Origin of the sequence: Pseudomonas sp. B21-017, from assembly GCF_024749245.1 — a bacterium.
Lineage (GTDB): Bacteria > Pseudomonadota > Gammaproteobacteria > Pseudomonadales > Pseudomonadaceae > Aquipseudomonas.
On the sequence record NZ_CP087194.1, the window covers coordinates 6,501,887 to 6,550,594 of the forward strand.

The following is a 48,708-nucleotide window of genomic DNA, read 5'->3' on the forward strand; positions in this document are numbered from 1 at the left end:
CGATGCCAAGCCTTGCGCTGGGGCGCACCCGGTCAGCCGCTCACTCCAGCAGTTGATTTCGAACTGCCCAAGGGGAGTCTGACCGCCGTCATCGGCGCCAACGGGTCGGGCAAAAGCAGCCTGCTGAAAGTCATCGCCGGCCTGCAAAAGCCACTGGCCGGCAACGTCGTCATTGATGTTCCACGAAAGGGCGGCCTTTCGTTCCTGCCTCAGCAACAACACTTGGACCGGCAGTTCCCCATCAGCCTGCAAGAGTTGGTGGCCGCAGGTTTCTGGGGCAGCAAGCAAACTCCGGAAATTCGCAGCCAGCGACTCAAGGCTGCACTGGAAGACTGGTGCCTGAGCGGTCTGGAACATCGCCCGTTAATGGCCCTCTCCGGAGGCGAATTGCAACGTGCCCTACTCGCCCGACTGAGCCTCGCGGAAGCGCCCTTGCTGCTGCTCGACGAACCCCACGCCGCGCTCGACGAACTCGGCCAGGCGCTGCTCTGGAAACACCTCCACGCCTGGCATGCAGACGGTCGAACCCTGGTCGTGGTGTGTCATGACCTGGCCGCCGTGCGCCAACAGATTCCACAAGCGCTACTGATCAAAAGCAGCGGCTGCGTCCTCGGCCCCAGTACCGAGCTGATTCGCCAACAACCTCAGACGCAGGTGGCTTGATGATCGCCGCTGCTCACCTTTGGCAACCGTTTCACGAATTCGTGTTCATGCGTCGGGCACTGCTGGGTGGCCTTGTTCTAGCCTGCAGCACGGCGCCGCTTGGGGTGTTTCTGATTCTGCGGCGCATGAGTCTGATCGGCGACGCAGTGGCTCACGGCATCTTGCCCGGCGCCGCATTGGGCTTCTGGTACGCAGGCTTGAGCCTACCCGCGCTGACCATTGGCGGCCTCGGTGCCGGCCTGAGCATGGCCGGACTGGCCGCCTGGATTACCCGTCGCACCGGCTTGCGGGAGGACGCGAGCCTGGCCGCGATTTACCCGATATCGCTGGCCAGCGGCGTGCTGATCCTCGGTATCGCCGGCAAGCGGCTGGACCTGTTGCACCTGTTATTCGGTTCGGCGCTGGCGGTCGATGGCCCGACCTTGACCGGCATGCTCTGGGTCTCGGGCTTCAGCCTGCTCGCCATGGCCCTGATCTACAAACCACTGTTGCTGGACACCCTCGACCCGCTCTTTCTGCAAACCGTCAGCCGTCTCGGGCCGCTGGCTCACGGGGTATTTCTGACGTTGGTGGTGCTGAACCTGGTGATCGGTTTCCAGGCTATCGGCGCGCTGATGGTGGTCGGTTTGATGATGCTGCCGGCCGCCGCTTCTCGCTTCTGGAGTCGTCGTTTGCCGGTACTGATCATCATCGCCGCGTTGCTCGGCAGCTTCTCGGTCTGGCTCGGATTGTTGCTGTCGTTCTACTACTCGCTGCCCAGCGGCCCGGCAATCGTGCTGGTGGCTGGCGGTGTGTATCTGCTGTCCGTGGTGTTCGGTCCGGTACACGGTTTGCTGCGCCGCCCGCCTTTGCTCACATCCCAATGAGGTGTAACCCGATGCGCGCTTTACTCGTGCTGTTCAGTCTGATGCTGTCGATGTCGCTGTCTGCCGCGGAAAAACTCCAGGTGGTCACCAGCTTCAGCATCCTCGCCGACATGACCCATCAGGTTGGCGGCGACCATATTCAGATCACCAACATGGTCGGTCCGGACGCCGATGCCCACACCTACGAACCGACGCCGGATGATGCAAAGGCACTGCTCAACACCAAACTGATCATCAAGAACGGGCTGGGTTTCGAGCCATGGCTGGACCGCCTGGTGACCAGCACCGAAACCAAAGCCCCGGTCATCAACGCCAGCCACGGTGTCATTCCGCGCTCGCTGGATGAAGACGGCGAAACCATTCCCGACCCGCACGCCTGGCACAACCTGGCGAACACCGAGTTGTACATCAGCAACATCACCAAAGCGCTGATCGCCGCCGACCCTGCAAACAAAGCTGACTACGAACACAACAGCCAGGCCTATCTGAAAAAGATCTACGCCTTGCTCGCCGAGGCTAAAGCCAAGCTCGGTTCGCTGCCGCCGGGTAATCGCAAAATCGTCACCTCCCATGATGCCTTCGGCTATCTCGGTCAGGCTTACGGCATCAACTTCATGGCGCCGCAAGGCCTGTCCACAGAACGCGAACCTTCGGCCGCCGAAGTCGCTGCGCTGATCACACAGATCCGTCAGGCCAAGGTCAAAGCGGTGTTCATGGAAAACATCAAGGACACGCGCCTGCTCAAGCAAATCGCTGATGAAAGCGGCGCGCATATCGGTGGCACGTTGTACTCCGATGCCCTCGCTGCAACCGGCCCGGCCAGCACCTTCACCGGGCTGTTCGAATACAACCTCAACACTTTGTACGAGGCATTGAGCAAGCCATGATCCGCAAGAATCCTTCAGGTGATCTGCCATTGATTGCGGAGTCGGCGTACGTGGATAAAACCGCAATCATCTGCGGCAAAGTGGTGATCGGCGAGAACGTCTTCGTCGGCCCCTACGCGGTGATTCGCGCCGATGAAGTGGACGACTCGGGCGAGATGGAAGCAATCACCATCGGCGCCAATTCGAACATCCAGGATGGCGTGGTGATCCACTCCAAGTCCGGCGCGGCGGTGACCATCGGCGAGTTCAGCTCCATCGCCCACCGCTCCATCGTCCACGGACCCTGCAGGGTCGGTAATCGCGTGTTCATCGGTTTCAACAGCGTGCTGTTCAACTGCGCGGTGGGCGACGGTTGCGTGGTGCGGCACAACTCGGTAGTCGATGGTCGTGACTTGCCTGACGCCTTCTACGTGCCCTCCACCACACGCATCGGCCCCAACACCGACCTGTCGCAGTTCCCACCCGTCAGCGTCAGCGCCTCGGAGTTTTCCGAAGACGTAGCACGCACCAACGTCGATTTGGTGCGCGGCTACAAAGCCCTGCAGAACGAGTTCTGACCATGAGCAGCGTGCTGATTCGCAACGCCCGGCTGGTGAACGAAGGTCGGGAATTCGACGGTGATCTGCTGGTAAGCCACGGTCGCATCGTCAAGATCGCCAGCAGCATCGAAGGTGAAAAAGCCGCTGTGGAACTCGACGCAAACGGCCAACGGCTGCTGCCAGGCATGATCGATGACCAGGTGCATTTCCGTGACCCAGGAGCACCGGACAAGGGCAGCTTCCATACTGAATCTCGAGCTGCGGTGGCCGGCGGCATCACCAGCTTCATGGACATGCCCAACACCTCGCCGGCCACCCTGACCCTCGCCGCGCTGGCAGACAAGAAACGTCGAGCGGCAACTCACTCAGTGGCCAATTACGGTTTTCATTTCGGCGTGAGCAACGACAATCTCGATACCGTCGCCGCACTCAATCCTTGCGAAGTGGCCGGGGTCAAAGTGTTCATGGGCGCCTCCACGGGCAATATGCTGGTGGACGATCCGCGAATTCTTGAGCGGTTATTCGCCGAGGTGCCGACCCTTTTATTGGCCCACTGCGAACACACGCCCAGCATTGAAGCCAACGCGGCGAACCTGCGAGAGCTGTTCGACGAGCACCTTCCGCCCGCCGCTCACGCGCTTATCCGCAATGCCGAAGCGTGCTTTCGATCCTCCTCAATGGCCGTCGATCTAGCCAGACGTCACGGCACCCGGCTGCACGTTTTGCACCTGACCACCGCCCGTGAACTGGCACTGTTCGAAGACAAGCCGCTGGCACAGAAACGCATCACCGCCGAGGTTTGTCTGCACCACTTGTTGTTCGACGACCGCGACTACCCGAGCCTCGGCAACCTGATCAAATGCAACCCGGCAATCAAGACCCAGGCCGACCGCGACGCCTTGCGCAACGCACTGTCGGGTAATCGACTGGACGTGATCGGCAGCGATCACGCACCTCACACCTGGGCCGAAAAACAGCGCCCCTACAACCAGGCGCCGTCCGGTTTGCCGTTGGTGCAACACGCCCTGCCCGCGCTGCTGGAGCTGGTGGCTGATGGGATCGTGCCGATCACCACCCTTGTGGCCAAAACCAGTCACCGGGTCGCCGATCTGTTTGCCATCCCCGACCGCGGCTACCTGCGCGAAGGGTATTGGGCCGACCTGGTGTTGATCAAACCCGAGCCCGATGGCGTGGCCGTTTCCCGGCAACCCATCCTTTCGCAATGTGGCTGGACGCCCTTCGCCCGGCATCGCTTTCGCCACAGCGTCAGCACCACGGTCGTGTCGGGACAAATTGCGTGGCACGACAAACGTCTTAATGATAACTGTCAGGGCTTACCGCTACGGTTTATGCGCTGACGCAGGTTATCGAAAACATTCGAGAACACCGATCATGATCCACATCACCCTGCCTGATGGTTCATTGCGTGAGTACGACCAACCGCTGTCCGTGTTTGAGGTTGCAGCGAGTATCAGCCTCGGCCTGGCTAATGCAGCGCTCGCGGGTCGAGTGGACGGCGTGCTGGTGGACTGCGGATTTCTGATCGAGTGCGATGCGCGGGTCAGCATCGTCACGTCCCAGGAGCCCGACGGTCTGGAGATCCTCCGGCGTTCCTGTGCGCTGATGCTGGCCATGGCCGTAAAACAGCTGCATCCGAATACGCAGTTGCGGGCCGGATCGGCGCTGGGTGACGGCTTCTTTTATGAGTTTGCTTTCCAGCGATCCTTAACCCTGGCCGCTCTGCCAGTGATCGAAGCGCGTATGCGCGAATTGGCGGCGACCAACCATTCGATCCGCCGGCAGGAGCAAACGCCAACCGAAAGGCTATCGCTGTATCGTCTGGGGGACTTCGAGGGTTTCGCGGCAGGCCCGCATGTTCCCACCACCAAGGTATTGCAGGCCTTTGCACTGGACCACATCAGCGGCACGTTGCAGCAACGAATCTATGGCACGTGTTGGTCCAGCCAACAGGAACTGGACACCTGGCGAGCGCCACCCCAGGTCGTGGTTGTGAATATCGATGAGCGTCAGAGCGATTATGCGCACTCGGTGACCGAAGCGCTGCGCCGGCGCGGACTGCGCGCCAACTCGGATCTGCGTCACGAGAAAATCAGCCGCAAGATTCGCCAGCACAGCCAGAAGGTGCCATACCTGTTGGTGGTCGGAGAGAAGGAAAAGGACGGTGGGTTTGTCAGCATGCGCAGTGGCAGCGGGGAGGATTTCGGGGAGAAAGGGATTGAGGCGGTGTGTGATTTGTTGAACCCGCCCAAGACTGGTGCCTGAGCGGACACCTTCGCGGGCGAGCCCGCTCCCACAGGGATCACATATGACCTGGTGGGAACGAGCCTACCCGCAAAGCTTTTAGGCCCTTGGCTTCACTGTGCCGCAATCCTGACCCAACCACACAGCGCGAGTATCGAGGCTACCCTTCTGCTGAATGCCGGTGGCGTTGAAGGTGCCGTTGACCTTGGTGGTGAACTCACGGTCACTCATAAAAGTGGCCACTCCGCTGCCCTGCGCTTTCGGACAGCTGAAACGGAATTTCCACTGGTTACCGGTACGCTCGGTAATTTCCTGCTTGCAGCCCGATTGCGGGTCCGTCAGCGGAATGTTGTCGCTCTTCACCTGCTCAGGTGTCAGGCACGCCCGAATCCCTTTGCCGCCCATGGTGATACCTTGTTTCTCCAGCATCGCCCGCTGTTGGGGGGTCATCTGGTTTTGTAGCTGGCCGAGGATCAATTGCAGATCGGGCATGTTCTGGTCATCGACCTTCATGTTGCTTGAGGTCAACTCCCACAAGCCCGGTTGCAGCATCTGTGCCTGAGCGGCCACAGGAAGTGCCAAACCAAACGCTATGGCCAAACCCAGCAGACGAACGTTCATCGAGTAACTCCTGATCATTAGTGGCCGTTAGACGTCGGCCACGGGCTTCGGTTCATGGGCCAATTAAATAGCGACATTCTGCCCGGAACATGGTCTGTTAAGCATTGAATCTTCAAGGAGCAAGGCTGCCCCATGGATTATTTCGGACCGCATGTATTCGGTTATCTGATCGCACTGTTGCACACACTGGGCTCGATCGCCGCCATCCATGCCGTGTTGACCGTTCGGACCGCTCAGGGCTCGATCGCCTGGGCCCTGTCACTGCTGTTCATTCCCTACCTCACGCTGATCCCCTATCTGGTCTTCGGTCGCAGCACCTTCGATGGTTACATCAAGGCCCGACGGCAAGCCAACGAGGAAATGCGCAAGGCCATCTCCGAACTGAACTGGCGCCCCTGGGTAGAAGAGGCACTGGCTGCGCGTGCCTCCAGCGCTTACGCGTCTTTGCGGGCCATGCCGAAGCTGGGGCGCATGCCATGCCTGGCAAACAACGATGTGCACTTGCTGATCGACGGCCAAGCCACGTTCGATGCAATTTTCGACGCCATCAGCAACGCCCGTGAAGCGGTGCTGATCCAGTTTTTCATTATCCACGATGACCGCCTCGGCCAACGCCTGCACACCCTGCTGACGAAGAAAGCCGCCGAGGGCGTGGCGATTTACTTGCTCTACGACCGCATCGGCAGCCACTCCCTGCCCCACGAGTATGTGCAACCATTGCGAGATGCCGGTATCGAGGTCAAAGCCTTCGCCACCCGCAGCGGCTGGCTCAACCGCTTCCAGGTGAATTTCCGCAACCACCGCAAGATCGTAGTGGTCGACGGGCTTGTCGGCTTTGTCGGCGGGCTCAATGTCGGCGACGAGTACATGGGCGAGAAACCACCCCTGGCGCCCTGGCGCGATACCCACGTGCAAGTTCGCGGGCCGGTGGTGGCCTGCATGCAGGAGTCCTTCGCCGAAGACTGGTTCTGGGCAGCCCGCTCGCTGCCCCCGCTGATCCTGCCAGACGTTTATCCAGATGACGGCGTGCTCTGCCAATTACTGGCCAGCGGCCCGGCGGACTCCTACGAAACCTGTTCGCTATTCTTCGTCGAAGCCATCCATGCGGCGACGGAACGCGTGTGGATCACCAGCCCTTACTTCATCCCCGACGAAGCGGTGTTCGCCGCGTTGCGACTGGCGGTGCTGCGCGGTGTGGATGTACGGATCCTGTTGCCATCGCGGCCGGATCACCGGATCGTCTACGCCGCTTCCAGCCTTTATGCCTTCGAAGCTGTACGTGCCGGGGTGCGCGTGTTCCGTTATCAACCCGGCTTCCTGCATCAGAAAGTGGTGCTGATCGACGACGAAATCAGCGCCATCGGCAGCGCCAACATGGACAACCGTTCGTTCCGGCTGAATTTCGAAGTGATGCTGCTGACGGTCGACAGCGGGTTTGCCGCCGAAGTGGAGCAGATGCTCAACTACGATTTCGCCCAGGCTCACGAAATCGCCAAAGAAGAAAGCCGGGAAACCCACCGCCTGCAACAGGTCGGCATGCGGATCGCCCGGCTTATTTCGCCGATTCTCTAGTTGTAGATGTCGTCGCGGGTCCACGGCAGTTCATGGCTGCCATCGGGATGGGCTTTCACCGCGAGGATTTGATGCAGGTTGATCCAGCCTCTGGCGAAGGCATAGGCGCATCCCGCCAGATACAACCGCCAGATCCGTAGTGCCTGCTCCGGTACCAGTTTGGCGGCGGCTTCCAGATTGTCTTCCAGGCGTTCGCTCCAGTGGTCCAGGGTCCGCGCGTAATGCAGGCGCAGGCTCTCGACATCGACAATCTCCAGCCCCGCTTCGCTGATCTCGGCCGAGATCATCGCCAGGTGCGGCAGTTCGCCGTTGGGGAACACATACTTCTCGATGAACTCACCAGCACCGCGCCCGACCGGACGACCGTCGGTGTGTTTGGCGGTAATCCCGTGGTTCATCACCAGACCGCCCTCTTTCACCGCGCCGAACAAGGTCTTGCAGTATTCGGCCAGATTGGCGTGGCCGACGTGTTCGAACATGCCGACGCTGACCACCTTGTCGAAACGCCCGTCCTGAGGCAGATCGCGGTAGTCGAGCAGTTGCAGTTCGATCTGGTCTTCCAGGCCTTCGGCTTTCACCCGCTCACGAGCCAAATCCAACTGCGCTTGACTGAGCGTGATCCCGAACACCTTCGCGCCGAACTCCCGCGCGGCATACCGCGCCAACCCGCCCCAGCCGCAACCGACATCCAGCAGATACTCCCCTGGCTGCAAGCGCAACTTGCGGCACAGGTGGCGAAACTTGGCTTGTTGAGCCTGCTCAAGGGTTTCACTGCCGGTCTCGAAGTAGGCGCAGGAATACGCCATGTCGCTGTCGAGCCACAGCTGATAGAACTCGTTGGAAAGGTCGTAGTGGTAGGAGATGGCTTTGGCGTCGGTTTCCTTGTCGTGAACCAGGCGCACCGGTTGCGCATCGTCGTCTTCGCTGATCAGCGCCTGACTCCATTCATCGCAGACACGAATCACGTCGCTGATGGAGCCTTCGAGCTCCAGTTTGCCTTCGACGAACGCCGCCCCCAGCGCGTCCAGGCTCGGATGGGTGAACTGGGTAACCATGTGCGGGTCCTTGACCACAATGGTGACGCTGGGCGTCGGCCCCAGGTTGAACTCATGGCCATCCCAGAGTCGCAAGCGAAGCGGCAACTGCAGATTCTGTAAGGCCAGTGGAAGTTGCGCGAGCATGGATAATCCCCCTGATTTTCAGACGTCTGATTTGAGGGTAGTCCATCCTTGAAAAATAGCCGGCTATCGATTTAATAGCTGCTCTCTATGATTCGAGGCTGCAACCAACCGTCCTGAACCCACTGTTTCAGCCATGTAACAGCCTGAAGGGGTGCATCCTCACCATAGATGACTGCTAATTCGGAGCACAGTTCAGCGAAATCCCAGTCGCCCTGATACAAGCCGTCTAGAGCTGCCGCCTCCGCAGGTTCCAGGCTGCGGTAATGACAAACCAGCCCCGCTCTCCAGATCACCAATACTTGGGGCGCCCCTAACGCTGCACTACCGGGGAACCCGGTTTCATCCTTCACTGCCCGCCACAACGCAACACTGTTGAAAGCACACTCAAGCCATTGCACAGAGGGGCTGGGGCTGACCCGCAACGTCGGCCAGTCTTCAGGCTTCAGGGCGGCCATGTCCTGTATCGTCAGCGGCGCGCCTTCAGGCGCGTCGAACGCGAGCGTGAATGCCCACTCAAGTGCCGCCAACTCCCCCAGCGCTGCACTTTGCTCTGGCACTAAATGCTGTCGAATAAACGACTCGAACCCTTCACCCAGCCACCTCAGGCTGTAATGAACAGACGGACACTGGCGAATGTAAGCCGCCGCGAGCTGCTCGAATTCATCGTCACCCAGCCAATGCCAAATGACCGGATAGTCGCCGCGCAGAACTTCCTGAAGCCTTGCCTGATAGGCGTTGTGATAGATCGCCAGCCCGGTGCTCACATCCAGTGTCGGCCCCCCCATAAGACTCGCACCTAGCGCGGTATCGGCTGCTGTCTGCTCACCCAGCAGATACGTTTCAAAGGCCAGCTGCCAGTCGTTCAGGCGCATCTCAGTCTCCGGGTCAACACGCTATCACCCAATGCCCGGGCCTTTTGCAACTCGGTAAGTAGCTCTTCAAAAGGCGGGAAATGATCATCGCGTTCCAACAGTGTCGCGACTGGCCCGAGGTGTCCCAGGGTTTGTTGATAGAGCGCCCAGACCGGATCACTCACCGGCTGGTCATGGGTGTCGATCACGTAATCGCCGTGGTCGCTGTGGCCAGCCAGGTGCAACTGTCGAACCTTTTTGGCCGGCAGCCCTTGAATGAATGTCCACGGATCGAAGCCATGATTGCGGGAGCTGACATAGACGTTGTTGATGTCCAGCAACAGCTCGCAGTCGCTCAACCGGCTGAGCGCATCAAGAAACTCCCATTCGCTGAATTCGTCGCCAGCGCTGCGCACGTAACTGGAGACGTTTTCCAGCACCAGCGGACGCTGCAAGACGTCCTGAACCTGCCGCACTCGGCCGGCTACGTAATAAAGACTTTCTTCGGTGTAGGGCAGCGGCAACAAATCATGGAGTTGATGGGCGTTGCCACGGCTCCAGCACAAGTGATCGGAGATCCATGCCGGTTCAACTCGCTCCGCCAGAAGTTTCAGCTGTTGCAGATACTGCGGATCGAGGGCATGAGGACCGCCAATAGACAGCGATACGCCATGCATCACCACGGGATACCGTTCGGCAATGGCGTCCAGGTAGTACAGCGCCTTGCCGCCCTGGACCATGAAATTTTCCGAGACCACTTCAAACCAGTCCACGGCTGGCGACTGTTCAAGAATCTGTTGGTAGTAGGCACTGCGCAAACCCAGGCCGTAGCCCAGACAAGAAAGGGAAGCAGACATTTTGCGGACTCCTCGCAAAGTGCCGCAGTGGCAAGAGAGCCACCGCGACGGCATTCGGCAGTCAGTTATTCGCCGACTTTTCCATCGGCCTTCATGCATTCGGCCTGAGTCATTGCCTTGAAGCCATGCCCTTTGCAGACAGCCTGACCTTTGCAGGCGTTTTCGGCTGTCTTGCAGTCATTCATGCCTTTGCACGATGTCACGCCGTAGCAGTGAACCTGTGCAGCGTCGGCGGCCTGAGCCTGAGTGGCAACACCTGCGAACATTGTTGCAGCGGCAAAGGCGAGAGCGGCACCGGCGGTGGCGGTTTTGAAGTTCATTTGTATATCCTCAGTAATCGTCAGGGGTGTCGGCTGGAAGGTTGTTCAGTCCCGACACAGCACTAGAGAGCGCTGCCCTGACGGCGTTACAGAGGCGATGAAAAAACTTTTCGCCTCGCTCAAACCTCATCTTTGAGCTTGAGCAAAGGCTCCTGAAAACGCAGCAAACGCCCAGCATTACCGAGCACCAATAACGTACTCAAGTTGTGCAACAGCGCGGCAATCATCGCCCCGGCCGCGCCCAGCCAGCCGAATGCGGCAAAGGCGACAATCGCCAGGGTCCAGCCCAGACCGATGATTACGTTCACCTGTAAAGTCTGCCGGCATTGGCGACTCAGGCGCACACAGGTTCCGAGCCGGCGCAGGTCGCTGCCGATCAGTACGATATCGGCCGAGGCCAGCGCGATGTCCGCGCCGCCCGCGCCCATGGCCACGCCGACCACACCGGCCTTCAGCGCCAGGGAATCGTTGATGCCGTCTCCCACCACCATCGGCCGGAAACCGCTGTCGATTTCTTTCAACACGCGATTGAGTTTGTCCTCGGGCAAGGCCTGGGCTTCGACATCGCTGATGCCCACATCCCGGGCCAGCGTATGAGCCACGCTTTGTCGATCCCCGGTCAACAACAACTGACGACCCAGGCCCAGTTCACGCAACTCGCTCAGGGCAAACCGCGCCTCAGGTTTGACGCTGTCGGCGAGCAACAGCCAGGCGAGAAATTCACCGTCGAGGGCCAGCCCCGCAATCGGGCCATCGTGGCCGGGAACAGCTGAGGTGACGATGCCCAATTGCGCGAACAGCTCCGGACGACCGAGGGCCGCTTCGCCCTGCTCCGTCATCGCCACGACACCCAGCCCCTGACGCTCGCGGATGTCGGAGAGCAGCAGAAAATGTTCCTGAGTGACCAACCCGGCCAACGCGCGGCTGACCGGGTGGCTGCTGGCAGAGCCAAGGCTGGCGGCGAGTTTCAGTACGTGACTGCGATCTTTCAGCGGACTGTCGATCGATTGCAGGCGCAAGGTGCCGAACGTCAGGGTTCCGGTCTTGTCGACCACCAACGACGTCAGGTCAGCCAACTCTTCGAGGAACGCCGAGCTGCGAATCAGAATCCCGTGCCGAGCTGCGACCGCCACCCCGGCAATCGCCGTGGCCGGTGCCGACAACACCAGTGCGCAAGGACAGGCCGCCACCAACACCGCAAGCATCGCCTGGGCATCGTTGGTGACGAACCAGGTTACGGCCGCCAGCAGCAACACCAGCACCATGTAGCTACCGGCGTAGCGTTCGAGCAAACGGGTGATCGGCGGCTTGGAGCGTTCGGCGTTTTGCATCAACGCGATGACTTTACCCAGTGTTGACTCGTGACCGGTGCGGGTCACTTCAATGCGCAACAAGCCATCAAGGTTGATCGCTCCGCCGAACACCGGCATGCCCACAACGGCCTCTATGGGCACCGACTCACCGGTGATCGATGCAGTGTCGAGGCTCGCCTGACCGGACAACACCCGACCATCGGCCGGCACGCGATCACCCGCACGCACCTCCACCAGGTCGCCGGCCTTGAGTGTGCCGTTATCGACTTCAACGATAGCGCCGTCAGCCTGAATCTTGCGCGCATGGCTACGCGTCAGTTTGCCGAGGGCATGAATCGCTTCCTGTGAGCCGATCACGCTGCGCTCTTCCAGCACATGGCCGAAGATCATGATGATCGGCAGCAGTGCCGCAGTCAGCAGATCGCCAGTGGCCCAAGCGCCGAGCATGGCGAGGGCAATCAACTGATCGGTGATCCCGTGCAGGCTCGGATAACGCAGGCTGTACCACGCCGAACGCATGACCGGCACGGCCACCAGCAACGAAGCAAAACCCAACAGCAATTGGCTGACCCCGGTCTGCTCCGGCAACAACCAGCGCCAGATCAGGCCGAGCGCAAGCAAGCCCAGTGCAAGCATGGCCAGGGTCAACTGGCGCGCGGCGCTACGTTGTTCAGCCGAGGACAACATGCTCGGCGCGGCGGCGGTTTGGGCAGTCATTGCGCAGCTCCCTGAATGATCAGGCGGGAATCGTCTTTCGGATCGACCGTCGTCACCGAACCGGCCTGCCCGAGAATCTTCGGCATCCGCTCACGGTAAATACGCAGCAGCATTTGCGGATCGGTGCCCTGCTGTTGCGCCTTGGCCAGGCTTAATACTGTGGCGGTGTCGGTGGAGGCTTTGGCCAAGCGTTCGCTGGCCTGGGCGTGAGCCACTTGCAGCGTGCGGTCGGCTTGTTCATTGGCGGACTGAGTCAGCTTCTCGGCTTCCGTGCGCGCATTGGCCACGGCCTTGTCAGCTTGCTGGCTGGCAGTTAACACGGCGTTGAACGCGCTCACTGCCGGGCCGGGCAGACTCGATTGCACATCGACCCGCGCCACTTCGATACCCAAGCCCTGCCCGGTCGCCGTCAGTTCGGCCAAGCGTTGATTGATGCCTCGCACCAGATCGCCGCGCAGACGTTCGCGACGTTCGGCAGCCTGATTGTCGGCACCGATCAGTTCCGGTCGAGCCACCAGAATGGTGTCCAGGTCTCGCGCCGCGGTGAGTGCCACGGCACTGCGCGTCACCAGTCGATCCAGAGCCGGCAACACATGCTCACCCTGAAGAACGAAGGCATAGGGCTCAGTGACTTTGTAGAACACCCGCACATCCAGCTGCACCACGCCCGCGTCACCGGTCAGCAGATAACCGGAGCCGGCGAGCGCATCGCTGAGGGGTGTGGCGAAGCTCGCCACCCGGTCGGCCTGCAACGCGGCATCGGTGCGCAGCAGATTTTCCACCCGACGCTCGATCACCCGGTCCGCTGCCGGCAACAAGATCACCTGCTCAAACGGTCGCGGCCACGCCAACAGTAAGCCGGAATTTTGAATGCGATCCAGCGCGCCGAAGTGCAGCACCACGGCGCGATTCTGCGGGTCGATCTGCCGCACATTGGAAAATGCCCACGCCAAAGCAGCCAGCACGGTCACGGCGTAAAGCGCGAGAAAAGCCAAGCGCCCGGCCTGAATCCAGGGGCTGCTCAATTCATTTGTTCCACGTGGAACCAAACTCATGGCTGCGACCCGGACTTGTTATCGAGCGTCGGTGGGCCATCAACCAACACCCGGAACGGCGCCGCATCTGTGCGCAAAATCAGCTTGGTGCCCGGTGCGACGATGGTGCCCAAGGTGTCGAGCGAACGCAGCAAATTGTAGAGCTGCGGTGAGCCTGCGTAGGCGCGGCCGTAAATCTGCGCGGCTTCGACGCGGGATTGGGCTTCGATGTCTGCGGCTTTCACAGTGGCATCAGCTTGTACGATTCGCGCATCACGCTCGGCCGCAGAACGGATTTGTGCCGCTTCACGTTTGCCGATAGCCGTGCGTTCAGTGGCGATTGTTTCACGCTCGGCGCGCATACGATCGACCGTCGCGGTGAGCGTCACCGATGGCAGCGTCAAGCGCTCGATACCGACTTGCAGCACTCGCACGCCATAGGTGGTGAGCAACTGCTGATCGATCTGCTGGCGCAGCTGCGCTTCGAAATCGGCGATGTGCACCTGGTTGGCGTCGGTGTTCACCAGGTTGGCCAGGTCGAAACTGCTGGCAGTGGTTTCCAGCGCCGAGCCGACAAAGGTACGAATCTGCCGCGCGGCTTCATCGGGTTGATTCTGTACAGCGCGCATAAAACGTTGCACGTTGTCCGGATCGCCCTGTACCTGCCAGGCCACGTAGGCTTGCACGATGATGCGCAGACCGTCGCGCGTGCCCACATCCTGCAAACCGCTGGAGGTGGTACGCAGCCGCAGATCAACCGGAATCGCCGCCTCGAACGGCGCCGGCCAACGCCAGCCAAGACCCGGCTCCAGCAACACCCGCGATGGATTGCCAAAGCGCGTAATCACCGTGGCCTCCCCCGAGCGCACTTGCACCAGGCTTGCCGCCGCAACGGCAAAGGCCACCAGCAGCGCCGCCCAGCCCATTCGCCGCCACGGAAAAGGGCCAGCTTCGTGCGGATCACCATGGTGGTGATGGTGATGATGACCGTGGTGATGCCCGCCATGGCCGTGATCGTGGCCGGCGTGGTCATCGTGGTCGTGATGATCGTGATGATCGTGAGTAGGCGTCGACTGGCTCAATGGGCGGCTCCTGGCTGAGCGGTATTACGCGACGGCGCAGGGTCAGCCGGCAGCGTGAATGTACGTAGGTCGATGGTCGGCGCATTGCTGCTACCACCCAGACGGTGATCGAGAACCAGCAGCTTGGCGTTAGCCAGACCCTGGGTCAGTTGGCTGAGATATTGCTCCAGTACAAAAGCCTGGCCGGCGCTGGAGTACGCCTTTCGCTCGGCGGCAAATTTCAGGTCGGCGGCCCGAGCGCTCGAGTTGATCTCATGCGCACTGGCCGTGGCTTGATCGCGAGCGATGCTGGCCTGCAATTGCGCCTGGTTGGTCGCCTCCGCTGCGGCACCGCGCTCGCGGGAGATCAATGCCTGGGCGCCAATCTGCGCTGCTTGAACGCCGTGATAAGCATTGGCAGCCCCCGCTGGCGGATGAATGGCCTCGACCACCGTGGCGAGAATTTCCACGCCGCTGTCGAGTTTTTGCAGATCCGCCTGCACGGCGCGGCCGATTTCTTCAGAGAGCCCTACCCTGTCTTCGCCGAGCAAACCGTCGAGGGTTCTTGAGGCGAAGTCATGAACCAGAATCCGGCTGGCGGTGCTGCGAATCAGCGTCGGCACGTCGGCGCTGTTGTACGTCGCGGCCAGAGCCGCCTGATCGCTCAGGCCGATGCGATAGACGAAGCGCACGTCCATGTTGACGATCTGAAAGCTCTGCTTGTCGGCACGGCTGCTGGCGATGACCTGGGATTTGTCATTCACATGGCTGGCGTCCCACAAGCGATTGGCAATGGCCGGTGCCGGGCCTTCGGCAGGTTCGGCCGCGACCGGGGCCGATGCTTCGCCCACGCTGGTGGCCAACTCATGGACTACGCCGTTCTCGACGCTCAGCACGCGACCCAGCGGCCACGGCAAACCGGCGTGCAAACCGGGCCCAAACACTTCCACCGGTTTGCCGAAACGTTCGTAGATGCCCCGCCCCTGTAGCGGTATTTCATGAATGCCGGTGAGCGACCAACCGACGATTGCCACCACCGCCAGCACCGGCAAAAACGCCCGACGCATGTAGGTGAAAGCCCAGATTTGTCGCAGGTCGATACCGAAGCGATTGTGCAACTCGTGCTGCAATGCGAGCAGGGGCTGTGGCGGCCAGCGCAACATATCGGCGACGAAGCTTCGCGCCAGCAAGGTCGGTTCAAGCTGTTCACGACGGGGGCTGAACAGTGACAACACGGCGCGCAGCAACAACTCGATGGCGACCAGCCCCGGCAACAAGCCGATCAGCACCGCCAGACGCACCGGCCAGACGGCTGTTTCGCTACCGAACAACAGACACAAGGCGCTGAGCACCAGGCCAATAATCGCGACCCGCGTCAGCTGCGCCAACGACCCGGCCTCAGGCCATTGGGCGACATATTCCTGCGCCAGTTGCCGCTCCAGTACCAGCAAACCGAACGCCAGCAGCAACGACAACGCCGCGCCGACACTGGCCGATAATCCCAACGCAGCGGGTGGCAAAGCGAGGTTCCAGACCTGCTCGATGCTGTACAAACTCAACAACGCCCAGCCACCAAGCCAGAGCGTCGGTGCACCGATCTGCCCCAGCAAGCGCAGCCAACGCTGACTGATGCCGTCCAGCAACCGCTCGTACCAACCTTCGGCGACAACGACTTCTTCAGTGATAGCCACCGGCACCAACGCGGCCGGATTCATCGCTCGTGCACGCCACTGCGTTACCCACCAGGCCGACTGCAGACCGGCGACCAACACCAGCAAACCGGCGCTCTGATTGACCAGCAACGCGGGCCAGAGCGATTGCGGTGCAAACAGCCCGACAAAAAACGCCAGCACCAGCCCTGCGGCCGCCAAGGCACCCAAACCGATTGCCCATTGGCGCAATCGACGTCCTTGAACGACCGCCTGCTGAAAGCGCGGCAGCCCTGCTATCTGTGCTCCATCGCCATCGAGATCGACTTGCATACCACCCCAGCCATTGCTCACATCACAATTCGTTACGATATAACGAAAATGGTGAAATTTTCGTCCTGAATCGTTCTATCTAAAAACGCTGAACCTGTCGCCAAGCTGAAGCCTTGACCGAAATGGTGAGAAACGCACATATTACGTTCGTAATTTTTTATTGAAGACTACTTTTTATCGATCCCGCCCCTCTCAATCCAGGAGTTGCACCATGAGCACTTATGACGTCGTGATTCTGGGCGCCGGCCCCGGCGGTTATAACGCAGCGATCCGCGCCGGGCAGTTGGGCTTGAAAGCGGCCTGCGTGGAAGGCCGCGCCACCCTCGGTGGGACCTGCCTGAATGTCGGTTGCATGCCGTCCAAGGCATTGCTGCATGCCTCTGAGCTCTACGACGCGGCCATGGGGGCGGAATTCGCCAACCTCGGGATCGAGGTCAAACCTGTGCTCAACCTGGCTCAGATGATGAAACAGAAGGATGAAAGCGTCACAGGCCTGACCAAGGGCGTCGAGTTTCTGTTTCGCAAAAACAAGGTCGACTGGATCAAGGGATGGGGCCACATCGACGGGCCGGGCAGCGTCACGGTGACCGACGATCAGGGTGGCAAGACCCGGCTGAGCGCCAAAGACATCATCATCGCCACCGGTTCCGAACCCACTCCCCTGCCAGGCGTGGACATCGACAACCAACGCATCCTCGACTCCACGGGCGCGCTGTCGCTGGCTGAAGTACCGAAGCACCTGGTGGTGATCGGCGCTGGAGTGATCGGTCTGGAACTGGGTTCGGTATGGCGGCGCCTGGGTGCTCAGGTGACGGTCGTCGAATTTCTCGACCGGATCTGCCCGGGTGTGGATGCTGAAGCCGGTAAAACCCTTCAGCGCTCATTGAGCAAGCAAGGCATCCGCTTCAAGTTGAGTTCGAAAGTCACCAGCGCCACCTCCTCGGCGAGCGGTGTTCAGCTCAGTATCGAACCGGCCGCAGGTGGCACCGCCGAGCTGCTGGAAGCCGACTACGTGCTGGTGGCTATCGGTCGCCGTCCTTACACCCAGGGCCTGGGGCTGGAGAACGTCGGCCTCGCCACCGACAAACGCGGCATGCTCGCCAACAAGGGCCACCGCACTGAAGCCGCGGGGGTCTGGGTAATCGGTGACGTCACCTCAGGGCCGATGCTCGCCCACAAGGCCGAAGACGAAGCCATGGCCTGCATCGAGCAGATCGTCGGCAAGGCTGGCGAGGTCAATTACGACCTGATCCCCAGCGTGATCTACACCAAACCGGAGCTGGCCAGCGTCGGCAAGACCGAAGAACAGTTGAAGGCCGAAGGTCGCGCCTACAAGGTCGGCAAATTCCCCTTCACCGCCAACAGCCGGGCGAAGATCAACCACGAAACCGAAGGCTTCGCCAAGGTACTGGCCGATGAGCGCACCGACGAAGTTCTCGGTGTGCACCTTGTGGGCCCGAGCGTCAGCGAAATGATTGGCGAATATTGCGTGGCCATGGAGTTCAGCGCCTCGGCCGAAGACATCGCCCTGACCTGCCATCCACACCCGACCCGCTCCGAGGCCTTGCGCCAGGCGGCGATGAATGTGGAAGGGATGGCGACGCAGATTTAGAACGATCAAAAGATCGCGGCCAAAGACTGCGATCTTTTCGCTTTTTCAGTCAGGCAAATGCCCCAACGGCAACGCCCCCGGCGTCTTCACCGTGTGAATCGCAAAGTTGCTGCGGATATCGCTCACGCCAGGCAATTTCAGCAATCGCCCGGTGAGGAAACGGTCATAGGCGCGCAAATCCGGCACCACCACTTGCAGCAGAAAATCCGATTCCCCGGACACCAGAAACGCCGAAATCACCTCAGGCAATGCCGTCACGGCCAGGCGAAACGCTTCGGCTTGTTCATCGTTATGCCGTTCGACTTTGACCCCGACAAACACCGTCAGCCCAAGGCCCACTTCATCTCGATCGAGGTTGGCCTGATAGCCACGAATCACACCGGCCTCTTCCAGCATCCGGACCCGGCGCAAACAGGGTGAAGCCGACAAGCCGATCTCGTCGGCCAATTGCACGTTGCTCAGGCGTCCGTCCCGTTGCAGCGCCGTGAGAATTTTGCGGTCGTAGGCGTCCAGTTTCATGTTTTGGCAGATCCTGATGGTTCGATCGTCACAAACTGGCAGGTTATGCCAAATATCGAAGCTTTAGAAGCTGACTACGCAACCACCTGCCCTGCCCCTCGGCCGTAGACTGAACCCACCAAATCGACAACGAATGGGGGCAACATGACAGAACTCTGGCTGTTTTTCATGGCATTGACAGTGGTGTACCTGTTGCCGGGCCCGGACATGATTCTGCTGTTGCAGACCGGCGCTCGTCAGGGCAAAGGCGCGGCGCTGGCCACGGCATTGGGGCTGGGCGTGGCGCGCGGTTGTCATGTGGCATTGGCGGCATTGGGTTTGGCGACGCTGTTCAGGACTGCGCCCTGGACCTTCGACGTGGTGCGCCTGGCCGGCGCCGCGTACCTGCTCTGGATCGGCATTCAGTGCCTGCGCACCACGATGCTGCCGAGCTTGAACGGTGCAGACGCAACGACTGCTAAACCACGGTGGCCGGAGGCGATCCAGCGCGGTTTGCTGACTAACCTGCTCAACCCCAAGGCGCTGCTGTTTTGCTCGGTGCTGCTGCCGCAGTTCATCAACCCTCAAGCCGGACCGGTGCTCGCGCAATTTGCGACCCTGGGCATGATGCTGGTCAGCGTCGGCTTGCTGTTCGACAGCGCCTACGCGCTGGTCGGCGCTGCGTTGGGCCGTTGGCTGCAACGCAGTCCATCGGCCCAGCGGGTACAACAGTGGTTGTTTGGCAGCCTGTTGATTGGTTTTGCTGTGCGGCTGACCTTTGTTCAACAAGCTTGAGCGTTATCGCGCTTTCCGACGGCGGCGACTGATCAACAACAGCGCCGCTGCCGTAACGGCCAACACGGCGCCGATCTGCAATGGTTTTTTGTAGGGTCGCAGCGTGGACCGCATAGCGTCGGTGACCTGGGTCACGTAGCGCTTGTCGGCATTCTGGAAGTCCGGCTCCTGGCATTGATGACCGAAATCACCGGCCCAGACCACATAGGGCCCCTCCTCGACATAACGACGATAGAACGCGCTTTGCTCTTGCAGGTTGGTGCCCCACCCTGAGGCCTTGCATAGCACCGAAGCAAACGCCTGACTGCTGTGGGGCAGATGATCGGCGGCCTTACTCGCCAGAGCCGTGGCGACATAACGGTAATGGAAACGCTCATCAGGTTGCGCCACCGTAGCTTGCTGACGCTGCACTTCGCCCTCGCTCATCAGCGGTCCGACCTTGAGCTCCGGAGCTTCCAGGCTGTAATTGCCACCGAAGGTCACGTAATCCGGGGACATCTCGTAGCCCAACAGCTCCATCCCATTGTAGCGAGCCAGCGTCGCGGCGTAGTAGTAAGCGAATGCCTTGGAGGTCGGCCACCATTTGGACTCGGCCTCCTTGCGCAATTGCCCATACCATTTGGCCTTGGCCTGCAAATCCGCGTTGTCGAAGTAAGCCGGAGCCTCATCGTAACGCTCTTCACGCAATAAACGCCGCCCGAGCAGATTGCGCAGGCTCGCAGCCACCGGCAACGGCACATAATTGTCGCGATCCTGCTGGCTGAGCGGTGGCGGTGCCGGCACCTGGGTGTCGACGTACTGCTTGAGTTCATCGAGGGTCAGCACCCGCTCGGCCACGGTGGCCGCGTCGAACCAGTAGATGCCCTGGCTGCGATAGAGCTGATCGAAGGCCTGCAGGTAATCCCCGCGTTGCAGGGCCAGGATCGCGCTTTCACCCTCGACCCGGCACTTGGGCTGGAGCGTTTCGTAATCCCAGTCGGGCGTCCGCCGCTCGCCCCAGGATTCGTTCTGCGGGAAGGCCTGGGCGGCTTTGGCATAGGCCGCTGCGGCGGCGTTTTTGTCGCCATCACGCACCGCCAGCTTCGCCCGCAACCACCATGCAAGGCCACCGTCACCAGCCTGTTCGAGGAAGGCTTTGGCGCTGGCGTAATCGCCCTGTTGATAATTCATCGCCGCCAGGCGATCGGCATTATCCAGACTGCCACGGGTGCTGCTTTGCAGCAGTTTGATCAGTTTCTGTTCGTTCGGCGGTTGATCACCGAATGACCAGCCCAGCCGACTGATCAACGACGCCGTCACCAGTTGCTGCACCGCTTTGCCCTTGAGCAACCCAGCCAGTTGCTCGTCGGGCATTGCGGCCAGATCGGCCATCAACAGCTTCAGCGAGGTGTAGCCCACCGCCGAGCCGTGAAGGTTCTGCGTGGCGTAGAGTTGGATGGCGTTGTCCCAATCACCCGCGGTGCGGGCCACTCGCGCTTCTTCGCCGAGGCTGGCGACACCCAGTTCCAATGGGTCGCTGAAGCCGTCGATGCTCAGTTGACGGGTCTGCTCGAAGGCCTTGCGGGACTGAGCCAACAGGTCAGAGGTCGAGCCTGCTTCTGAACTCATGGCAAACAGCGCCCGGCCCAACGAGTACGCCGCCCAGGTGCTACGCAACGGGCGTTGTTCCGCCGGCAGCGCCAGCACTTTCTGGAAGTAGTCGGCGGCCAGGCCATGGTCACCGGCGTTGAACGCCACGGCGCCAGCCAGATAGAGCCTGTGCTCGGGCGGCAGATTCGCGCCTTGCTCTTCAACCTGACGGGCATCGCTCAGGCTGCGCAGTTGTTTCACCAGCGCTTGCTGCTCAGGCGTCAGACCGGCCTGTTCAGCGGTATCGCGCTGATGGGTGTAATCAGGCGCATCGCCGTAACCGTCCCCCGGAATGTTGGTGGCGGCGGTGACATTTTTCAGTCCCGCGATGGCATGCCCGAGGCGGCTGATCTCAAGGTTGAAGTTGCCTTCCGGCAGTTCCGCCAGCGACTGGCCACGGTTGTCCAGCAGGCGCATGGGGAAGTCCGGCCCGCAGGCCAGCGCCGAACCCAATGGCAGGCTGAGGCTCAGGCAAAGTACATGGCGGGGCCAGTTACGGGTAAACATTCGAACCTCCTTGATCAATGTGTGCGCAGCGAGCCCAACCGATAGCGCGCTGCCCGCCGGCCGGGATTCGACCGTCACGCAGGCGGATGAAGGTAAGCAGATCCGGGCGCTGTTGCAACGCATAACCGGCCAGCGCATCGGCGCCCTCGCAGCCCTGCACCGCCAGCGTCAGACGTTCGGGCCAGGCACTGTCGAGGTTGCCTTGGTTGCTGAGGCTGATGTCGTAGAGGCCGTCCTGCGCCGAGAGTTTCAACCCCACATGACTGTCGAGCGTATCGCCGCGCGCCACAGCGCCCAGCGTCGTCAGGCTCCAGGCCCTGCGATCATTGGCCAGGGGCAGGCGAAACCAGATCAGCCCGGCCAGATGGGCCGGTGGATCGGCGCGCAACTCGGTGCCGAGCTTACTCAGTTGCTGCGGGTCTGCCAGCAACTCCCGACGTTCACCGCCTTGCTCGATGGGCACTTCGCTTTCCACGACCGGCGCGCCCCCGGCCCCCGGCAACAGCGCCACGCCATAAGCCGGCAGCGCCAGATAAAACGGTTTCGATGTGTTGCGACTCCAGGCCCTGGCCCACTGCCGTGTCTGATCCGGGTCGAACAGCCCACGCCGTGGATCGCTCACCGCGTGCACCTGCAACACGCTGCTGTCGACCGTTGCCAGCAACGCCGGCAATTCAGAACTGTCGAGCCAGGCCGGCAACGCGGTGATGCTCAGTGGCAAGGACGCCGGCAGAACGCCACGCAAATGGGTGAGGAATTCGCGGTAGGCCGGTAACCGGGCGTTGCCCGCATCGTGGTCAATTTCCACGCCGGAGAGGGTCAACCCCTGCCCTTGCCAATCGCTGAGCACCTGCTGGATCTGCGCCGTGACCTCGTCCCGGTCCAGCCCATTGAGCTGGCCATCCAGACGAACCACCGCAATCAGCGGTCGGCCATCACGCTTGAGCAGCGCCGGATCGATCCGCGCCCGGCTCCAGCCAGACTGTGGGAATACCTGCAAGGCCAGCACGCGCAAGGTCGAGAAATCGGTGTGGCTGTCGCGCAGCGCGGCGTCATGGGCTGGCGTCCATAGCCGTTGCCAGACATAGAGTTGCTGATCGAGCGGCGGCGCGTCCGGTTGCTCGCAACCGTTGAGCAACATCAATGCGCCAAGCAAGGCCGACAAGCGAATGAAAAACACAATGCCCACCCTCATCCTCTGTGGCGAGGGAGCTTGCTCCCGCTCGACTGCGCAGCAGTCGCAAAATGCAGCCCATGTGGTGTGTCTGATGATATGAAGGGGCTGCTTCGCAGCCCAGCGGGAGCAAGCTCCCTCGCCACAATTGATCGGTTACGAATTCCCGGCAGCCTACTCAGCTATCGGCTTGCAGGCAATGATCACCTGATTCTTCGCCACCACTGCGTCCAGCGCCTGAATGCTTTTGTGGGAGCGAGCGGGCTTGCTCGCTCCCACATTGTTCAGCTGTGTGGCGCAGGTTTCGGGATGGCAAGGTTATCCAGCATCCGGTTCACCGCCAGTTCCGCCAGCATCACGATCTGCTGAATCGCCATTGCCGTATGCCGGTGCGGCCCTTGCAGATACCCCGCAAAATCACTCGCCATCACACTGGCCTGGGCCAACGATTCACAGGTGTGGGCCAACAGGTCTTCGTCTTTGATATCCGGCGCAACCATAAACATCGTGCTCGGCTTGCGGGCCGCGGGGGATTTGAGGGCGGAGGGGTTGAGGTAGTGATCGAGCGCGCGCTCGGCGGCTTCGTTGAGCTTTTTTGAATCGAGGGATTCGTAGGGGGAAACGTCGTCGGTTTCCGGGGGATTCGGTGTGGCTTTGAAAATGGTGAAACTCCATTCGAGAACTGGAGTTCGCCAACACTGCGACCAAGCAGAAGGGTGGCGAACCGTACGCGGGTTGGTCGACCAGGGAATGGAACCCGGCAGGGCCTAAGCCCTCCCACGCACAGCTCGCCATGAAGCAAGCACAAAAGTGCGCCATTCTAAACCTGAGCGACCAAACCCGATCACTGAATTTGCAGTGACTCCCAAAGCCTATCCCTCGGACTTCTGATACGACAACCGCTAGAACTTGTCGGATTTGTCCTTCAGAACAGCCAAATTTGTAGGATGTTCGCAAATATTTTCAGGCCAGCCGAGATCGAATGTGGGAGCGGGCTTGCTCGCGAAGGCTGTTTAACATTCAACGTGGAAGTTGTCTGAGACACCGCTTTCGCGAGTAAGCCACAGGGGATTTTCTCTGTTGTCTGGTTCAGTTACAGATCCAACACCAACGGCTGCGAACCCTGCGCCGGCACCGCACAACAAATCAGCACCTCACCCGCATCGGGAACCTCCGCCGGAGGCTGTGGATAATTCACCTCTCCGCTGATCAACCGGGTTTTGCAGGTCCCGCAGGAACCGCCGCGGCAACTGAATTCCGGGCGCAAGCCACGGCTCTCCGCCAACTCCAGCAAACTGCAGCCGTCCGGCTGCCAACGCGCTTCTTTGGCAGAGCGCTGGAACACGACGGGCACCGAAACGGTAGCGGCCGGCAATTGCTCGATGACCACCGCGTCCGGGTCCGACTTGCGACGCAGCGTCGACGGGCCAAAGGTTTCGGCATGAATCCTTGAATCAGGGACATCCAGATCCCGCAGGCTGTCGTACAGCCCCTGGGTAAAACTTCCCGGACCGCACAGGACAAAATCCACTTGGTCGTAGTCCTCCACCTCAAGAGTAGTCTTGAGCAAGTCGGCGTCGATGCGCCCTGTCAGGTCGTAATCTTCACCCTCACGGGCATCGGCCTCCGGCTGACTGAGCAAACGCAGCACCCGCACCTCATCACCGAGGCCGTCGAGCAGGCGATCCAGCTCAGGGCGAAACGGTTGATCGGCCAAGGTCCGCGAGCTCTGGAAGAACCACACAGGACGGATGCGCCGCGTGCGCAGGCCTTGATAAACCACCTCCCGCAGCATCGACAGCAGCGGCGTGATCCCCACGCCAGCGGCCAATAGCACCAGCGGCCGACGCTCATTCGACGCCACGGTGAAATGCCCTTGAGGCGAGCGGGCTTCAAGCACATCGCCGACACGAATCTGCTCATGCAGGTGCGAGGACACCAGGCCTTCACGCTTCACGCTGATGCGGAAAAAGTCATCGGATGGCGCGCTCGACAAGCTGTACGTGCGGATGTGCACATCGCCTGCGATGTTGAACCGCAAGGGCAAATGTTGCCCGGCTTGAAACACCGGCAACCCGGCGCCATCGGCAGGCTCCAGATAGATCGAACGGATGTTGTGGCTCTCCCGCTCGATGCGCGTCACCCGCAGCGGCCGCCAGCGATTCCCCAGCGCCTGGGCTTGCAGGCGTGCATTCGCCTGCGCCCAGGTGCCGGTCAGCAGACTGGTGGGCGACACGCCGTCAAAGCGCCAGCGCAAGGCCAGTGCCGCGGGCCGACGCACCGCGTGCTCCACCTCGAATGTCCACAGCCGCTCGGCCCCTTGAAAGGCTTCGATCTGCGGGCCTTCAAGGATGACTTGCGTGCGACCGCTGAGGTGCAGCAAATCGCCCGAATCGAAATCGATGAACAGCAAACCGGCCCGAGGGTTGATCAGCAGGTTGCCCAAGGTATTGAAGAACAGGTTGCCGGCGAAGTCCGGGATGGTCAGGCGATTGCCTTCTATCTGGACGAAACCGGCCTGGCCGCCCCGATGAGAAACGTCCACCGAGCGTTGGCCATCGACGTCCACATAGCTGGCGACAAAGAAGGTATCGGCGCTGGCAATCATGGCTTTGGCCGCGTCATCCAGCTCATTGAGATGCTGCGCAACACGGGTCGCCGGATCCGCCAATGGCACCGAGCGAAACTGGCGCAATTGAATGTATTGTGGGCAATTGCCGAAGGATTGCTCCACCGTCACCTCGAAGCCGCTCGCCGTTACAGCGCCGACTCGACCATTGAGACGGTTGCGGCGTCGGGTGTGCAACTCGATACCGAGCAGCCCGATCGCCGCCCCGTCTTGCAGTTGTGCAGGGTCGTCGCGACCGGGCAGGCTGCCGATCTCCAACAGCCCGGGCTCGGGGGACTTCGCAAAGCCCGGCGCGCCTTCAAGAATGCTGGCCCAAGGGTTGCCGTCAGCATCCACCGCGCCGTACAGCATGAACGGCAGTTGCTGATAGAACGTACGGTGTTGGTCCGGCATCTCGCGGCGAATCACCCTACGGCCCAATGCGTCCATTCGCTCGGCGACGCCCACGTGAACCTGCAATTGTTTCTCGCCTGCATGCCAAGGTGAATGTTCCATAACGGCTTCTCCCCTGCGCTGATTGCGCAATAAGAACAGCCCGGCTGAGCTCGGGCCGTGAGCATCAGGCAGTTTTTTGCAAACCGGCGATGGTGCGCGGCATGCCGACAAACCCTGGCAAGGCTTCAACGCGCGCCAGCCAGGCGCGGATGTTGGCGTAGTCGTCCAGCGACACATTGCCTTCCGGAGCATGGGCGATGTAGCTGTAGGCGGCGATGTCGGCGATGGTCGGCTCGCTACCGGCCAGATAGGCCGTTGCGCCCAGTTCCTGATCGATCACTTTGAGCCAGGTGTGAGAATAGGCGATCACCTCTTCAGCGTTGTAAGGCGCACCAAATACAGTGATCAGCCTTGCCCTGCCGGGGCCAAAGGCAATCGGCCCGGCGGCGACCGACAACCAGCGCTGAACCTTGGCTGCACCGACCGGATCGGTTGGCAGCCAGCGACCGTTGCCATATTTTTGCGCAAGGTAGACCAGGATCGCGTTGGAGTCGGCCAGCACCATGCCTTGATCCTCAATCACCGGGACCTGGCCAAACGGGTTGAGCGCAAGAAAATCCGCTTGTTTGTGTGCGCCCTTGGGCAGATCGACGAAGATCAGCTCGGTCGGCAGTTGCAACAACGACAGCATCAGCTCTACACGGTGAGCATGGCCGGAACGGGGGAAGTTGTAGAGTTTGATGGCTTGCATGGTCGACTCCGCTGGGTGGTGGCGCCGCTCAGGAAAGATCAGCGCCGATGGAGCGCTATCTTCCATCCACAACCAAAGCAACAGAATAACCAGCAAACGCAATCCATTATTTCATCCAGTGCAATAAACCTTCAGCCGTGCAGGGCCGGGTGTTCGCGCAGCCCCTTCACCGCAAAGTCCACAAAACTGCGAACCCGCGTCGGGGCCTTGCGCCCACCCTGGTAGACCACATGAATGGGCAATGGCGGCAGTTCGAAGTCAGCCAGGACGATTTCCAGCTCACCGGTGGCGATCTTGCTCGCCACTTGATACGACAGGACTCGGGTCAACCCCAGGCCCATGGCGGCGGCAGTGATCGCCGCTTGATTGGCAGAGACCACCAGACGTGGCTCCGGACGAACACTGACCGGCTCTCCCGCCTCAAGGAACGGCCAGCTTCTGGGCTGCCCGATGGACGAGGTGGCGATGATCGGGGCGCGGCTCAAATCTGCCGGATGCCGAGGCCGACCATGGTCAGTCAGGAAACCGGGGGAAGCGCAGATCACCCGCCGCACTTCGCCCACTCGAATGGCATGCTGATTGCTGTCAGGCAACTCACCGATGCGCACAGCCACATCGATGCCCTCCTCGACCATGCTCACCACCCGGTCGACCAGCACAGCGTTGATGCTGACTTCAGGAAATTGAGTCAAGTAACCGACCATGAGCGGCGTGACGAACAAATCGCCGAACAATACCGGTGCCGTGATCGTCAGTTGCCCACGGGGCTGGGCATGGCTCCCGGCGGCCGAATCCTCGGCTTCCTGCACCTCGGCGAGAATTCTCCGACAGTCCTCCAGATAACGCTGACCTGCCTCGCTCAAATGCACGCTACGGGTGGTGCGCGTCAGCAACTGGGTGCCAATGCGCTGCTCAAGCGCCGCCACTGCCCGGGTAACGCTGGCCGCCGACATCCCCAAACGCCGCGCCGCCGCCGAGAAACCTTGATCCTGGGCGACAGCGGCGAAGACCTGCATTTCCTGGAATCGGTCCATCGGATATGTCCTTCGTTCAGGTAAAAAAAATCGCAACCGTAGGCTGCGATTTTTATTGTTTTCGATCACCTGTGGATAACTTATTCCACCGTCACCGACTTCGCCAGATTTCGTGGCTGGTCAACGTCAGTGCCTTTCAACACTGCCACGTAGTACGAAAGAAGCTGCAACGGAATCGTGTAGAGGATCGGCGACAGGATGTCGTGGATGTGCGGCATGTGCACAACATGAGTGCCTTCACCGTTGGTCATGCCAGCCTGCTCGTCGGCGAAGACGATCAGTTCACCGCCGCGGGCGCGGACTTCCTGGAGGTTGGACTTCAACTTCTCCAGCAACTCGTTGTTCGGTGCCACGGTGACCACTGGCATGTCGTTATCCACAAGCGCCAGCGGGCCATGTTTCAGCTCGCCCGCCGGGTAGGCTTCGGCGTGGATGTAGGAGATTTCCTTGAGCTTGAGCGCCCCTTCCATCGCCACCGGGAATTGCGCACCGCGACCGAGGAACAGCGTGTGGTTCTTCTCGGCGAACAGCTCGGCGATTTTTTCCACAGTGCTGTCCATGGCCAGGGCTTCGCCCAGACGGGTCGGCAGGCGACGCAGTTCTTCCACCAGAGTGGCTTCGACGCCTGCGGCCAACGTGCCGCGAACCTGACCCAGGGCCAGGGTCAGCAACAGCAGGCCCACCAATTGAGTGGTGAAGGCTTTGGTCGAGGCCACGCCAATTTCGCGACCGGCCTGGGTCAGCAGCGTCAGGTCCGATTCACGCACCAGGGAGCTGATGCCGACGTTGCAGATTGCCAGGCTGGAAAGGAAGCCCAGTTCCTTGGCGTTGCGCAGCGCGGCCAAGGTGTCGGCGGTTTCGCCTGACTGGGAGATGCTCACGAACAGGGTATCGGGCTGCACCACTACTTTGCGGTAGCGGAATTCGCTGGCGACTTCGACCTGGCACGGAATGCCGGCCAGTTCTTCGAGCCAGTAACGGGCAACCATACCGGCGTGATAACTGGTGCCGCAGGCAACGATCTGTACATTACGCACCTTGGCAAACAGCTCGGCCGCTTGTGGACCAAACGCCTGCACCAGCACCTGATTCTGACTCAGGCGACCTTCAAGCGTGCGTTGCACCACGGCCGGTTGCTCGTGAATTTCCTTGAGCATGTAATGCCGGAACTCGCCTTTGTCAGCGGCTTCGGCACCGTCACGGTACTGAACGCTTTCACGCTCGACGAGCGTGCCGTTGATGTCCCAGATCTGCACGCTGTCGCGGCGAATTTCGGCGATATCGCCTTCTTCCAGGTACATGAAGCGGTCAGTGACCTGGCGCAGGGCCAACTGGTCGGAGGCAAGAAAGTTTTCACCCAGGCCCAGACCGATTACCAATGGGCTGCCGCTGCGGGCTGCTACCAGGCGATCCGGTTGCCGAGCGCTAATCACTGCCAGACCGTATGCGCCGTGCAGTTCTTTGACGGTCGCTTTCAGGGCCGCGGTCAGGTCAGGCTGCTCTTTGAGTTTTTCGTTGAGCAGATGGGCGATGACTTCAGTGTCCGTGTCCGAGGTGAACACGTGGCCCAGGGCCTTGAGTTGCTCGCGCAGGGCTTCGTGGTTCTCGATGATGCCGTTATGCACCACCGCAAGATCGCCCGAAAAATGCGGGTGAGCGTTGCGTTCGCACGGCGCACCGTGAGTCGCCCAGCGGGTGTGGGCAATGCCCAGACGACCGACCAGAGGCTCTTCGATCAGCGCCTGTTCCAGTTCGCTGACCTTGCCCGGCCGACGCAGGCGCAAGAGTTTTTCATCGTTGGTGTACACCGCCACGCCGGCGCTGTCATAACCACGGTATTCCAGACGCTTGAGGCCTTCGAGCAGGATGGCGGTAATGTTCCGTTCTGCGACTGCACCGACAATTCCACACATGCTATTTCTCCTGACTGACAGCGGCACAAATCACATTGATGCCGCGGGCCTGAATCTGATCGCGGGCCTCAAGCGGCAGGCGATCATCGGTAATAAGGGTATGGACGCTGCTCCAAGGCAGCTCCAGATTGGGGATCTTGCGGCCGATCTTGTCGGCCTCGACCATCACGATCACTTCGCGGGCGACCTCGGCCATGACACGGCTCAGTCCCAGCAACTCATTGAAGGTGGTGGTCCCGCGCACCAGATCGATGCCATCGGCGCCAATAAATAACTGATCGAAGTCATATGAGCGTAGTACCTGCTCTGCCACCTGACCCTGGAAGGATTCGGAATGCGGATCCCAGGTACCACCGGTCATCAACAGCACCGGTTCGTGCTCGAGTTCAGTCAACGCGTTGGCGACATGCAGGGAGTTGGTCATCACCACCAGGCCCGGTTGCTGGCCGAGTTCCGGGATCATCGCGGCGGTGGTACTGCCGCTGTCGATGATGATGCGCGCATGCTCGCGAATCCGCGTGACGGCGGCGCGGGCAATGGCCTGCTTGTATTTGGAAACCGGTTGGCCGATGTCGGCGACCAGCTCCTGCGGCATGGTGACCGCGCCGCCATAACGACGCAGCAGCAGACCGTTGCTTTCAAGCGCCGCCAGGTCCTTGCGAATCGTAACTTCCGAGGTTTCGAAGCGTTTGGCCAGCTCGTCCACACTGACTTCGCCCTGCTCATTGAGCAAGGCGAGGATATTGTGGCGGCGTTGGGGCGTGTTGCGCTTTGACATGATTTGGTAAGTTTCGATTCGAAAGATAACGTAAGCAATCAAAACCTATCAGCGAAACTTCGTCAAGCCAGCATCAGAAAAAAGATGTGTGGATAACTCAAAAAAAGATCGCAGCCTCCGGCAGCGCCTACAGAGTGAACACAAATTCCCTGTAGGCGCTGCCGAAGGCTGCGATCTTTTGATCTGTGGATAACTTAACTCTTCTTGATCTTCTCAGGCCGCTTCCAGCCGTCGATGTTCTTCTGTCGAGCCCGGCCTACGGCCAACTGAGCGTTATCCACATTCTGGGTAATAGTCGAACCGGCCGCCGTGGTCGCACCGGAGGAGATATCCACAGGCGCCACCAACGAGTTATTGGAACCGATGAATACATCTTCACCCAGCACGGTTTTCCACTTGTTGGCACCGTCGTAGTTGCAGGTGATGGTGCCGGCGCCAATGTTGGTGCGCGCACCGATCTCGGCATCGCCCAGATACGTCAAGTGACCGGCCTTGGCACCTTCGCCCATGTGAGCGTTCTTCAGTTCAACAAAGTTACCCACATGCGCGCGGGCTTCCAGCACTGTGCCGGGACGCAAACGAGCAAACGGGCCGGCATCGCTGCCTTCGCCGAGAATCGCGCCTTCGATATGACTGTTGGCCTTGATCACCACGCCTTTGCGCAGGGTACTGTCCTTGATCACGCAGTTCGGGCCGATCACCACGTCGTCCTCGATGACCACTTTGCCCTCGAGAATCACGTTGATGTCGATCAGGATATCGCGACCAACGGTAACCTCACCGCGCACATCGAAACGTGTCGGGTCGCGCAGGGTTACGCCTTGAGCCATCAAACGACGAGCGGCGCGCAGTTGATAATGACGCTCCAGCTCGGCCAGTTGTTTGCGATCGTTGGCGCCCTGCACTTCCATGGCGTCATGGGGTTGTTCGGTGGCCACCACCAGACCATCACTGACCGCCATGGCGATCACGTCGGTCAGGTAGTACTCGCCCTGGGCATTGTTGTTGGAGAGGCGGCCCAGCCAATCGCCCAAACGCTGGGAAGGCACCGCCAAAATGCCGGTATTGCCTTCGGTGATCGCACGCTCAACCGCGTTGGCATCTTTCTGCTCGACGATGGCAGTCACTTTGCCGGCGGCATCACGGACAATGCGGCCGTAGCCCGTCGGGTCATCCAGCTCGACAGTCAGCAGACCCAATTGCTGCGGTGCAGCCTGCTTGAGCAGACGTTGCAGGGTCTCGACTTCGATCAACGGCACGTCACCGTAGAGAATCAGCACGGTATCGGACTCGATGAACGGCACAGCCTGGGCCACCGCATGACCGGTACCCAGCTGTTGGTCCTGCAGGACGAAATTCAGGTCATCGGCGGCCAGACGCTCGCGCACCGCTTCGGCACCATGGCCGATCACCACGTGGATGCGCTGTGGATCAAGTTGCCGGGCGCTGTGGATAACATGGCCGAGCATTGAATTACCGGCAATCGGATGCAGGACTTTCGGCAAGGCCGAACGCATGCGAGTGCCTTGGCCGGCAGCGAGGATAACGATTTCAAGGGACATGACTGGCTACCAATCCTGGGTGGTCAGCAACTGCGACCAGGTGATGAATATCGAAAAAGAAAAAAGGGTAGCCGAGGCTACCCTTTTTAATCAATCGCGCAACAAGTCGATGGCCGATTAGTGGCCGAACTTCTTGCGGATCTGCTGGACGGTGCGCAGCTGAGCTGCAGCCTCGGCCAGACGTGCGGCAGCAGAACCGTAATCGAATTCCGCGCCTCGCTCATGCAAGGCTTTCTCGGCAGCCTTAACGGCTTCCAAAGCTGCGGCTTCGTCCAGGTCGGCAGCGCGTTGCACGGTGTCGGCGAGAACCTTGACCATGTTCGGCTGAACCTCGAGGAAACCACCGGAGATGTAATACACCTCCTCTTCCCCGCCCTGCTTGATCAGGCGGATCGGGCCCGGCTTGAGATTGGTGATCAGCGGCGCGTGACCCAGGGCGATACCAAGATCACCCAGTGCACCGTGCGCAACCACCATCTCGACCAGGCCGGAAAAGATTTCCCCTTCCGCGCTGACGATATCGCAATGGACTGTCATAGCCATCTGATTGCCTCAACCTAAATTAGCGCCCGTTGCCGGGCGCCGGGATTACAGTTTCTTGGCTTTCTCGATCGCTTCTTCGATGCCGCCGACCATGTAGAACGCTTGTTCTGGCAGGTGGTCGTAGTCACCGTTGAGGATGCCTTTGAAGCCAGCAATGGTGTCTTTCAGGGAAACGTATTTACCCGAAGCACCGGTGAAGACTTCAGCCACGAAGAACGGCTGCGACAAGAAACGCTGGATCTTACGAGCACGGTTTACCAACTGCTTGTCGGCTTCCGACAGCTCGTCCATACCCAGGATCGCAATGATGTCCTTCAGTTCTTTGTAACGCTGCAGCACGTACTGAACACCGCGAGCGGTTTCGTAGTGGTCGTTGCCGATCACGTTCGGGTCCAGCTGACGCGAAGTCGAGTCCAGTGGGTCTACCGCAGGGTAGATACCCAGGGAAGCGATGTCACGGGACAGAACGACAGTGGCGTCCAAGTGGGCGAAGGTGGTCGCTGGCGACGGGTCGGTCAAGTCGTCCGCTGGTACGTATACCGCCTGGATCGAAGTAATCGAACCTTGCTTGGTCGAAGTGATGCGCTCTTGCAGCACGCCCATCTCTTCAGCCAGGGTCGGCTGGTAACCTACTGCCGAAGGCATACGGCCCAGCAGTGCAGATACTTCAGTACCGGCCAGGGTGTAACGATAGATGTTGTCGACGAACAGCAGAACGTCGTTACCTTCGTCACGGAACTTCTCGGCCATGGTCAGGCCGGTCAGTGCTACGCGCAGACGGTTTCCCGGCGGCTCGTTCATCTGACCGTAAACCAGTGCCACTTTGTCCAGAACGTTGGAGTCCTTCATCTCGTGGTAGAAGTCGTTACCCTCACGAGTACGCTCACCCACACCGGCGAACACGGAATAACCGCTGTGCTCGATGGCGATGTTACGGATCAGTTCCATCATGTTTACGGTCTTGCCTACACCGGCACCACCGAACAGACCGACTTTACCGCCCTTGGCGAACGGGCAAACCAGGTCGATAACCTTGATGCCTGTTTCCAGCAGCTCGTTGCCGCCCGCTTGTTCAGCGAAGGTTGGCGCAGGACGGTGAATGCCCCAACGCTCTTCTTCGCCGATCGGACCAGCTTCGTCGATCGGGTTGCCCAGTACGTCCATGATCCGGCCCAGGGTCGCTTTACCGACCGGTACGGAGATGGCTGCGCCAGTGTTGTTGACGTCCAGACCGCGCTTCAAGCCTTCGGTGGAGCCCATCGCAATGGTACGAACCACGCCGTCGCCCAGCTGCTGCTGAACTTCCAGAGTGGTTTCGGCGCCTTGAACTTTCAAGGCGTCGTAGATGCTCGGTACGCTGTCGCGTGGGAATTCCACGTCGATAACGGCGCCGATGATTTGAACGATACGTCCGCTACTCATAGCTGGATCCTCTGAATATTTGAACCGTTAAACCGCGGCAGCGCCGCCGACGATTTCCGAGATCTCTTGGGTGATCGCAGCCTGACGCGCCTTGTTGTAGACCAGCTGCAAATCGCTGATCAAATCACCGGCGTTGTCGGTAGCGTTCTTCATCGCGATCATCCGCGCAGCTTGTTCAGCCGCGTTGTTCTCGACCACCGCCTGGTAGACCTGCGACTCCACGTAACGGACCATCAAGCCGTCAAGCAGCTCTTTGGCGTCCGGTTCGTACAGATAATCCCAGTGGTGCTTGAGTTCTTGATCCGGGGTTGCCACCAGTGGAATCAACTGCTCCACGGTAGGCTGTTGTGTCATGGTGTTGATGAACTTGTTGGACACCACGGACAGGCGGTCAATACGGCCATCCAGGTAGGCATCCAGCATCACCTTGACGCTGCCGATCAGATCATTGATCGACGGCTCTTCACCCAAGTGGCTGATAGCTGCAACGACGTTACCGCCGAAGTTGCGGAAGAAAGCCGCACCCTTGCTACCAACGACACACAGATCGATCTCGACGCCGTTTTCGCGGTTTACCGCCATGTCCTTGACCAAAGCCTTGAACAGGTTGGTGTTCAAGCCACCACACAGACCACGGTCACTGCTCACTACGACATAACCAACGCGCTTTACTTCACGGTCGATCATGAACGGGTGGCGATATTCCGGGTTAGCGTTGGCCAGATGGCCAATAACCTGGCGGATGCGCTCCGCATAAGGACGGCTAGCAGCCATGCGCATTTGTGCCTTGCGCATTTTGCTGACCGCCACTTTTTCCATGGCGCTGGTAATCTTTTGCGTGCTTTTGATGCTCGCAATCTTACTGCGAATCTCTTTTGCGCCTGCCATGTAACACCTATCAGGTTAGCAAGCGGGAGCCGCTAGGCTCCCGCTGCGGCTTACCAGGTTTGGGTGGCCTTGAACTTCTCGATACCGGCTTTCAGGCCGCCATCGATTTCGTCATTGAAGTCACCCTTCACGTTGATCTTCGCCATCAAGTCGGCGTGATCGCGGTTGAAGTAAGCAATCAGCGCTTGCTCGAAGCTGCCGATCTTGGCGATTTCAACGTCGGTCAGGAACCCACGCTCAGCGGCATACAGCGACAGCGACATGTCGGCGATCGACATTGGCGCGTATTGCTTCTGCTTCATCAGCTCGGTAACGCGCTGACCATGCTCAAGTTGCTTACGGGTCGCTTCGTCCAGGTCAGAAGCGAACTGGGCGAATGCCGCCAGTTCACGGTACTGAGCCAGAGCGGTACGGATACCACCGGACAGCTTCTTGATGATCTTGGTCTGAGCGGCACCACCCACACGGGATACCGAAACACCGGCGTTCACAGCAGGACGGATGCCCGAGTTGAACATGGCCGATTCCAGGAAGATCTGACCGTCGGTGATGGAAATCACGTTGGTCGGAACGAACGCGGAAACGTCGCCAGCCTGGGTTTCGATGATCGGCAGTGCGGTCAGGGAACCGGTTTTGCCGGTCACTGCGCCGTTGGTGAACTTCTCTACGTATTCTTCCGAAACGCGGGAGGCGCGCTCCAGCAGACGGGAGTGGAGATAGAACACGTCGCCTGGGTAAGCTTCACGGCCTGGTGGACGGCGCAGCAGCAGGGAAATCTGGCGGTAAGCCACTGCTTGCTTGGACAGATCGTCATAAACGATCAGCGCGTCTTCACCGCGATCGCGGAAGTATTCGCCCATGGTGCAACCGGAGTACGGTGCCAGGAATTGCAGTGCTGCAGATTCCGAAGCGCTCGCTGCAACGATGATGGTGTTAGCCAGTGCACCGTTTTCTTCCAGCTTGCGAACTACGTTGGCGATGGTCGATTGCTTCTGACCGATAGCTACGTAGACGCAGAAAATGCCGCTGTCTTTCTGGTTGATGATCGCGTCGATAGCCAGAGCGGTTTTACCGATCTGACGGTCACCGATGATCAGCTCACGCTGGCCACGGCCGACAGGGATCATCGCATCGACAGCCTTGTAGCCAGTCTGTACAGGCTGGTCTACCGACTTACGCCAGATCACGCCTGGAGCAACTTTCTCGACCGCGTCGGTCTCGGTGTTGTTCAGCGGACCTTTGCCGTCAACTGGGTTACCCAGTGCGTCGACTACGCGACCCAGCAGTTCCTTACCAACCGGAACTTCGAGGATGCGGCCGGTGCACTTGGCGCTCATGCCTTCAGCCAGAGTCTGGTATGCGCCCAATACAACGGCACCTACAGAGTCTTGCTCCAGGTTGAGAGCCATACCGAAGACGCCGCCCGGAAACTCGATCATCTCGCCGTACATAACGTCGGCCAGACCGTGAATCCGCACGATACCGTCAGATACGCTGACGACAGTGCCTTCGTTACGGGCTTGGGAGGTCACATCGAGCTTGTCGATGCGGCCCTTGATAATTTCACTTATTTCGGAAGGATTGAGTTGCTGCATTGCTCTGCTGCCCCTTCAAACTCAAGATTTCAATGCTTCGGCAAGTTTCGCGATTTTGCCGCGAATCGAGCCATCGATAACCAGGTCGCCGGCGCGGATGACAACACCACCAATAAGGGATGAGTCTTCCTCGACTTGCAGGCGCACTTCCCGGTTGAGTCGTGCACTGAGAACCTTGGCGAGTTTGTCTTGCTGTTCTTGGTTCAATGCAAAAGCACTGGTCACTTCAACGTCTACCGATTTCTCTTGTTCGGCCTTGTACAGGTCAAACAGAGCGGCGATCTCCGGCAGAAGCGGGAGACGGTCGTTTTCGGCAACGACGTGAATGAAGTTCTGCGCCTTGACATCAAACTTGTCGCCGCACACGTCAATGAACGTGGCGGCCTTTTCTGCGCTCGTCAGTCGCGGGGCCTTGAGCACGCGCTGCATGGTGTCGTCTTCCGACACCGCTGCTGCCAGGCCGAGCATGGCTGACCAATTGGCCAGTTGCTGGTGGGCCTGAGCGTGCTCGAAGGCCGCCTTAGCGTAAGGTCGGGCCAACGTGGTCAGTTCTGCCATGATCGCCCTCGCTTAGATTTCAGCAGCCAGTTGGTTAACCAGCTCTGCGTGCGCGTTTTGATCGATTGCTTTGCCCAGGATCTTCGCAGCACCGCCAACGGCCAGGCTACCCACTTGGGCGCGCAGCGCGTCTTTGACGCTGTTCAGTTCCTGTTCGATCTCGGCCTGAGCCTGAGCCTTCACACGGTCAGCTTCGACGCGAGCCTGTTCACGGGCTTCGTCGACAATCTGGGTACCGCGTTTCTTGGCTTGCTCGATGATTTCAGCTGCCTGAGCTTTCGCTTCGCGCAGTTGCTGACCCGCTTTTTCTTGGGCCAACTCCAGGTCGCGAGCTGCTCGGCTGGCAGCGTCCAGACCATCAGCGATCTTCTTTTGACGTTCGTGCAGAGCCGCGATGACCGGAGGCCATACGAACTTCATGCAGAACAGTACAAAAATCAGGAACGCAACGGACTGGCCAATCAGGGTCGCATTAATGTTCACGCCAACACCTCGCAGTTACGTTGTCCATCACACCAAATTACCCGGAAGATCCGAGTAATTAGCCAGCGATTTGACCAACGAACGGGTTCGCAAAGGTGAAGAACAGAGCGATACCAACACCGATCATGGTTACGGCGTCGAGCAGACCGGCAACGATGAACATTTTAACTTGCAGCATTGGAACCATTTCTGGCTGACGCGCTGCGCCTTCCAGGAACTTGCCGCCCAGCAGGCCGAAACCAATTGCGGTACCCAGTGCGCCCAGGCCGATCAACAGTGCAACAGCGATAGCGGTTAGACCAACTACAGTTTCCATCTTTCCTCCCGACTTTTACGTCGTATGGTTTAGGTTTTTTAGATTTTAAAGCGGTAAAACAAATCGTTTCATAGCCCGTTTAGGGCACCCACCCGTTTGACCGGGTGGGACATCAGACCAGTCGAGACTGGTCTTAATGGTTTTCTTCGTGCGCCATCGACAGGTAGACGATGGTCAGCATCATGAAGATAAATGCCTGCAGGGTGATGATCAGGATGTGGAACACAGCCCACGCCCACTGCAGAACTACGCCCAGGCCGCTCAGCCAGAGCAGACCGCTGCCGAACATCACAGCGATCAGAATGAACACCAGCTCACCGGCATACATGTTGCCGAACAGACGCAGAGCCAGGGAGATCGGCTTGGCGATCAGGGTCACGAATTCCAGCAGGAAGTTCACCGGAATCAGCAGCGCCTGAACAAAGATGTTCTTGCTACCGAACGGGTGCAGGGTCAGCTCGCCGATGAAGCCGCCGAGGCCCTTGATCTTGATGCTGTAGAAAATGATCAGCGCAAACACCGTGAAGGCCATGGCCAAGGTAGCGTTCGGGTCGGTGGTCGACACGGCGCGGAACGGGATGTGGTGGTCGCCGGAGATCAGGATGGCCAGCTGAGGAATCCAGTCAACCGGTACCAGGTCGATGGCGTTCATCAGGAAGACCCAGACGAAGATGGTCAGTGCCAGCGGTGCAACCACTGGACTACGGCCATGGAAGCTGTCTTTCACGCTGCCATCGACGAATTCGACCAATACTTCAACGAAGTTCTGCAAAGCACCAGGTACACCTGTAGTCGCCTTCTTTGCCGCCATGCGGAAAAGAAGAACGAAGATCAGACCCAACGCGACCGACCAGCCGAGGGTATCGACGTGGAAAGCCCAGAAGCCCATTTCCTTGGCTTCTGCTGCGGAGTGGGCAAAGCCCCAGCCGCCGTTGGGTAGCTGACCGAAGGTCAGGTTCTGCAAGTGGTGCTGGATATAGCCCGAAGCGGTTGTTTCTGCCATGGTTGCCTCAAACGCCCTAAGGTCTCGAAAGTCTTGTTCTCATAAGCAGGGGAGCGAACCAGCTGACCAGTTGGGTCAGCACGAAGACGCCGAATACTGCTAGCGGCGCCAATGGCTTCACACCTGCAAACGTCAGTGCAAACAGCACTGCCGTCAAAATCAGTTTGCCCGCCTCGCCGGCATAAAAAGACCGGACGATAGCTTGAGCTGCTCGGGCGCCGGAAAACCGAAATGCCCTGTGAGCGAAATAAATATTGGGAAGCAAGGCTATCAGGCCTCCGCAAAGTCCTGAGTACCCGGCAACGACTCCATACCATCGCCAGAGCGCCAAAGCGGCAATCAGCAAAACGACGAATTGAGCCATTAACACCGGAAAAACAGCCAATCGATGGAAAGGCAAGCGGTCTGGCGTGCGGTTTTCCATCACTTTTGCTCCCCAATGGTCGGCTGCCGAAATTCAATAACTTGGCATAATTTGTGCCGACAAAATGCGCGCAGAGTATAGGGGCGGTTCTGCCCCTATTCAACTGTCAGGTAGTGATTTCCGACTTCACGCTACAAGAGGAATTGTTTCAGCGGATGTGTGCGAGCACACCTTGAAGTTCATCAAGAGAGTTGTAGCCGATCACCAACTGCCCCTTACCCTTCTTTCCGTGGCGGATCTGCACCGCAGAGCCTAGGCGCTCGGCCAGGCGCTGCTCGAGCCGGGCGATATCCGGGTCCGGTTTTGCCGGTTCCACAGGCTCCGGTTTGCCACTCAACCACTGGCGAACCAGTGCTTCAGTCTGGCGCACAGTCAGCCCCCGTGCGACAACATGTCGCGCCCCTTCAACCTGTTGGTTTTCCGGTAAACCCAGCAAGGCACGGGCATGACCCATTTCCAGGTCGCCGTGAGACAGCATTGTCTTGATGACTTCCGGCAACGAAATCAGGCGCAATAGGTTGGCCACGGTAACGCGGGACTTACCCACAGCCTCGGCCACTTGTTGCTGAGTCAGCTGGAATTCCTGCTGCAAACGCTGCAAGGCCACCGCTTCTTCGATCGGATTGAGGTCTTCGCGCTGGATATTCTCGATCAACGCCATGGCGATGGCGGTTTCATCCGGCACATCGCGGACCATCGCCGGGATGGTTTCCTGGCCAGCCTGCTGGCTGGCGCGCCAGCGGCGTTCGCCGGCGATGATTTCGAAGCGACCGCTGCCAATCGGGCGAACCACGATCGGCTGCATCACGCCCTGGGCCTTGATCGACTGCGCCAGCTCTTCCAGCGCCTGAGGATCCATGTCCCGACGTGGCTGGTACTTGCCACGCTGGATCAGGTCCAGGGGCAGGTGCTGCAGCTCACGCTGGTCGGCTTGCACCGCTTGTTCTTCCAGCGAGCTGACAGTCGGACCACTCAGCAGTGCATCCAGTCCACGTCCGAGACCTCGTTTCTTGACGGCCATGGGGATTCCTTAAGTTGCCTGGGCAGCGGCGGTGCGTGAATTTTTGCGTTGACGGCGAACCATCTCGCCGGCCAATGCCAGGTAGGCAATCGCGCCGCGCGATGATTTATCGTACGCCAGCGCCGGCATGCCATAGCTTGGCGCTTCGGCCAGACGGATGTTGCGCGGAATCACGGTGTCGTAGAGCTGATCGCCAAAGTGTTCCTTGAGCTGCGCCGAGACGTCGTTCATCAGGCTCAGGCGCGGGTCGTACATGGTCCGCAACAGGCCTTCGACTTTCAGATTCGGGTTCAGCAGTTCGGCAATGCGCTTGATGTTATCCACAAGGTCGCTCAACCCTTCGAGCGCGAAGTACTCACACTGCATGGGGATAATGACCCCGTCGGCGGCAACCAGCGCATTGAGCGTGAGCATCGACAGCGATGGCGGGCAGTCGATCAAAATGTAATCGTAGTTTTCACGGATCGGCGCCAACGCGCTGCGCAGGCGGCTTTCCTTCATCTGCATTTCCAGCAGAACGACTTCGGCCGCGGTCAGATCGCGGTTTGCCGGCAACAACTGGTAACCACCGTGTTCGGAATAGTGCATGGCCTGGGCCAGATCACATTCACCGATCAACAGATCGTAGACCGAGTTTTCCAGACCGTGTTTATCCACACCGCTACCCATGGTGGCGTTGCCCTGTGGATCAAGATCGATCAACAGCACCCGACGCTTGGTAGCGACCAGGGAAGCTGCGAGGTTGATGCAGGTGGTGGTCTTGCCCACACCACCCTTTTGGTTCGCTATCGCGAATACCTTAGCCATTCTTGCTTGTGTTCCCAATCATGCCGTGCGGCGCAGTATCAGCAGATGGCGTTGGCCTTGGCAACCGGGTACGGCCAGGGCGTGTTCGCTATCGAGGTGGAAGTCTGCCGGCAATGCTACCAGCTCATCGGCGGGATGAACGCCCTTCATTGCCAGCCAGCGTGTATCGGCGTCGCCCAAATGGCGAGTCCAGTTGCTGAAGTTCTCCATGCTGCTGAACGCCCGGGAAATGATCCCGTTGAATGGCAGTTCAGGCTGGAAGGCTTCGACGCGACTGTGGATAACTTGCAGGTTATCCAGTTTGAGTTCGAGTTTGACCTGGGTCAGGAAGCGGGTTTTCTTGCCGTTGCTGTCCAGACAGGTCACCTGGGACTCAGGAAACAGGATCGCCAACGGAATACCCGGCATGCCTCCGCCGCTGCCAACGTCCAGCCAGCGACCATTTTCGACGAACGACATCACGCTCAAGCTATCGAGCAGGTGACGGGAGACCATTTCGTCCGGATCGCGCACGGCGGTCAGGTTGTAAGCCTTGTTCCATTTGATCAACAAAGCCAGATAACCCAGCAGCTGAGCGTGCTGGGCTTCCGTCAGTGTGACACCGAGCTGGCGAGCACCTGTGGATAACTCTTCTGCATGTTGCGAGGTAACCAACGAACTCAAGCGCTTTGCTCCAACTGACGGCCCGCGCCGCGTTTTTTCAAATGAATCATCAACAGCGAAATCGCCGCTGGGGTCACGCCCGGAATACGCGACGCCTGGCCCAAAGTCTCTGGACGGGTCGCACCGAGCTTGCTCTGGATCTCCTTGGAGAGACCGGAGATGTTCGTGTAATCGATATCCACAGGCAGTTTGGTGTCTTCGCTGGCCCGCAGGCGTGCGATTTCATCCTGTTGACGGTCGATGTAACCGGCGTATTTGGTCTTGATTTCGACCTGTTCGGCGACCTGTGGATCTTCTGCGCCCCCGCCAGTCACGGCGATCAGACCAGCGTAGTCGATTTCCGGACGGCTCAGCAGGTTGAGCAAATTGTATTCGTGGGTCAGCGGCGTGCCGAACTTCTCGGCAATCGCATCGCCCTGCTCGGTGCCCGGGCGAACCCAGGTACTTTTCAGGCGTTGTTCTTCCAGATCGATGCTTTCGCGTTTTTTGCAGAAAGCCGCCCAACGCGCGTCATCCACCAGACCCAGTTCGCGACCTTTTTCGGTCAGGCGCAGGTCGGCGTTGTCTTCGCGCAGAATCAAGCGGTATTCGGCGCGGGATGTGAACATCCGATACGGTTCCTGGGTACCGAGGGTAATCAGGTCGTCAACCAAAACGCCGATGTACGCTTCATCACGACGCGGGCACCAGGCATCTTTGCCCTGGGCTCGCAGTGCGGCGTTGGCTCCAGCCAGCAAACCCTGGGCGCCGGCTTCTTCGTAACCGGTGGTGCCGTTGATTTGCCCGGCGAAGAACAGACCGGCGATGACTTTGGTTTCCAGGCTGTACTTCAGGTCACGCGGGTCGAAATAGTCGTACTCGATGGCGTAGCCCGGACGCACGATGTGCGCGTTTTCCATGCCGCGGATCGATTGCACGATCTGCAATTGCACGTCGAACGGCAAGGATGTGGATATCCCGTTCGGGTACAGCTCGTGAGTGGTCAACCCTTCCGGTTCGATGAAGACCTGGTGGCTTTCCTTGTCGGCAAAGCGGTGGATCTTGTCTTCGATCGATGGGCAATAACGTGGGCCGATGCCTTCGATCAACCCGGCATCGGAATACATCGGCGAACGGTCGAGGTTGGCGGCAATGATTTCGTGGGTCCGGGCGTTGGTGTGGGTGATCCAGCAACTGACCTGTTTCGGGTGCTGTTCTTTGGAGCCCATGAACGACATGACCGGGATCGGCGTATCACCGGCTTGCTCGGTCATGACCGAGAAATCCACAGACCGACCGTCGATACGCGGCGGAGTACCGGTTTTCAGGCGACCGACACGCAATGGCAGTTCACGCAGACGACGTGCCAAAGCAATCGAAGGCGGATCACCGGCGCGACCGCCGGAATAATTCTGCATCCCGATGTGGATAAGTCCACCGAGGAAGGTGCCCGTCGTCAGCACCACGGAGTCGGCGAAGAAACGCAGGCCCATTTGCGTGACAACGCCGCGCACTTGTTCCTGTTCGACGATCAGGTCGTCCGCGGCCTGTTGAAATATCCACAGGTTCGGCTGGTTTTCCAAAGCTTCGCGGACAGCGGCCTTGTACAGAACCCGATCTGCCTGGGCGCGAGTTGCACGCACGGCCGGGCCTTTGCGGCTGTTCAATACGCGAAATTGAATACCACCTTTATCGGTAGCCATGGCCATCGCGCCGCCCAGGGCATCGATTTCCTTGACCAGATGGCTTTTACCGATCCCACCAATGGCGGGATTGCAGCTCATGGCACCGAGGGTTTCCACGTTATGCGTCAGCAACAGGGTTTTTGCCCCCATACGTGCTGATGCAAGTGCTGCCTCGGTACCGGCATGACCGCCGCCGATGACGATCACTTCAAAACGGGAAGGGAAATCCACCACGCACCTCGTGCCTGCTTTAGTCAGGTAATCCGGAATAGTTTGAGCTCAGGTTCTTGGACCTGGTCGGCAAGTATAGGGACTTCGCCCTTCCTAAAGAACCCTTTGCACAAAATTTAACCAGCTGTGGAGAAGTCGGGGTTATAGAAATTAAAAAGAGAGAAATTTATTAAATCTTTGTTTTTATGTTTATTTCTACTGACCCACCTTTCTGTGGATAGATTCATACAGGCCTTTATTTTCAATGTGTACAGAGATTCAAAACCCTGTGGTCATGTGCCGAGGAGGCCCTTGGATAACCGGTGTAAGCCTGTGGATGAAAGGGGCTGTTATCCACAGAGGCGGTTATCTTCAGTTTTGAGGCCTTGTTATCAACTGCCCTTAGCGGCAGTTATTCACAGGGCTTAATCCACAGAAAAGGGCTGACCGAGCAAATCCCGGGCACGGAAAATCTGCCCGAACAGAAAAATCTGCTCGGGAGCGGAGGGCTATTTCAGAAGAAGAGGGGCAGACAGGCCAGAACGGCCTGTCTGTGGGTAACGCAGAAGGACTATTTACCGATGCAGAAGCTGGAGAAGATCCTGCCCAGCAGATCATCGGAGCTGAATGCCCCGGTGATCTCGCCCAAAGACTGCTGGGCTTGCCGCAAATCTTCGGCCAGCAGTTCACCGGCACCCGCTAACGTCAGCTGTGCGCGGCCGTGTTCGAGGGACGCACTCGCGTGACGCAGTGCCTCCAGGTGACGCCTGCGAGCACTGAAGCTGCTTTCAGAGGTCTGCTCGTAACCCATGCAGGCCTTGAGATGCTCGCGCAACAACTCCAGGCCTTCGCCGGCGGACCTGGCACTGAGGCTGATCGTGACGTGGCCATCGTTACTGACTTCCAGGGCAATTGCTTCGCCCGTCAGGTCTGCCTTGTTACGAATCAGCGTCACTTTTGCCGGATCCGGGCGGGTTTCGAGGAATTCAGGCCACAAGGCAAATGGATCAAGGGCCTCGGGAGCCGTGGCATCGACCACCAGCAATACCCGATCCGCCTCGCCGATGGCTTTCAATGCTCGTTCGACGCCGATTTTCTCGACCTGATCGTCGGTATCCCGCAGCCCGGCAGTGTCGACCACATGCAACGGCATGCCATCGATGTGGATATGTTCGCGAAGAATGTCCCGGGTCGTGCCAGCAATCTCGGTCACGATCGCGGCTTCACGTCCGGCCAGGGCATTCAGAAGGCTGGACTTGCCGGCATTCGGCCGGCCGGCAATGACTACCGTCATGCCGTCACGCAGCAAGGCCCCCTGCCCGGCTTCCCGAAGCACTGTGGATAATTCGTCGCGTACTTTGTCCAGCATGCTCAGCACGTGGCCATCGGCGAGGAAGTCGATTTCTTCTTCAGGGAAGTCGATAGCCGCTTCGACGTAAATGCGCAGGCCTATCAATTGCTCGGTAAGGTTATGCACACGTTGGGAAAACGCCCCTTGCAACGAACGCAGGGCATTTCGTGCTGCCTGTGCAGAACTCGCCTCGATCAGGTCGGCAATGGCTTCGGCCTGAGCCAGATCAAGCTTGTCATTGAGGAAGGCGCGCTCGCTGAATTCACCCGGTCGGGCCAAACGGCAGCCCAGTTCAAGGCAGCGTTTGAGCAACATATCCAGGACGATTGGTCCGCCGTGGCCCTGCAGCTCCAGCACATCTTCGCCGGTGAACGAATTCGGTCCCGGGAAATACAGTGCGATGCCTTCGTCCAGCACCTCTTCGTTTTCACTGAGGAACGGGCCGTAATGGGCGAACCGCGGTTTCAGCTCGCGGCCGCTGATGGCTTTGGCCGCCACACTCGCCAGCGGCCCGGAAATACGGACGATGCCCACACCGCCGCGACCTTGAGCGGTGGCAACGGCAGCGATGGTTTCACGAGGAACGCTCATAAACCGGTATCCAGACAAAAGTGACAGATAGCAAAACGCCCCACTAGGGGGCGTTTTGAGTGGTTATCCACAGTGTAAATCAGGCAGCTGCTTTGGTAGCCGCTTCGATCTTACGAGTGATGTACCACTGTTGGGCGATCGACAGGCAGTTGTTCACTACCCAGTACAGTACCAGACCGGCCGGGAACCACAGGAAGAAGAAGGTGAAGATGATTGGCATCAGCTTCATCACCTTGGCCTGCATTGGATCCGGAGGCGTCGGGTTCAACTGCTGCTGGATGAACATGGTTGCGCCCATGATGATCGGCAGAATGAAGAACGGATCCTTGATCGACAGGTCAGTAATCCACAGCATGAATGGCGCCTGGCGCATTTCCACACTTTCCAGCAGAACCCAGTACAGCGAAAGGAAAACCGGCATCTGCACCAGGATTGGCAAGCAGCCACCCAGTGGATTGATCTTCTCTTTCTTGTACAGCTCCATCATGGCTTGCGACATTTTCTGCCGGTCTTCGCCATGTTGCTCTTTCAGCGCGGCCAGTTTCGGTGCCACTGCACGCATGCGCGCCATGGATTTGTAGCTGGCGGCCGACAGCGGGAAGAAAATCCCCTTGATCAGCATGGTCAGGAAGATGATCGAGAAGCCCCAGTTACCAACCAGTGCGTGGATATGTTGCAGCAACCAGAAGATTGGCTGGGCAATGAACCACAGAATGCCGTAGTCGACGGTCAGTTCCAGACCTGGGGATAACTGTTTCAGCACAGCCTGGCTTTTTGGACCTGCGTACAGAACGGCGCTGGTTTCAACTTTGGCACCTGGCGCAGCAGTCAGCGAAGGACCGGTGTAGCCGATGATGTAGTTGCCTTTGCTGTCTTTACGGGTCTGGACGACGTTGTTTTCGCCCTTGGCCGGAATCCATGCGGTCACGAAATAGTGCTGCAACCAGGCAACCCAGCCACCGCTGACGGTTTCTTTCAGCTGAGCCTTGTCCATGTCCTTCATCGACACTTTCTTGTACGGCTCGTTACTTGTCCACAGGGCGGCGCCCAGGTAAGTCGCGGTGCCGGTGGCAGTGCTGGAAGAAGGATCGGAACTGGCGTCACGCTTCAGTTGCGCGAACATTGCACCGGACCAGGGCTGAGCGCTCTGGTTGTCGATCAGGTAGGAAACGGTTACGTCATACAGGCCACGTTTCAGGGTGAAACGCTTGATGTAGTTGACGCCGTCCTTGCTGAACTTCAGGTCCACGACCAATTGGTCCTGACCGTCAGCCAGTTGATAAATCTTCTTCTCGGAGGAGTAAACCGGACGACCGGCAGGACTTGCGTCCGGACCGTTGGTGCCGATCAGGCCGCTTTGAGCCAGATAAGTCCGCTCGTTGCCGTTATCGAACAACTGGAATGGAATTTCCGGATGGTCCTGGCGACGTGGATACAGCGGCAGCGTCAACTGGGCAACATCGCCACCTTGTGGATCGATGGCCAGGTTGAGCACATCCGTTTTGATCTGGATGAGGTCTTTGCTTGCAGCCACTGGCGTTTCAGCAGGTGCAGTTGCACTGGTATCGCTTGCGGCGCGCGGGATGTCGTCACTGGCGGAAGCATTATTGCCAGTCGCCGTATCCGGTAGACCCGGTGCGGTAGTACTGGAAGCAACATTCTGAGTCGGCAGGGCAGCCTGGCCATAGTCCTGGTTCCATTTAAGAACCATAACGTAGGACACGATTGCCAGGGCGACGATCAGGATCGTGCGTTTGATATCCATGATTACTCGGCCATCGAAGAAGAACGGGAGGTAGGGATAGGTGGAACCGGGTCATAACCACCGGGATTCCACGGATGACAGCGACCTAAACGACGAAAGGTCAGCCAGCCACCGCGCAGAAGGCCATGATTTTCTATGGCTTCTAACGCGTAGCAGGAACAACTGGGGTAGAAACGACAGTGATTGGCCATCAGGGGACTAATGGCATAGCGATAAAACTGGATCGGAACGAGTGCCAGTTTACGCATCGGGACTGTCTACCCCTACAGTTTCGGCTTTGACTGCTGGTACCGGCTTGCTGCGTGCCAGACGTTTCCAGAGTTTGCCGAAATGCTGAATCAATTCGGGGTTTTCTACGTCACCCAAACCTTTGCGCGCGACGATAACAATGTCCCAACCGACCAGTGAATCCTGGTTCAGGCGAAACGATTCGCGCATCAGACGTTTGAGGCGATTGCGCTCGACGGAGAGCTTTACGCTCTTTTTCCCGATAACCAGCCCGAGACGGGGGTGATCAAGATCGTTATTGCGCGCAAGGAGCAGGAGATTTTTCCCCGGAACCTTGCCGGTAGGGGAGTCAAAGACTGCCTTGAAATGCCGGGGAGTAAGCAGACGCTTATCCCGACTGAAGTCCTGACTCACCTCCAGTGCCGGATTATCAAACTGCCAGACGCGCACGACCTTTGGCGCGACGACGCGACAGGACGGCACGACCGTTCTTGGTAGCCATGCGAGCACGGAAACCGTGGGTACGAGCGCGTTTGATAGTGCTTGGTTGGAAAGTACGTTTCATTGTCGTGTTACCTGGTTCGTCCACAACGGGCCGGAATGGCCCCCGTTTTAAGAGACCGGGGATTCTAGAGAAAGCAAGCCTCTAGGTCAATTTCCAACCAACGTTTCCTTATAAATAGATCTCCAGAGGATTTGCTCGTCCGCAGGTCGTTCGCTAGATATAGAAATAAAGAAGGGAATTATTTAAAGCTTTTCTGTAAAGCTTGTAAAAGCTAGGCACGCGATCATCTGTGGATAACTTCCTTAAGCCCTTAAAAACCGTGATGTACAGAGAATGACAACTACAGTGGAAAACGGTGATCAGCCTGTGCTGCGCTATCGGATAAGCTGTGTGTGGAAAGGTCAGTTATCCACAGGCAGGTTATCCACCGAGTTTCGCCCCCACTTGTCCAGTGCCCTCATGGGCGGTTATCCACAGAGCTTATGCACATACCGTTGGTCTTCTTTTTGAGAGTTAACGCGTTGATAATTCATGCCCTGTGCGCAACCTGCATGTGGATAAGTGGGCGTCTGGCCGCTACAATGACCGCTTGTTTTTGCCTCACCGGCTTTCAACTTAGGGGATATCC

Annotated in this window: 46 protein-coding genes (1 of these 46 running past the window's edge); 9 read left to right on the forward strand and 37 right to left on the reverse strand. The window is 59.2% G+C overall.

The genetic code is table 11. The features are described from left to right. The 6 genes in view from LOY28_RS29670 to LOY28_RS29695 are tightly spaced (at most 34 nt apart) and all read left to right on the forward strand, a layout consistent with a single transcriptional unit that may run on beyond the window. A protein-coding gene (locus LOY28_RS29670) for a metal ABC transporter ATP-binding protein (RefSeq protein ID WP_018927356.1) crosses the window boundary here: on the forward strand, nt 1–663 show its 3' portion. 6 nt of this gene lie to the left of the window's left edge; only the last 663 of its 669 coding nucleotides appear in the window; its start codon lies beyond the left edge, outside the window; the stop codon is at nt 661–663. Then, nucleotides 663–1,529, forward strand: a complete 867-nt coding sequence (locus LOY28_RS29675; RefSeq protein WP_096479339.1) for a metal ABC transporter permease — start codon at nt 663–665, stop codon at nt 1,527–1,529. The genes LOY28_RS29670 and LOY28_RS29675 overlap by 1 nt, the downstream gene beginning before the upstream one ends. 11 nt (nt 1,530–1,540) lie before the next feature. Then, nucleotides 1,541–2,416, forward strand: coding sequence for a metal ABC transporter substrate-binding protein (locus tag LOY28_RS29680; RefSeq protein WP_018927354.1), 876 nt, complete (start codon nt 1,541–1,543; stop codon nt 2,414–2,416). Then, the gene (locus LOY28_RS29685; RefSeq protein ID WP_018927353.1) at nt 2,413–2,973 is read left to right on the forward strand and encodes a DapH/DapD/GlmU-related protein; all 561 of its coding nucleotides are present in this window, start codon (nt 2,413–2,415) and stop codon (nt 2,971–2,973) included. The genes LOY28_RS29680 and LOY28_RS29685 overlap by 4 nt, the downstream gene beginning before the upstream one ends. Before the next feature lie 2 nt (nt 2,974–2,975). Then, a complete protein-coding gene (locus tag LOY28_RS29690) occupies nt 2,976–4,313 on the forward strand; it encodes a dihydroorotase (RefSeq protein WP_258612883.1) in 1,338 nt (445 codons plus the stop codon). Nucleotides 4,314–4,347: 34 nt separating this feature from the next. Then, a complete protein-coding gene (locus tag LOY28_RS29695; RefSeq protein ID WP_258612884.1) occupies nt 4,348–5,238 on the forward strand; it encodes a His/Gly/Thr/Pro-type tRNA ligase C-terminal domain-containing protein in 891 nt (296 codons plus the stop codon). A 78-nt stretch (nt 5,239–5,316) separates the two neighbouring features. Here LOY28_RS29695 and LOY28_RS29700 read toward each other — a convergent pair whose 3' ends face one another. After that, nucleotides 5,317–5,838, reverse strand: coding sequence for a DUF3617 domain-containing protein (locus tag LOY28_RS29700; protein ID WP_258612885.1), 522 nt, complete (start codon nt 5,836–5,838; stop codon nt 5,317–5,319). 132 nt (nt 5,839–5,970) lie between these two features. Here LOY28_RS29700 and cls point away from each other — a divergent pair, with 132 nt between their 5' ends. Then, entirely contained in the window at nt 5,971–7,410 is a 1,440-nt protein-coding gene (gene cls / locus LOY28_RS29705) for a cardiolipin synthase (protein WP_258612886.1), read from the forward strand. Here cls and cfaB read toward each other — a convergent pair. From cfaB to hflK (LOY28_RS29745), 8 genes are all read right to left on the reverse strand, one after another. After that, nucleotides 7,407–8,591 (reverse strand): C17 cyclopropane fatty acid synthase CfaB, encoded by a 1,185-nt coding sequence (gene cfaB, locus LOY28_RS29710; RefSeq protein WP_018927348.1) that lies wholly within the window; start codon nt 8,589–8,591, stop codon nt 7,407–7,409. The two genes, cls and cfaB, sit on opposite strands and share 4 nt — an antisense overlap. A 71-nt stretch (nt 8,592–8,662) precedes the next feature. Beyond that, a complete protein-coding gene (locus tag LOY28_RS29715; protein ID WP_258612887.1) occupies nt 8,663–9,463 on the reverse strand; it encodes a DNA-binding domain-containing protein in 801 nt (266 codons plus the stop codon). Next, nucleotides 9,454–10,299 carry a DUF692 domain-containing protein gene (locus tag LOY28_RS29720; protein ID WP_018927346.1) on the reverse strand — a complete coding sequence of 282 codons (846 nt, stop codon included), beginning with the start codon at nt 10,297–10,299 and terminating at the stop codon, nt 9,454–9,456. The genes LOY28_RS29715 and LOY28_RS29720 overlap by 10 nt, the downstream gene beginning before the upstream one ends. 65 nt (nt 10,300–10,364) lie before the next feature. Next, nucleotides 10,365–10,619, reverse strand: a complete 255-nt coding sequence (locus LOY28_RS29725) for a membrane protein (protein ID WP_018927345.1) — start codon at nt 10,617–10,619, stop codon at nt 10,365–10,367. A gap of 119 nt (nt 10,620–10,738) precedes the next feature. Then, a complete protein-coding gene (locus LOY28_RS29730) occupies nt 10,739–12,649 on the reverse strand; it encodes a heavy metal translocating P-type ATPase (RefSeq protein ID WP_111453106.1) in 1,911 nt (636 codons plus the stop codon). Further along, nucleotides 12,646–13,704, reverse strand: a complete 1,059-nt coding sequence (gene hflK / locus LOY28_RS29735) for a protease modulator HflK (protein ID WP_026286517.1) — start codon at nt 13,702–13,704, stop codon at nt 12,646–12,648. The genes LOY28_RS29730 and hflK (LOY28_RS29735) overlap by 4 nt, the downstream gene beginning before the upstream one ends. Next, on the reverse strand, nt 13,701–14,765 hold the full coding sequence (hflC, locus tag LOY28_RS29740) for a protease modulator HflC (protein WP_258612888.1): 1,065 nt from the start codon (nt 14,763–14,765) through the stop codon (nt 13,701–13,703). The genes hflK (LOY28_RS29735) and hflC overlap by 4 nt, the downstream gene beginning before the upstream one ends. Continuing rightward, a complete protein-coding gene (hflK, locus tag LOY28_RS29745; RefSeq protein WP_258614528.1) occupies nt 14,762–16,726 on the reverse strand; it encodes a protease modulator HflK in 1,965 nt (654 codons plus the stop codon). The genes hflC and hflK (LOY28_RS29745) overlap by 4 nt, the downstream gene beginning before the upstream one ends. Before the next feature lie 211 nt (nt 16,727–16,937). Between hflK (LOY28_RS29745) and lpdA the strand changes: the two genes are divergently transcribed. Beyond that, complete coding sequence (gene lpdA / locus LOY28_RS29750) at nt 16,938–18,338, forward strand: dihydrolipoyl dehydrogenase (protein WP_258612889.1); 1,401 nt, start codon at nt 16,938–16,940, stop codon at nt 18,336–18,338. 45 nt (nt 18,339–18,383) lie between these two features. Here the strand turns inward: lpdA and LOY28_RS29755 are convergent, their stop codons facing one another. Next, nucleotides 18,384–18,857 carry an Lrp/AsnC family transcriptional regulator gene (locus LOY28_RS29755; protein ID WP_019580354.1) on the reverse strand — a complete coding sequence of 158 codons (474 nt, stop codon included), beginning with the start codon at nt 18,855–18,857 and terminating at the stop codon, nt 18,384–18,386. Between the two features lie 144 nt (nt 18,858–19,001). Here LOY28_RS29755 and LOY28_RS29760 point away from each other — a divergent pair, with 144 nt between their 5' ends. Further along, on the forward strand, nt 19,002–19,631 hold the full coding sequence (locus tag LOY28_RS29760) for a LysE family translocator (protein WP_018927337.1): 630 nt from the start codon (nt 19,002–19,004) through the stop codon (nt 19,629–19,631). 3 nt (nt 19,632–19,634) lie between these two features. Here the strand turns inward: LOY28_RS29760 and LOY28_RS29765 are convergent, their stop codons facing one another. The 27 genes from LOY28_RS29765 to rpmH all read right to left on the reverse strand — a co-directional run bounded on the left by LOY28_RS29765 (nt 19,635) and on the right by rpmH (nt 48,140). Continuing rightward, nucleotides 19,635–21,767, reverse strand: coding sequence for a hypothetical protein (locus LOY28_RS29765; RefSeq protein ID WP_258612890.1), 2,133 nt, complete (start codon nt 21,765–21,767; stop codon nt 19,635–19,637). Next, on the reverse strand, nt 21,754–22,950 hold the full coding sequence (locus LOY28_RS29770; RefSeq protein WP_258614531.1) for a DUF3142 domain-containing protein: 1,197 nt from the start codon (nt 22,948–22,950) through the stop codon (nt 21,754–21,756). Before LOY28_RS29770 ends, LOY28_RS29765 begins: the two co-directional genes overlap by 14 nt. A gap of 275 nt (nt 22,951–23,225) precedes the next feature. Then, complete coding sequence (locus LOY28_RS29775) at nt 23,226–23,603, reverse strand: DUF6124 family protein (protein ID WP_018927334.1); 378 nt, start codon at nt 23,601–23,603, stop codon at nt 23,226–23,228. Nucleotides 23,604–24,034: 431 nt separating this feature from the next. Further along, complete coding sequence (locus LOY28_RS29780; protein ID WP_258612891.1) at nt 24,035–26,065, reverse strand: pyridoxamine 5'-phosphate oxidase family protein; 2,031 nt, start codon at nt 26,063–26,065, stop codon at nt 24,035–24,037. A gap of 64 nt (nt 26,066–26,129) precedes the next feature. Further along, on the reverse strand, nt 26,130–26,756 hold the full coding sequence (locus tag LOY28_RS29785; protein ID WP_258612892.1) for a glutathione S-transferase family protein: 627 nt from the start codon (nt 26,754–26,756) through the stop codon (nt 26,130–26,132). Between the two features lie 131 nt (nt 26,757–26,887). After that, nucleotides 26,888–27,790 carry a LysR family transcriptional regulator gene (locus tag LOY28_RS29790; RefSeq protein WP_028940081.1) on the reverse strand — a complete coding sequence of 301 codons (903 nt, stop codon included), beginning with the start codon at nt 27,788–27,790 and terminating at the stop codon, nt 26,888–26,890. Between the two features lie 80 nt (nt 27,791–27,870). Then, the gene (gene glmS, locus LOY28_RS29795; protein WP_019580348.1) at nt 27,871–29,703 is read right to left on the reverse strand and encodes a glutamine--fructose-6-phosphate transaminase (isomerizing); all 1,833 of its coding nucleotides are present in this window, start codon (nt 29,701–29,703) and stop codon (nt 27,871–27,873) included. Between the two features lies 1 nt (nt 29,704). Next, entirely contained in the window at nt 29,705–30,484 is a 780-nt protein-coding gene (locus LOY28_RS29800; protein WP_172901217.1) for a DeoR/GlpR family DNA-binding transcription regulator, read from the reverse strand. Nucleotides 30,485–30,675: 191 nt separating this feature from the next. Next, nucleotides 30,676–32,043: a bifunctional UDP-N-acetylglucosamine diphosphorylase/glucosamine-1-phosphate N-acetyltransferase GlmU gene (glmU, locus tag LOY28_RS29805; RefSeq protein WP_019580347.1), complete on the reverse strand. Its 1,368-nt coding sequence runs from the start codon at nt 32,041–32,043 to the stop codon at nt 30,676–30,678. A 117-nt stretch (nt 32,044–32,160) separates the two neighbouring features. Then, on the reverse strand, nt 32,161–32,586 hold the full coding sequence (locus tag LOY28_RS29810; protein ID WP_007934346.1) for a F0F1 ATP synthase subunit epsilon: 426 nt from the start codon (nt 32,584–32,586) through the stop codon (nt 32,161–32,163). Between the two features lie 45 nt (nt 32,587–32,631). Continuing rightward, nucleotides 32,632–34,008: a F0F1 ATP synthase subunit beta gene (atpD, locus tag LOY28_RS29815; protein WP_007969907.1), complete on the reverse strand. Its 1,377-nt coding sequence runs from the start codon at nt 34,006–34,008 to the stop codon at nt 32,632–32,634. 27 nt (nt 34,009–34,035) lie between these two features. Then, nucleotides 34,036–34,896 (reverse strand): F0F1 ATP synthase subunit gamma, encoded by an 861-nt coding sequence (gene atpG / locus LOY28_RS29820; RefSeq protein WP_007934344.1) that lies wholly within the window; start codon nt 34,894–34,896, stop codon nt 34,036–34,038. A 50-nt stretch (nt 34,897–34,946) separates the two neighbouring features. Next, nucleotides 34,947–36,491: a F0F1 ATP synthase subunit alpha gene (gene atpA, locus LOY28_RS29825; RefSeq protein ID WP_007969905.1), complete on the reverse strand. Its 1,545-nt coding sequence runs from the start codon at nt 36,489–36,491 to the stop codon at nt 34,947–34,949. A 21-nt stretch (nt 36,492–36,512) separates the two neighbouring features. Then, nucleotides 36,513–37,049, reverse strand: a complete 537-nt coding sequence (locus LOY28_RS29830; protein ID WP_007985049.1) for a F0F1 ATP synthase subunit delta — start codon at nt 37,047–37,049, stop codon at nt 36,513–36,515. Between the two features lie 12 nt (nt 37,050–37,061). After that, nucleotides 37,062–37,532, reverse strand: a complete 471-nt coding sequence (locus LOY28_RS29835; protein ID WP_258612893.1) for a F0F1 ATP synthase subunit B — start codon at nt 37,530–37,532, stop codon at nt 37,062–37,064. A gap of 58 nt (nt 37,533–37,590) precedes the next feature. Continuing rightward, nucleotides 37,591–37,848, reverse strand: a complete 258-nt coding sequence (atpE, locus tag LOY28_RS29840; protein WP_003097235.1) for a F0F1 ATP synthase subunit C — start codon at nt 37,846–37,848, stop codon at nt 37,591–37,593. A 133-nt stretch (nt 37,849–37,981) separates the two neighbouring features. Further along, a complete protein-coding gene (gene atpB / locus LOY28_RS29845) occupies nt 37,982–38,851 on the reverse strand; it encodes a F0F1 ATP synthase subunit A (protein ID WP_007934337.1) in 870 nt (289 codons plus the stop codon). A 16-nt stretch (nt 38,852–38,867) separates the two neighbouring features. Then, nucleotides 38,868–39,275, reverse strand: a complete 408-nt coding sequence (locus LOY28_RS29850; protein WP_064621181.1) for a F0F1 ATP synthase subunit I — start codon at nt 39,273–39,275, stop codon at nt 38,868–38,870. Between the two features lie 148 nt (nt 39,276–39,423). Beyond that, nucleotides 39,424–40,296, reverse strand: coding sequence for a ParB/RepB/Spo0J family partition protein (locus LOY28_RS29855; RefSeq protein ID WP_007934333.1), 873 nt, complete (start codon nt 40,294–40,296; stop codon nt 39,424–39,426). 9 nt (nt 40,297–40,305) lie between these two features. Continuing rightward, nucleotides 40,306–41,103, reverse strand: coding sequence for a ParA family protein (locus tag LOY28_RS29860; RefSeq protein WP_007934331.1), 798 nt, complete (start codon nt 41,101–41,103; stop codon nt 40,306–40,308). Nucleotides 41,104–41,121: 18 nt separating this feature from the next. Further along, entirely contained in the window at nt 41,122–41,766 is a 645-nt protein-coding gene (gene rsmG, locus LOY28_RS29865) for a 16S rRNA (guanine(527)-N(7))-methyltransferase RsmG (protein WP_007934329.1), read from the reverse strand. Next, nucleotides 41,763–43,661, reverse strand: a complete 1,899-nt coding sequence (mnmG, locus tag LOY28_RS29870) for a tRNA uridine-5-carboxymethylaminomethyl(34) synthesis enzyme MnmG (RefSeq protein WP_018927325.1) — start codon at nt 43,659–43,661, stop codon at nt 41,763–41,765. Before mnmG ends, rsmG begins: the two co-directional genes overlap by 4 nt. Nucleotides 43,662–44,211: 550 nt before the next feature. Continuing rightward, on the reverse strand, nt 44,212–45,582 hold the full coding sequence (gene mnmE, locus LOY28_RS29875) for a tRNA uridine-5-carboxymethylaminomethyl(34) synthesis GTPase MnmE (RefSeq protein WP_018927324.1): 1,371 nt from the start codon (nt 45,580–45,582) through the stop codon (nt 44,212–44,214). A 79-nt stretch (nt 45,583–45,661) separates the two neighbouring features. Next, entirely contained in the window at nt 45,662–47,347 is a 1,686-nt protein-coding gene (gene yidC / locus LOY28_RS29880) for a membrane protein insertase YidC (RefSeq protein ID WP_018927323.1), read from the reverse strand. A gap of 2 nt (nt 47,348–47,349) precedes the next feature. Beyond that, nucleotides 47,350–47,595, reverse strand: a complete 246-nt coding sequence (gene yidD / locus LOY28_RS29885; protein WP_003213574.1) for a membrane protein insertion efficiency factor YidD — start codon at nt 47,593–47,595, stop codon at nt 47,350–47,352. Further along, the gene (gene rnpA / locus LOY28_RS29890; protein WP_026286513.1) at nt 47,588–47,989 is read right to left on the reverse strand and encodes a ribonuclease P protein component; all 402 of its coding nucleotides are present in this window, start codon (nt 47,987–47,989) and stop codon (nt 47,588–47,590) included. Before rnpA ends, yidD begins: the two co-directional genes overlap by 8 nt. A 16-nt stretch (nt 47,990–48,005) precedes the next feature. After that, complete coding sequence (gene rpmH / locus LOY28_RS29895) at nt 48,006–48,140, reverse strand: 50S ribosomal protein L34 (RefSeq protein WP_003213577.1); 135 nt, start codon at nt 48,138–48,140, stop codon at nt 48,006–48,008. Nucleotides 48,141–48,708 lie beyond the last annotated feature (568 nt).

Bases quoted from the DNA above. Each gene is read 5' to 3' on its own strand.
- LOY28_RS29695 (WP_258612884.1), top strand. From the start codon at position 4,348: ATGATCCACATCACCCTGCCTGATGGTTCATTGCGTGAGTACGACCAA.
- LOY28_RS29685 (WP_018927353.1), top strand. From the start codon at position 2,413: ATGATCCGCAAGAATCCTTCAGGTGATCTGCCATTGATTGCGGAGTCG.
- LOY28_RS29765 (WP_258612890.1), bottom strand. From the start codon at position 21,767: ATGTTTACCCGTAACTGGCCCCGCCATGTACTTTGCCTGAGCCTCAGC.
- LOY28_RS29780 (WP_258612891.1), bottom strand. From the start codon at position 26,065: ATGGAACATTCACCTTGGCATGCAGGCGAGAAACAATTGCAGGTTCAC.
- LOY28_RS29690 (WP_258612883.1), top strand. From the start codon at position 2,976: ATGAGCAGCGTGCTGATTCGCAACGCCCGGCTGGTGAACGAAGGTCGG.
- LOY28_RS29680 (WP_018927354.1), top strand. From the start codon at position 1,541: ATGCGCGCTTTACTCGTGCTGTTCAGTCTGATGCTGTCGATGTCGCTG.
- yidC (WP_018927323.1), bottom strand. From the start codon at position 47,347: ATGGATATCAAACGCACGATCCTGATCGTCGCCCTGGCAATCGTGTCC.
- LOY28_RS29755 (WP_019580354.1), bottom strand. From the start codon at position 18,857: ATGAAACTGGACGCCTACGACCGCAAAATTCTCACGGCGCTGCAACGG.
- atpE (WP_003097235.1), bottom strand. From the start codon at position 37,848: ATGGAAACTGTAGTTGGTCTAACCGCTATCGCTGTTGCACTGTTGATC.
- LOY28_RS29785 (WP_258612892.1), bottom strand. From the start codon at position 26,756: ATGCAAGCCATCAAACTCTACAACTTCCCCCGTTCCGGCCATGCTCAC.
- atpD (WP_007969907.1), bottom strand. From the start codon at position 34,008: ATGAGTAGCGGACGTATCGTTCAAATCATCGGCGCCGTTATCGACGTG.
- LOY28_RS29850 (WP_064621181.1), bottom strand. From the start codon at position 39,275: ATGGAAAACCGCACGCCAGACCGCTTGCCTTTCCATCGATTGGCTGTT.
- glmS (WP_019580348.1), bottom strand. From the start codon at position 29,703: ATGTGTGGAATTGTCGGTGCAGTCGCAGAACGGAACATTACCGCCATC.
- hflK (WP_258614528.1), bottom strand. From the start codon at position 16,726: ATGCAAGTCGATCTCGATGGCGATGGAGCACAGATAGCAGGGCTGCCG.
- mnmE (WP_018927324.1), bottom strand. From the start codon at position 45,582: ATGAGCGTTCCTCGTGAAACCATCGCTGCCGTTGCCACCGCTCAAGGT.
- LOY28_RS29830 (WP_007985049.1), bottom strand. From the start codon at position 37,049: ATGGCAGAACTGACCACGTTGGCCCGACCTTACGCTAAGGCGGCCTTC.
- LOY28_RS29700 (WP_258612885.1), bottom strand. From the start codon at position 5,838: ATGAACGTTCGTCTGCTGGGTTTGGCCATAGCGTTTGGTTTGGCACTT.
- atpB (WP_007934337.1), bottom strand. From the start codon at position 38,851: ATGGCAGAAACAACCGCTTCGGGCTATATCCAGCACCACTTGCAGAAC.
- LOY28_RS29760 (WP_018927337.1), top strand. From the start codon at position 19,002: ATGACAGAACTCTGGCTGTTTTTCATGGCATTGACAGTGGTGTACCTG.
- rpmH (WP_003213577.1), bottom strand. From the start codon at position 48,140: ATGAAACGTACTTTCCAACCAAGCACTATCAAACGCGCTCGTACCCAC.
- LOY28_RS29720 (WP_018927346.1), bottom strand. From the start codon at position 10,299: ATGTCTGCTTCCCTTTCTTGTCTGGGCTACGGCCTGGGTTTGCGCAGT.
- LOY28_RS29675 (WP_096479339.1), top strand. From the start codon at position 663: ATGATCGCCGCTGCTCACCTTTGGCAACCGTTTCACGAATTCGTGTTC.
- atpG (WP_007934344.1), bottom strand. From the start codon at position 34,896: ATGGCAGGCGCAAAAGAGATTCGCAGTAAGATTGCGAGCATCAAAAGC.
- LOY28_RS29860 (WP_007934331.1), bottom strand. From the start codon at position 41,103: ATGGCTAAGGTATTCGCGATAGCGAACCAAAAGGGTGGTGTGGGCAAG.
- lpdA (WP_258612889.1), top strand. From the start codon at position 16,938: ATGAGCACTTATGACGTCGTGATTCTGGGCGCCGGCCCCGGCGGTTAT.
- cfaB (WP_018927348.1), bottom strand. From the start codon at position 8,591: ATGCTCGCGCAACTTCCACTGGCCTTACAGAATCTGCAGTTGCCGCTT.
- LOY28_RS29715 (WP_258612887.1), bottom strand. From the start codon at position 9,463: ATGCGCCTGAACGACTGGCAGCTGGCCTTTGAAACGTATCTGCTGGGT.
- LOY28_RS29790 (WP_028940081.1), bottom strand. From the start codon at position 27,790: ATGGACCGATTCCAGGAAATGCAGGTCTTCGCCGCTGTCGCCCAGGAT.
- atpA (WP_007969905.1), bottom strand. From the start codon at position 36,491: ATGCAGCAACTCAATCCTTCCGAAATAAGTGAAATTATCAAGGGCCGC.
- cls (WP_258612886.1), top strand. From the start codon at position 5,971: ATGGATTATTTCGGACCGCATGTATTCGGTTATCTGATCGCACTGTTG.
- hflK (WP_026286517.1), bottom strand. From the start codon at position 13,704: ATGAGTTTGGTTCCACGTGGAACAAATGAATTGAGCAGCCCCTGGATT.
- LOY28_RS29810 (WP_007934346.1), bottom strand. From the start codon at position 32,586: ATGGCTATGACAGTCCATTGCGATATCGTCAGCGCGGAAGGGGAAATC.
- LOY28_RS29855 (WP_007934333.1), bottom strand. From the start codon at position 40,296: ATGGCCGTCAAGAAACGAGGTCTCGGACGTGGACTGGATGCACTGCTG.
- glmU (WP_019580347.1), bottom strand. From the start codon at position 32,043: ATGTCCCTTGAAATCGTTATCCTCGCTGCCGGCCAAGGCACTCGCATG.
- yidD (WP_003213574.1), bottom strand. From the start codon at position 47,595: ATGCGTAAACTGGCACTCGTTCCGATCCAGTTTTATCGCTATGCCATT.
- LOY28_RS29725 (WP_018927345.1), bottom strand. From the start codon at position 10,619: ATGAACTTCAAAACCGCCACCGCCGGTGCCGCTCTCGCCTTTGCCGCT.
- LOY28_RS29730 (WP_111453106.1), bottom strand. From the start codon at position 12,649: ATGACTGCCCAAACCGCCGCCGCGCCGAGCATGTTGTCCTCGGCTGAA.